51 protein-coding genes and 1 pseudogene (2 of these 52 cut by a window edge) are annotated in these 57671 nt (G+C 69.1%); 16 read left to right on the top strand and 36 right to left on the bottom strand.

What is annotated here, in order from left to right:
• Positions 1-622 carry the final stretch of an ATP-dependent RNA helicase HrpA gene (gene hrpA, locus IU514_RS16600; RefSeq protein WP_194932309.1) on the top strand. It extends 3440 nt beyond the left edge of the window, so only the last 622 of its 4062 coding nucleotides appear in the window; the start codon falls outside the window, past its left edge; its stop codon occupies positions 620-622.
• A gap of 1 nt (position 623) precedes the next feature.
• Here the strand turns inward: hrpA and IU514_RS16595 are convergent, their stop codons facing one another.
• Positions 624-1106, bottom strand: coding sequence for a hypothetical protein (locus tag IU514_RS16595; protein ID WP_194932253.1), 483 nt, complete (start codon positions 1104-1106; stop codon positions 624-626).
• Between the two features lie 38 nt (positions 1107-1144).
• Positions 1145-1651 (bottom strand): hypothetical protein, encoded by a 507-nt coding sequence (locus tag IU514_RS16590; RefSeq protein ID WP_194932252.1) that lies wholly within the window; start codon positions 1649-1651, stop codon positions 1145-1147.
• Between the two features lie 66 nt (positions 1652-1717).
• On the opposite strand from IU514_RS16590, the gene IU514_RS16585 reads away from it, so the two are divergent.
• Together IU514_RS16585 and IU514_RS16580 are read left to right on the top strand one after the other, a co-directional pair.
• Entirely contained in the window at positions 1718-3889 is a 2172-nt protein-coding gene (locus IU514_RS16585; RefSeq protein WP_194932251.1) for a RelA/SpoT family protein, read from the top strand.
• A 95-nt stretch (positions 3890-3984) separates the two neighbouring features.
• Entirely contained in the window at positions 3985-5535 is a 1551-nt protein-coding gene (locus tag IU514_RS16580) for a tetratricopeptide repeat protein (protein WP_194932250.1), read from the top strand.
• Between the two features lies 1 nt (position 5536).
• Here the strand turns inward: IU514_RS16580 and IU514_RS16575 are convergent, their stop codons facing one another.
• Positions 5537-7639 (bottom strand): glycosyltransferase, encoded by a 2103-nt coding sequence (locus tag IU514_RS16575; RefSeq protein ID WP_194932249.1) that lies wholly within the window; start codon positions 7637-7639, stop codon positions 5537-5539.
• A 127-nt stretch (positions 7640-7766) separates the two neighbouring features.
• On the opposite strand from IU514_RS16575, the gene mrcB reads away from it, so the two are divergent.
• From mrcB to tsaB, 4 genes are all read left to right on the top strand, one after another.
• On the top strand, positions 7767-10163 hold the full coding sequence (gene mrcB, locus IU514_RS16570; RefSeq protein WP_324187859.1) for a penicillin-binding protein 1B: 2397 nt from the start codon (positions 7767-7769) through the stop codon (positions 10161-10163).
• 5 nt (positions 10164-10168) lie between these two features.
• Entirely contained in the window at positions 10169-10735 is a 567-nt protein-coding gene (locus tag IU514_RS16565) for a hypothetical protein (protein WP_228760820.1), read from the top strand.
• Positions 10736-10999: 264 nt separating this feature from the next.
• Positions 11000-13075, top strand: coding sequence for a DNA repair helicase YoaA (gene yoaA / locus IU514_RS16560; protein WP_194932246.1), 2076 nt, complete (start codon positions 11000-11002; stop codon positions 13073-13075).
• Positions 13076-13111: 36 nt separating this feature from the next.
• Positions 13112-13825 (top strand): tRNA (adenosine(37)-N6)-threonylcarbamoyltransferase complex dimerization subunit type 1 TsaB, encoded by a 714-nt coding sequence (gene tsaB / locus IU514_RS16555; RefSeq protein WP_194932245.1) that lies wholly within the window; start codon positions 13112-13114, stop codon positions 13823-13825.
• 25 nt (positions 13826-13850) lie between these two features.
• Here tsaB and IU514_RS16550 read toward each other — a convergent pair whose 3' ends face one another.
• Both IU514_RS16550 and gshB read right to left on the bottom strand, forming a co-directional pair.
• On the bottom strand, positions 13851-14744 hold the full coding sequence (locus tag IU514_RS16550) for an energy transducer TonB (RefSeq protein ID WP_194932244.1): 894 nt from the start codon (positions 14742-14744) through the stop codon (positions 13851-13853).
• Positions 14741-15697: a glutathione synthase gene (gene gshB, locus IU514_RS16545; protein WP_194932243.1), complete on the bottom strand. Its 957-nt coding sequence runs from the start codon at positions 15695-15697 to the stop codon at positions 14741-14743. The genes IU514_RS16550 and gshB overlap by 4 nt, the downstream gene beginning before the upstream one ends.
• 313 nt (positions 15698-16010) lie before the next feature.
• On the opposite strand from gshB, the gene pilG reads away from it, so the two are divergent.
• From pilG to IU514_RS19295, 5 genes and pseudogenes are all read left to right on the top strand, one after another.
• Entirely contained in the window at positions 16011-16409 is a 399-nt protein-coding gene (gene pilG, locus IU514_RS16540; RefSeq protein ID WP_194932242.1) for a twitching motility response regulator PilG, read from the top strand.
• Between the two features lie 18 nt (positions 16410-16427).
• On the top strand, positions 16428-16793 hold the full coding sequence (locus tag IU514_RS16535) for a response regulator (protein ID WP_194932241.1): 366 nt from the start codon (positions 16428-16430) through the stop codon (positions 16791-16793).
• A 10-nt stretch (positions 16794-16803) separates the two neighbouring features.
• A complete protein-coding gene (locus tag IU514_RS16530) occupies positions 16804-17364 on the top strand; it encodes a chemotaxis protein CheW (RefSeq protein WP_194932240.1) in 561 nt (186 codons plus the stop codon).
• 52 nt (positions 17365-17416) lie between these two features.
• Positions 17417-19438, top strand: coding sequence for a methyl-accepting chemotaxis protein (locus tag IU514_RS16525; protein ID WP_194932239.1), 2022 nt, complete (start codon positions 17417-17419; stop codon positions 19436-19438).
• A gap of 81 nt (positions 19439-19519) precedes the next feature.
• Positions 19520-22306: pseudogene (locus IU514_RS19295) on the top strand (Hpt domain-containing protein); the annotation flags it as partial.
• A 283-nt stretch (positions 22307-22589) separates the two neighbouring features.
• Here IU514_RS19295 and IU514_RS19290 read toward each other — a convergent pair.
• The gene (locus IU514_RS19290) at positions 22590-23393 is read right to left on the bottom strand and encodes a pentapeptide repeat-containing protein (RefSeq protein ID WP_194932308.1); all 804 of its coding nucleotides are present in this window, start codon (positions 23391-23393) and stop codon (positions 22590-22592) included.
• Between the two features lie 17 nt (positions 23394-23410).
• Between IU514_RS19290 and IU514_RS19285 the strand changes: the two genes are divergently transcribed.
• From IU514_RS19285 to IU514_RS16490, 4 genes are read left to right on the top strand one after another with little or no spacing between them, the layout of a single operon-like run.
• Positions 23411-25924, top strand: coding sequence for a response regulator (locus IU514_RS19285; protein WP_425492016.1), 2514 nt, complete (start codon positions 23411-23413; stop codon positions 25922-25924).
• Complete coding sequence (locus IU514_RS16500) at positions 25917-27470, top strand: chemotaxis protein CheB (RefSeq protein WP_194932238.1); 1554 nt, start codon at positions 25917-25919, stop codon at positions 27468-27470. Before IU514_RS19285 ends, IU514_RS16500 begins: the two co-directional genes overlap by 8 nt.
• A gap of 11 nt (positions 27471-27481) precedes the next feature.
• Positions 27482-27958, top strand: a complete 477-nt coding sequence (locus IU514_RS16495) for a chemotaxis protein CheW (RefSeq protein WP_194932237.1) — start codon at positions 27482-27484, stop codon at positions 27956-27958.
• Positions 27955-29031 (top strand): acyltransferase family protein, encoded by a 1077-nt coding sequence (locus IU514_RS16490; RefSeq protein WP_194932236.1) that lies wholly within the window; start codon positions 27955-27957, stop codon positions 29029-29031. Before IU514_RS16495 ends, IU514_RS16490 begins: the two co-directional genes overlap by 4 nt.
• Before the next feature lie 6 nt (positions 29032-29037).
• Here IU514_RS16490 and IU514_RS16485 read toward each other — a convergent pair whose 3' ends face one another.
• From IU514_RS16485 to fliG, 30 genes are all read right to left on the bottom strand, one after another.
• Positions 29038-29706 carry a protein-L-isoaspartate(D-aspartate) O-methyltransferase gene (locus IU514_RS16485; RefSeq protein WP_194932235.1) on the bottom strand — a complete coding sequence of 223 codons (669 nt, stop codon included), beginning with the start codon at positions 29704-29706 and terminating at the stop codon, positions 29038-29040.
• Positions 29707-29841: 135 nt separating this feature from the next.
• Positions 29842-31656, bottom strand: coding sequence for a methyl-accepting chemotaxis protein (locus IU514_RS16480; RefSeq protein ID WP_425492015.1), 1815 nt, complete (start codon positions 31654-31656; stop codon positions 29842-29844).
• Between the two features lie 333 nt (positions 31657-31989).
• Positions 31990-32493 carry a chemotaxis protein CheW gene (locus IU514_RS16475; protein ID WP_194932233.1) on the bottom strand — a complete coding sequence of 168 codons (504 nt, stop codon included), beginning with the start codon at positions 32491-32493 and terminating at the stop codon, positions 31990-31992.
• A 48-nt stretch (positions 32494-32541) separates the two neighbouring features.
• Complete coding sequence (locus IU514_RS16470) at positions 32542-34512, bottom strand: chemotaxis protein CheW (protein WP_194932232.1); 1971 nt, start codon at positions 34510-34512, stop codon at positions 32542-32544.
• Between the two features lie 19 nt (positions 34513-34531).
• Positions 34532-34897 carry a response regulator gene (locus tag IU514_RS16465; protein WP_194932231.1) on the bottom strand — a complete coding sequence of 122 codons (366 nt, stop codon included), beginning with the start codon at positions 34895-34897 and terminating at the stop codon, positions 34532-34534.
• 26 nt (positions 34898-34923) lie between these two features.
• Positions 34924-35208: an STAS domain-containing protein gene (locus tag IU514_RS16460; RefSeq protein ID WP_194932230.1), complete on the bottom strand. Its 285-nt coding sequence runs from the start codon at positions 35206-35208 to the stop codon at positions 34924-34926.
• 125 nt (positions 35209-35333) lie between these two features.
• Entirely contained in the window at positions 35334-36062 is a 729-nt protein-coding gene (locus tag IU514_RS16455; RefSeq protein WP_194932229.1) for a chemotaxis protein CheW, read from the bottom strand.
• Positions 36059-36847 carry a ParA family protein gene (locus IU514_RS16450; protein ID WP_194932228.1) on the bottom strand — a complete coding sequence of 263 codons (789 nt, stop codon included), beginning with the start codon at positions 36845-36847 and terminating at the stop codon, positions 36059-36061. The genes IU514_RS16455 and IU514_RS16450 overlap by 4 nt, the downstream gene beginning before the upstream one ends.
• Positions 36847-37953: a flagellar motor protein MotD gene (gene motD, locus IU514_RS16445; protein WP_194932227.1), complete on the bottom strand. Its 1107-nt coding sequence runs from the start codon at positions 37951-37953 to the stop codon at positions 36847-36849. Before motD ends, IU514_RS16450 begins: the two co-directional genes overlap by 1 nt.
• A gap of 9 nt (positions 37954-37962) precedes the next feature.
• Positions 37963-38703 (bottom strand): flagellar motor protein, encoded by a 741-nt coding sequence (locus tag IU514_RS16440; RefSeq protein WP_194932226.1) that lies wholly within the window; start codon positions 38701-38703, stop codon positions 37963-37965.
• 75 nt (positions 38704-38778) lie between these two features.
• Positions 38779-40566 carry a chemotaxis protein CheA gene (locus IU514_RS16435; RefSeq protein WP_194932225.1) on the bottom strand — a complete coding sequence of 596 codons (1788 nt, stop codon included), beginning with the start codon at positions 40564-40566 and terminating at the stop codon, positions 38779-38781.
• Between the two features lie 2 nt (positions 40567-40568).
• A complete protein-coding gene (locus IU514_RS16430; protein WP_194932224.1) occupies positions 40569-41192 on the bottom strand; it encodes a protein phosphatase CheZ in 624 nt (207 codons plus the stop codon).
• Complete coding sequence (gene cheY / locus IU514_RS16425; RefSeq protein ID WP_194932223.1) at positions 41189-41581, bottom strand: chemotaxis response regulator CheY; 393 nt, start codon at positions 41579-41581, stop codon at positions 41189-41191. Before cheY ends, IU514_RS16430 begins: the two co-directional genes overlap by 4 nt.
• A 184-nt stretch (positions 41582-41765) precedes the next feature.
• Positions 41766-42527 (bottom strand): RNA polymerase sigma factor FliA, encoded by a 762-nt coding sequence (locus tag IU514_RS16420; protein ID WP_194932222.1) that lies wholly within the window; start codon positions 42525-42527, stop codon positions 41766-41768.
• Entirely contained in the window at positions 42524-43417 is an 894-nt protein-coding gene (locus IU514_RS16415) for a MinD/ParA family protein (RefSeq protein WP_194932221.1), read from the bottom strand. The genes IU514_RS16420 and IU514_RS16415 overlap by 4 nt, the downstream gene beginning before the upstream one ends.
• Positions 43401-45188 carry a flagellar biosynthesis GTPase FlhF gene (gene flhF / locus IU514_RS16410; protein WP_194932220.1) on the bottom strand — a complete coding sequence of 596 codons (1788 nt, stop codon included), beginning with the start codon at positions 45186-45188 and terminating at the stop codon, positions 43401-43403. The genes IU514_RS16415 and flhF overlap by 17 nt, the downstream gene beginning before the upstream one ends.
• Positions 45189-45235: 47 nt before the next feature.
• Positions 45236-47308, bottom strand: a complete 2073-nt coding sequence (gene flhA / locus IU514_RS16405) for a flagellar biosynthesis protein FlhA (RefSeq protein ID WP_228760807.1) — start codon at positions 47306-47308, stop codon at positions 45236-45238.
• Positions 47305-48468, bottom strand: coding sequence for a flagellar biosynthesis protein FlhB (flhB, locus tag IU514_RS16400; RefSeq protein WP_194932219.1), 1164 nt, complete (start codon positions 48466-48468; stop codon positions 47305-47307). Before flhB ends, flhA begins: the two co-directional genes overlap by 4 nt.
• Positions 48469-48510: 42 nt before the next feature.
• Positions 48511-49299 (bottom strand): flagellar biosynthetic protein FliR, encoded by a 789-nt coding sequence (gene fliR, locus IU514_RS16395; protein WP_194932218.1) that lies wholly within the window; start codon positions 49297-49299, stop codon positions 48511-48513.
• A gap of 193 nt (positions 49300-49492) precedes the next feature.
• Positions 49493-49762: a flagellar biosynthetic protein FliQ gene (locus IU514_RS16390; protein WP_194932217.1), complete on the bottom strand. Its 270-nt coding sequence runs from the start codon at positions 49760-49762 to the stop codon at positions 49493-49495.
• Between the two features lie 13 nt (positions 49763-49775).
• Positions 49776-50606 (bottom strand): flagellar type III secretion system pore protein FliP, encoded by an 831-nt coding sequence (fliP, locus tag IU514_RS16385; protein ID WP_194932216.1) that lies wholly within the window; start codon positions 50604-50606, stop codon positions 49776-49778.
• The gene (gene fliO / locus IU514_RS16380; RefSeq protein WP_194932305.1) at positions 50603-51025 is read right to left on the bottom strand and encodes a flagellar biosynthetic protein FliO; all 423 of its coding nucleotides are present in this window, start codon (positions 51023-51025) and stop codon (positions 50603-50605) included. Before fliO ends, fliP begins: the two co-directional genes overlap by 4 nt.
• A 200-nt stretch (positions 51026-51225) precedes the next feature.
• Entirely contained in the window at positions 51226-51555 is a 330-nt protein-coding gene (fliN, locus tag IU514_RS16375) for a flagellar motor switch protein FliN (protein ID WP_194932215.1), read from the bottom strand.
• 8 nt (positions 51556-51563) lie between these two features.
• Positions 51564-52592 carry a flagellar motor switch protein FliM gene (gene fliM / locus IU514_RS16370; RefSeq protein WP_194932304.1) on the bottom strand — a complete coding sequence of 343 codons (1029 nt, stop codon included), beginning with the start codon at positions 52590-52592 and terminating at the stop codon, positions 51564-51566.
• Between the two features lie 18 nt (positions 52593-52610).
• Positions 52611-53087 carry a flagellar basal body-associated FliL family protein gene (locus IU514_RS16365; RefSeq protein WP_194932214.1) on the bottom strand — a complete coding sequence of 159 codons (477 nt, stop codon included), beginning with the start codon at positions 53085-53087 and terminating at the stop codon, positions 52611-52613.
• Positions 53088-53399: 312 nt separating this feature from the next.
• Entirely contained in the window at positions 53400-54593 is a 1194-nt protein-coding gene (locus tag IU514_RS16360; RefSeq protein WP_194932213.1) for a flagellar hook-length control protein FliK, read from the bottom strand.
• Positions 54593-55048 carry a flagellar export protein FliJ gene (fliJ, locus tag IU514_RS16355; RefSeq protein ID WP_194932212.1) on the bottom strand — a complete coding sequence of 152 codons (456 nt, stop codon included), beginning with the start codon at positions 55046-55048 and terminating at the stop codon, positions 54593-54595. Before fliJ ends, IU514_RS16360 begins: the two co-directional genes overlap by 1 nt.
• On the bottom strand, positions 55045-56445 hold the full coding sequence (fliI, locus tag IU514_RS16350; RefSeq protein ID WP_194932211.1) for a flagellar protein export ATPase FliI: 1401 nt from the start codon (positions 56443-56445) through the stop codon (positions 55045-55047). The genes fliJ and fliI overlap by 4 nt, the downstream gene beginning before the upstream one ends.
• Positions 56446-56605: 160 nt before the next feature.
• Positions 56606-57220, bottom strand: a complete 615-nt coding sequence (locus IU514_RS16345; protein WP_228760806.1) for a FliH/SctL family protein — start codon at positions 57218-57220, stop codon at positions 56606-56608.
• Positions 57217-57671, bottom strand: partial view of a flagellar motor switch protein FliG gene (gene fliG / locus IU514_RS16340; protein ID WP_194932302.1) — the end only. The gene runs 532 nt beyond the window's last position; only the last 455 of its 987 coding nucleotides appear in the window; its start codon lies off the right edge, out of view — the gene reads right to left on this strand; it ends in the stop codon at positions 57217-57219. The genes IU514_RS16345 and fliG overlap by 4 nt, the downstream gene beginning before the upstream one ends.

The raw sequence follows: 57671 nt of genomic DNA, 5'->3' as shown, positions 1-57671 counted from the left end.
GCCACGCGCACGCGGTGAGGACGGTGCGACGCTGAAGGAAGGCGATCGCCTGCGTGCAGACCTCGTCGACGGAGCGTTTGCATCGCTCACCGGCGAAGGACTCGACGATATCCGCGACGCCGATGCGTTTGCCGCACGTCGCGACGCCGTCTCCAGGCAAGTCTTCGCGGAAGCCATGGAGCGGCTGAAGCAGGCGGAAACCATCCTCGCTGCGGTGGCGGAGGCGCGCGCCAAGCTGGAATCGCCGCTGATGGGCTGGGCCAGCGGCAACCTCGACGACATGCGCGCGCACCTCGCGTCGCTGACGCCGCCGGGGTTCCTGCGCAGCGTGTCGGGCGACGTGCTGCGCGAGTACCCGCGCTACCTCAAGGCGCTGGCATTACGCGGCGAACGTGCATTGCGCGACCCGGTGCGCGACCAGGCCCGCATGCTGGAGCTGAAGCCCTTCGTCGACGCGCTGCTGCGCGCGTACGAGGAAGGCGAGGCCGATGCGCCCGAGTGGCAGGCATTGCGTTGGGACCTGGAGGAACTGCGCGTGTCGTTGTTCGCGCAGGAACTGGGAACGCGCGGCGGCGTGTCGCCGAAGAAGCTGGCGCAACGACTGCAATCGTTGCGCCGCTGACTCAGGGCACGCGCTGAACCTTCAGTTTCGGCGTCTGGCCTTCGACCTGCAGGTACCAGGAGCCGAACGCACCCGGCGAGACCGTCACCTTGGGTTGGCTGACCGACTTGCCCAGGTACAGCTCGCCGTCGATGACGCGCCAGCGCTGGCCGTTGTCCAGCGTCACCACGTCGCCGGTCGACCAGCCACGGCTGTCGCCCTTGACGGTCGCGGTGAACGATTCGGTGGCGGCGTCGCGCTTCTCGCGCAGCCCGGCACTGTCGCGGGCTTTTTGCGTATCGCGTGCCACCTGCTCATCGCTCAGCAGGCGGTTCAGCAGTGCGAGTTGCTCGGTGGACAGCGTGTCGAGGCCGGTCGCGTGCAACTGCTCGGCGCTCAGCCGCTTTTCCAGTGCGACATAAGGCTTCTCGGCCATCGCGGGCATCTGGACCGCGGCGGCGAACAGGGCGAGGGACAGTGCGGTAATGCGGGAGCGCTTGGGCATGGAAGGGGGATCCGTGGGCGGTGTCGTTTCGTATCGTGTCACTTGACGCGCCGGACCTTGGCGCGGGTGTTGAAGCCCTCGACCGACATGTACCAGCTGTTGCCGACCAGGCTCGGACTGATCTTGACCTGGGGGCTGGTCAGGCGCGTGCCGGCCAGCGTGGCGTCGTCGACCTGTTCCCAGACCTGGCCATTGTCGAGTGTGTAGTTGCGCCCGCGGCCGAAGCCGCGGAAGTCGCCGCTGATGTGGCCGGTCACCGGCTCGCTGGAGCCGAAGCTGGCGAAGCCGCGGTTTTCCTGCTCGACCTTCTTCTTGGCGGACTCCGCGGCCTTGGTGGTCTCGAGTTCGAGCTTGCCGTTCAGCCAGGCGTTGAGATTGGCCAGCTGTTCAGGCGTCAGGCGGTCCAGGCCGGTGGCCTTGATCTGTTCCGGCGTCATCTGCTGCTCGATCCGCTGCTGGGCGGCCACGCAAGGCGCGAGCAGGAACAGGGCCAGGGCGGTGGCGAGCAGGCCGGCGGTAAGCGGGCGTTTGCGGGTCAGGCGCATGCGCTGTTCCTCGGGACATTTGCTCGCTAGTGTAGACCGTCCCCCCGGCCGCCCGTTGTTCCACCCATGGCTGTAACGCCTTCCACGTCCGAGCTCGTGCTGTCGCATCCCGCTGCCGCGGCGATCGCAGCGCCGCTGCGTCGCGCGCTGGAGCAGGCGGCCACGGCGGCGCCGCTCGACAGTGAGGCCACCGATCCGCCGAAGACCGTGGCGAGCATGCTCGACGCGCTGGCGCTGCTCGGTGCGGATGGCGACACCGTGTGTGCGGCGATCCTGCACACCCATCCGGGGTGGCAGGCCGCGCTCGGCATCAACATCGAGCGCGATTTCCCCTCGGTCGCGGTGCTGCTCGAAGGGCAGCGCGCCGCTGCGCAGGTATGGGCGCTGCATGCCGAGCGCCACGGCCAGGCGGGCAACGAGGGTCTGCGCCGGTTGCTGCTGGCGATCGTGCGCGACCTGCGCGTCGTGCCGATCCTGCTCGCGCGGCAGCTCGCGCGCATGCGCCGGGCCGACGAGTTGCCGGAAGAGGAGCGCCGCGAACTGGCTGCGCTGACCCGCGACATCCATGCGCCACTCGCCAACCGCCTCGGCATCTGGCAGCTGAAATGGGAGCTGGAAGACCTGGCGTTCCGCTATCTGGAACCGGCCACGTACCAGCAGATTGCGCGCCTGCTCGACGAGAAGCGCGTGGATCGCGAGCGCTACATCGACGAGGTCAAGCACACGCTGCGCGACGCGATGGCCGCACAGGGCGTCCGCGCCGAAGTCGCCGGCCGCCCCAAGCACATCTACAGCATCTGGAAGAAGATGCAGCGCAAGCACGTGCCGATCGGCGAGCTCTACGACCTGCGAGCGGTGCGCGTGCTGGTCGACAGCCTGGCCGACTGCTATGCCGCGCTCGGCGTGGTGCATGCGACGTGGGCGCCGATCCCGAGCGAGTTCGACGACTACATCGCCCGGCCGAAGCGTAACGATTACCGCTCGCTGCACACCGCCGTGGTCGGCCCGGAAGGCAAGACGCTGGAGGTGCAGATCCGCACGCACGAGATGCACCGGCAGGCGGAGCTGGGCGTGGCGGCGCACTGGAAGTACAAGGAAGTCGGGAGCCACAGCGCCGATGCGGCGTTCGACCGCAAGATCGCGTGGATGCGCCGCCTGCTCGAGGCGTCGGCGGAGCCGGGGCGCGAGGACGCGACGCTGTCGGGCGAGTTCGACACCGAACTGGTGGAGGACCGCATCTACGTGCTCACCCCCAAGGGCGAGGTGATCGACCTCCCCGTTGGCGCGACGCCGCTGGATTTCGCCTACCACGTGCACACCGAGGTCGGGCATCGCTGCCGCGGTGCCAAGGTCGACGGACGCATCGTGCCGCTGGACCACAAGCTGCACAGCGGCGACCGTGTCGAGATCCTCACCGCCAAGACCGGCGAGCCGAGGCGCGACTGGCTGGTCGTGGCCAACGGTTTCCTCGCCAGCAGCCGTTCGCGCGACAAGGTGCGCGCGTGGTTCCACAAGCTCGACCGCGCGCGCAACGAGGCGGCGGGCAAGGAGCTGCTCGACAAGGAACTGCGCCGCGTCGGCCTGCTCGGCGCGGACCTCGCGCCGGCGCGCGAGAAGTTCAACCTGGCCAGCGACGGCGAGGTCCTCGTGCAGGTCGCGCTCGGCGACATCGGCCCGCACCAGGTCGTGCGCGCGCTGCTCGAGCACGAGCGCGCGGCCGCCGCGCCGCAGGCATCTGCGGCCGCCACCTCGACCACGACTACCGCGCCGGCACCGCGGCGCCTGCCCAGCAAGAGCACCGACTTCACCGTCGAAGGCGTGGGCAACCTGCTGGTGCAGCTGGCGCGCTGCTGCCAGCCGCTGCCGGGTGAGCCGATCGTCGGCTACCTGACGCGCGGCCGTGGCGTCAGCGTGCATCGCCCCGGCTGCGCTGCTTTCCAGCGCCTGGCCGCCGCGCAGCCGCAGCGCGTGTTGCCGGTCGAGTGGGGGCGCGCCGGCAGTGGTTACGAAGTCGATGTCGAAGTGCTGGCGCTCGATCGCAAGTGGCTGCTCAAGGAAGTCACCAACCTGATCGCGCAGGGCAACGCCCATGTGCTCAGCATCCGCAGCGACGTCGAGCGCGACGGTGCGCAGGTGAGGCTGCGCCTGCGCTTGCGCGTGGCCGACTACGGCCAGCTCTCGACCCTGTTGGGGAAGCTGTCGTCTCTGCCCGGCGTGGAATATGCCCAGCGACAATGAACCGGCCTTCATGCCGGAGGCACGCCGCGCATTTATGCTGATGGCCCAATGAACGACGGCCAGACAGTGAGCGCGGCCTGCATGAAGGCGTGTCCGTGAAGGCGCGGCCCAGGATCGAGCCCAGGCTCGGTCGCATCGACGCACTGCGTTTCCGCGAAGGCGAGGAAGGCACCGGCCAGCACCGGACCTTCGCGGCTGCGCGCTGGCTGGTGGTCGGCCTGGTGGCGATCGTGCTGCTCCTGTTGCTGCGCCAGCCGCTGTCGAACCTGCTGTGGCCGGATACGCGTGCACAGCAGTTGCGTGCCGACGCGGCCCAGGCGCTGTTCGAAGGACGCCTGACCTCGCCCGATCGCAAGGGCGCGCGCGAACTCTACGAGGCCGCGCTGGCCCTGGATCCCGACCGCATGGATGCGCGCGAAGGACTCGCCCGCGTCGGCCAGGCCGCATTGAAGCAGGGGCGCGATGCCGTCGTGGCCGGCCGCTACGCCGATGCGCACAGGATGCTCGCGCTGGCACAGGAGCTGGCGGTGCCGCGTGCGCAGACCGAGAAGCTGGCCAACGAGCTGCGCGCGCGCGAAGCCGCCGACTCCGGCACCGACGAACTCCTGGCGCGCGCCGCGCAGGCGCGCCGCGATGGCCGGCTCGAGGGCGATGCCAACGCGGCGCTGCCGCTATACCAGCGCGTGCTGACGCTGCAGCCCGACCAGATCCAGGCGCTGGAAGGGCGCGAGGACACGCTGGCCGACCTGCTGCAGTCGGCGCGGCAGATGCTCACGCGCGGAGAACTCGCCGCGGCCGCCGCGCAGATCCATCGAGTGCAGGCCGCCGATCCCGGCCATGTCGAACTCCCCGATGCGCTGGCCGACCTCGCACGCCAGGCCGACCGTCGCCATCGTCAGGCGGCAGAGGACCTACGCCGCGGCCGCCTGCCGCAGGCGCTGGAGGGATACCGCAGCCTGATCGCCGCCAACCCCGAGGACAGCGAGGCCGAACGCGGCATCTCGCAACTGGCCGATGCGTACGCGGCGCGCGGCGAGAAGCTCGCGTCCGACTTCCGTTTCGAGGAAGCCAACGCCGCTTTGCGCGAAGCCGAAGCCATCGATCCCGATGCTCCATCGCTGGCGGAAGCGCGGCGCCATGTCGTGCGTGCGCGGCAGTCGCAGCAACGGCATGCCACTTCGTTGCCGCCGGCCGAGCGCCAGCGCCGGCTGAAGCAATTGCTTTCCGATGCCGCCGCCGCCGAGGCGCGCGGCGACCTGCTGACGCCGCCCGGTGACAGCGCATTCGACAAGGTGCGCGCGGCGCGTGCGATGGCGCCGGGCGATGCCGGCGTGCAGGCGGCATCGATGCGCCTGCTGCCCGCGGCCAAGCGCTGCTTCGAGGACGAGCTGCGCAGCAACCGGCTCAACCGCGCTGGTGCCTGCCTCGATGCCTGGCAGCTGCTGGAGGGCAGCAACGCCGTCAATGCGGAAGCGCGGCGGCGCCTGGCGCAGCGGTGGATCGCGGTCGGCTACGAGCGACTGGGCGCCGGCGAACTGCAATCGGCCAATGCCGCGCTGAACGCAGCGCGCACGATGGATCCGGGGGCGAGCGGGCTGGCCGAGTTCGCCAACCGCGTGCGCGCGGCCTCAGCCGCGCACGATTGACTCAGGCGCGACGCAGGAGCTGCCTGCGCACGACCTCGCGCGCGGCATCGAGCGAGAAGTGCGCCTGCACGTTGCGCAGGCCGTTCTCCGAAAGCCGCTGCCACAGCGCGGCATCCTCGTAGGCGCGTACCACGGCGTCGGCGAACGCGACCGGGTCGTCCGCCACCAGTACGTCCTCGCCATCGTGCAGGTGCATGCCCTCGACCGCGCACGTGGTGGCGATCACCGGCTGGCCGTGGGCCATGCTCAGGTTGACCTTGCCCTTGACGCCCGCGCCGTAGCGCAGCGGTGCGACCGCAAGGCGCGCGCCGTCCATGTAGGGATCCAGGTCGGGCACGTGGCCGTGCACGACGATGCCGGGCACGCGTGCCAGTTCGGCAATGGCCGGCGGCACGTCGCCACCGATGCAGTGGAACGAAACACCCGGCAGGCGTGCGTGCACGCGCGGCCACACTTCGCTGGCGAACCACTGCACGGCACCGACATTCGGCGGATGGCGGAAGCCACCGACGAAGACGATGTCGCGGCGCTGCTCGAAAGACTGGCCCGAGCTGTGGACATCGTGCAGGTTGGAAAGGATGTCCACCTGCGCCTGCGGTGCGTCCTGAGCCAGCAACTGGCGCTCCACGTCGCTGACGACGAGCGTGGCGTCGCTGCGGGCGATGATGTCCAGTTCCAGGGCGCGGGTGCGCTCGGCGGCACGCAGCAGCGTGCGGTCGTTGGCCAGTTCGGCGCCACGGCGCTCGCGCAGGTAATGCAGGTCGACGCTGTCGAACACGACGCGCGCCTGCGGTGCATGGCGGCGCAGCAGCGGTAGCCATTCGCGCATCAGGTGGTGGCGGCTCACCATGACGCTGTCGAAGCGATGGCCGTGCTCGCGCAGCCAGGCAGGCGGCGCCTTCGCGTACGGGGAATGCCAGACTTCCACGCCTAGATCCTGCAGGGCGCGCGTATAGGCACCTGCATGGCCCTGGTCGCCCGGGAAGAACACGACGTGCACGCCTTCCTCGCGCAGCAGGCGCATCAGGTTGATCAGGCGCAGCGACGCGGAGTCGCGATCGGGCCGCGGCGTGTAGTTGTCGACGATCAGCACCGTGCCGTGACGCGCAGCCAGCGCGGCCGCGTCGACGTCGGCATCCGGCCCGGGCTGCGACTTCAGTGCGTCGCGCCACTTCTCCGCGAACACGCCGCGATTGCGCACCTGGTAGGCCTTCACGCCCTGCCGCGGGTCGGTGCCCGCTGTGACGCCTTCCATGTGCAGCACGCGCGAGGCGGGCTGGTACAACACCTTCAGGCCCGCCGCACGCACCGCGAAGCCGAGGTCGGTGTCTTCGTAATACGCAGGCGCGTAGCGCGTGTCGAAGGCGCCGAGCTTCGCGAACAGGTCGCGAGGGATGGCGATCGCCGCGCCGGAACAGTAGTCGGCTTCGCGCACGAACGAGTAGCGCGGGTGGTCGGGCGCGCCAAAACGGCCGTAGTTGTTGCCGTTGGCATCGGCGAACACGATGCCGCCGGCTTCCTGCATCCGTCCGTCCGGATACACCAGTTGCGAACCGGCCAGGCCGGTGCCGGGATGACGGTCGAACGTCGCCAGCAGCGTGTCGAGCCAGCCCGGTTGCGGCACGGTGTCGTTGTTGAGGAACACCAGGTATTCGCCGCGAGACAGCGATGCGCCATCGTTGCAGGCGGCGATGAAACCGCCGTTGGTCGCGCGGCGGTGGTAACGCAGCCCTTCGATCTGGCGCAGCGAGGTTTCGGTGGCGTCGGAGGAGCCGTCATCGACCACGATCAATTCGATCGATGCCTGCGGTGGATGCGCGGCGATCGCGCGCAGACACGCGAGCGTGTGACCGAACTGGTTGTAGACCGGAATGACGATGCTGGCCCTGGGCGACGCGCTGGTGGGCACCGCGAACGGCGCGAACGGCGCCTCCTCCGGCAGGTACAGCGCCGCGCGCTGTTCCACCGGCACACGCTGAAGTTGCTTGAGCACTCGCTGCCAGGTGGCCTGGAGTCCCCGGGTGCGCAGGCTGGTCATGCCGCGTTGGGCCAGACCGGTGCCCCGGTCCAGCAGGAACCGGAGGTCGCCCCAGGTCATGCCCATCGATTCACCGCCATGCTGAAGGAACTCCGTACTGCGATTGCTCGTGCGGCCGGCCGCTCGGGGATGGCGGGGCCGGCTGCGCTAGACTCGCCTTCACGAGGGCGCAGCCCTGTCATTGTCCCATGCCGTGGCCCGAATCGATTACGACGAAGACGAAACCAGCGAAGACAGCGAACACCCGCAGTGGCGCCGCCGCCTGGTCACCTGGGTGCTGGCCGCCGCCGGTCTAGGCCTCGGATTCCTGATCCCCTACACGCTGTACCTGAACCACGAGGTCAGCGAGCGCTTCGGGCAGTTGCGCTGGCAGATTCCTACACGCGTCTACGCACGCCCGCTGGAGCTCGCGCCGGGCCTCACGATCGACGCCACCACGCTGAAGACCGAGCTGGACGCCGCGGCCTACCACGCCGGCGACGGCGCGCGTGAGGGCACCTACGCCCGCAACGGCGGGCGTTGGCTGATCTCCAGCCGCGGCTTCAACGACGTCGACGGCGCCGTGCCCGCGCGCCGGCTCGAGGTCGTGCTGTCCGGCGGCCGGGTCGCGTCGCTGCGCGAGGCCACGCGCCGCCAGTCGTTGAAGTCGGCGCGCCTGGACCCGGCGCGCATCGCCACGCTGTATGGCCAGAAGCAGGAAGAGCGCCGCCTGGTGCGGATCGAGGAGGTCCCCGAGTTGCTGGTGACCGGCCTGCAGGCGGTCGAGGACCGCGACTTCAACTCCCACTTCGGCATCGACGTCACCGGCATGGTGCGCGCGGCGTTCAAGACCGCCACCGGCCGCAAGCAGGGCGCCAGTACGCTGACCCAGCAGCTGGCCCGCAGCGGCCTGCTCGGCATCGGCCGCGAACAGACGCTCACCCGCAAGGGCAAGGAGATCCTCTACGCGCTGCTGATCGATGCGCGCTACGACAAGCGCACGATCCTCGAGGCGTACCTCAACCAGGTCTACCTCGGCCAGCGCGGCGCGCAGGCGATCCACGGCGTCGCCGCCGCTTCCGAGTTCTGGTTCGGGCGCGACCTGCGCGACCTCTCCACCGAGCAGATCGCGCTGCTGGTCGGCATCGTGCGCGGCCCGTCGTATTACGACCCGCGTCGCAACCCCGAGCGCGCGCTGGAGCGCCGCAACTTCGCGCTCGGCGAGTTCCATGAAACCGGCTTGATCGACGCCGCCGAATACCAGCGTGCGCTGAAGGCGCCGCTCGGCGTGACCAGCACGCCCGGCAGCGTCGCCGCCAACCGCTTCCCGGCCTATGTCGACCTGGTTCGCCGCCAGCTCGCCCGCGACTATCCGGCCGATGCGCTGTCCGGCGCCGGCCTGAGCGTGATGAGCGGCATGTCGCCGTCGGCTCAGGGCCTGGCCGAAGCGGCGGTGACGCGCACGCTGAAGAGCCTGGACCACAAGACGCGTCCGCCGCTGCAGGCGGGTCTGGTGGTCACTGACGTGCACAACGGCGAAGTCGTCGCCGTGGTGGGCAGCCGCAGCATCGCCGAGCACGGCTTCAATCGCGCGGTAGAGGCACAGCGACCGGTTGGCTCGCTGCTGAAGCCGTTCGTGTACCTGCTGGCGCTGGCGCAGCCCGGCAAGTACTCGCTGGCGAGCTGGGTCGACGACACCCCGGTCACGGTCCAGCTGGGCAAGGGCAAGAACTGGAATCCAGGCAACTCCGACGGCCGCAGCCATGGCAGCGTGCACCTGATCGATGCGCTGGCGATGTCGTACAACCAGGCGACGGTGCGCGTCGGCATGCAGGTCGATCCCGAGCGCATCGCCGCGCTGATCCGCACGCTGGCCGGCATCGAGGCCGAGCCGAATCCGGCGCTGATCCTCGGTGCGGTGGACCAGAGCCCGTACGCGATGGCGCAGCTGTACCAGTTCCTCGCGTCGGGCGGCGAGATCCAGCCGCTGCACGCCGTGCGTGGCGTGCTCGATGCCAACGGCAAGGCGGTCAATCGTTATGACAAGGCCCCGGCGCCCGCGCAGGAAGGCGATGCCATTGCCGCGCGCCTGATCACCGTCGCGTTGCAGCAGGCCGTGTCCAACGGCACCGGCACGCAGCTGATCCGCGACGGCCTCGGACGCCTGTCGCCGGCCGGCAAGACCGGTACCAGCAACGACGGCCGCGACAGCTGGTTCGCCGGCTGGACCGGCGATCACCTGGCGGTGATCTGGGTCGGCAACGACCAGAACAAGGAAACCGGCCTGTATGGCGCCACCGGTGCGATGCGCGTGTGGTCGTCGATCTTCTCGCGCCTGCCGACCGCGCCGCTGAAGGTGGGCGACAAGGGCCTGGATTGGCAGTGGGTCACCGGTACGCACACCACCGATCCCGATTGCGCCAGCGCACGCCGCTTCGCCTTCGTCGCCGGGTTCGCGCCGTCGTACACGCCGTGCCCGGCTCCGGAGCCGATCGCCGAGGAAGAAAGTGGGGGTTGGCGCGAATGGTTCGGCTTCGGCAAGCGCGAGGAAGAAAAGACGCAGGCCGATGCACAACCGGCGACGCCCGCGACGCAGGACGAAACGCCGTGACGTCGATGCGCCCGCGCATGCTCCTGCTGGCCGGCGCAGCGCTGCTGGCGGCGTGCACGACGGCGCCCCCGGCGCCACCGCAGCCTGCGTTCGACGCACGAGCCGCGGTGGCCGCGGTGCGTGCTGCCGGCGGTGCGGAATCCAGCGAGCTCGATGTGCGGCCGCTGCGCGACACGCAGGTCGAGGATCTGCGTGAGGACGCCTTGCGTCTGGAACGGGAGGGCAAGGACGCGGAAGCCGCTGCCGCGCTCGACCAGGCGCTGGCGATCAATGCCGAAGATCCGGCGCTGCTGCAGGAGCGCGCCGAAGTCGCGCTGCTGATGCGACAGGCCGATGCCGCCGAGCAGTTCGCACGGCGCGCGATCGGACTGGGCTCGCAGGTCGGGCCGCTGTGCCGTCGGCACTGGGAGACCGTCGCGCAGGCGATAGACATGCGCGGCCATGCCGCGACGCCCGCGGGGCGCAACCAGGACGCCGCCGCGCAGGCCGAAGCCGCCACGCGCCAGTCCGCGATCCAGCAAGCCCGGCAGAAGCGCGACGCCTGTACCGTCGCCGCGCCGCCGCGTTACTAGGGCCTGTTAACGCCGATGGACCAGTCCGCGTTGCTTCTCACAGGCCGCCAGGTGGTGTTGCGTGGCGCCGCGCCTTGCTGCCTGCAAGGTCAAGCCGCGCGGCGCTGCATCGCGGCCTGTGAGAAGCAACCCGAAGGGCCGGACCTGAGCGCGCGCGATGCGGCGTCCGGGCGTGGATCGACATACACTTCCTCACTCTTCCTTGCCTCGCACGCGCTCCGGTCCGGCGCGGCCTGGTCCATCGGCGTTAACAGGCCCTAGCGCATGACCGGAAGCCGCCTCGCTGAGGCCAGCCGCGCGGCCTTGGCCGACGGCGGCGAACTCGCCCGCAACATTCCCGGCTTCGCCGTGCGCGAAGCCCAGCAGGACCTTGCCGCCGCGATCAGCGACGCCGTCGACACGCGCGGCACGCTGCTGGCCGAAGCCGGCACCGGCACCGGCAAGACCTTCGCCTACCTCGTCCCGGCGCTGCTGTCGGGCAAGAAGACGATCGTCTCGACCGGCACGCGCGCGCTGCAGGACCAGCTCTACCACCGCGACCTGCCACGCGTGCGCGATGCGCTCGGTATCGGCCTGAAGACGGCGCTCCTGAAGGGGCGCGCGAACTACCTGTGCCTGTACCGCATGCGCCAGGCGCAGGGCGAGCCACGCTTCGGCACGCGCGAACTCGCCGCGCAGTTCCAGCGTATCGTCGCCTGGTCGGGTCGCACCCGCATGGGCGACCTGGCCGAACTGGAAGCGCTGCCCGACGAATCGCCGCTGCTGCCGATGGTCACCAGCACCGCGGAGAACTGCCTGGGCAGCGAGTGCCCGCTGTTCGGCGACTGCTTCGTCGTGCAGGCGCGCCAGCGCGCGCAGGCCGCCGACCTGGTCGTCGTCAACCACCACCTGCTGCTGGCCGACCTGGCGCTCAAGCAGGAGGGCTTCGGCGAGATCCTGCCGGGCGCGCAGACCTTCGTCGTCGACGAAGCGCACCAGTTGCCCGACCTCGCCGCGCAGTTCTTCGGTGAGGCGATCAGCGCGCGGCCGCTGGTGGAACTCGCGCGCGATGCGCTGACCGAATGCCGCAACGTATCCTCGGCACTCGCAGCCGTGCAGGAACCGGCGCGCGTGCTCGAACAAAGCGTGCGCTCGTTGCGCGCGGCCATGGATGAGCTTCCGGTGCGCGGCACGCGCCGCCGCGCCGCTGAAGTGCCTGCGGTCGAGGACGCGTTCGATGCGCTCGAGGACGCGCTGCGCCAGTTGCAGGCGGTGCTGCAGCCACTGGCGCCGACGTCGCCGGGATTCGATGCCTGCGCCGCGCGAGCAGTGGAATTCGAAGGGCGCCTGCGGCGCTGGCGCAACGATGGCGGCGATCCGGCGCACGATCAGCAAGACGAGTTCGCCGAGGATTTCGCTGACGTCGATGCCGGAGATTCGTCGCAGGACGATGCCGAATCACCGAAGAAGAAGCCGCGCGACGACGGCAGCGTCCTCTGGTACGAACTGACCGCGCGCGGTTTCCGCCTGAGCCGCACGCCGCTGGACGTGGCCGGCCCCCTGGCGCAGCACCGCGCACGTTCGCAGGCGGCCTGGGTGTTCACGTCGGCGACGCTGGCCGTGGGCGGCCGCTTCGAACACTTCGCGATCAAGCTCGGCCTGTTCCTCAAGGGCGACGACCCGCCGCAGACACTGCTGGTCCCCAGCCCGTTCGACTGGCAGGAGCAGGCGTTGTGTTACCTGCCGCGCGGATTGCCGGATCCGATCGTGCGCCATTACAACGAAAGCATGGTCGAAAAGTTGCGGCCGGTGCTGGAGGCCTCGGGCGGACGCGCGTTCGTCCTGTTCGCCTCGCATCGCGCGCTGCGCGAGGCGGCCGAGTTGCTGCGCGACGGGCCGTGGCCGCTGTTCGTGCAGGGCGAAGCGCCGCGGCTAGTGTTGCTGGAACGCTTCCGCGCCTCCGGAAACGGCGTGCTTCTCGGCGCTGCCAGCTTCCGCGAAGGCGTCGACGTCGCCGGCGAGGCGCTGAGCGTGGTCATCATCGACAAGCTTCCATTTGCCGCGCCGGACGATCCGGTGTTCGAAGCACGGCTCGATGCGATCCGCCGCAATGGCGGCAACCCGTTCCGTGACGAGCAACTGCCCCAGGCGGTGATCGCGCTGAAGCAGGGCGCCGGCCGGCTGATTCGCAACGAGAGCGACCGCGGCGTTCTGGTGCTCTGCGATCCGCGCCTGAGCAGCAAGAGCTATGGCAGCGTGTTCCTCAATTCGCTGCCGCCGCTTCCCAAGACCCGGCGCATCGAGGACGTGCAGGCCTTCTTCGCGCCGGCAGAGCAGGTTGGGCCGGTAGAATCCGCCTGACGGCGCGCCAGTGCGCCCCCGCTGCCGAGTCCCGGAATGAAGCTCCTCGCCTTCGAAACCTCCACCGAAGCGCTGTCGGTCGCTTTGTCGATCGACGGCGACGTGCGCGAGCGTTTCGACCTGGCGCCACGCCGCCACGCCGAACTGGCGCTGCCGTGGGCGGAGCAGTTGCTGGCCGACGCGGGCCTCGCGCGCTCGCAGCTCGATGCGATCGCGGTCGGCCGCGGCCCGGGCGCCTTCACCGGTGTGCGCCTGGCGATCGCACTGGCGCAGGGCATTGCATTGGCGCTGGACCGGCCGGTCGTGCCGGTGTCGACGCTCGCTGCGCTGGCCATGCGAGCCAGGGCGTCCGGCGCGGGAGAGGGCGCGCGCGTCCTGGCTGCCATCGATGCACGCATGGGCGAGGTCTACGCCGCTCCGTTCGTGATCGGGAGCGATCGCGTCCAGGCGCTCGGCGAAGAAGCGGTCATGGCGCCGGCGCAGGTGGCGATACCAGGCGATGACGCCGGCTGGCTCGGCGTGGGCACGGGTTTCGCGGCTGCCGAAGGCGTGCTGGCGCAGCGCCTGGCTTCACGCCTGCAATCCATCGACGCGAACGCCTTGCCGCATGCGGCCGACGTTGCGTGGCTGGCCGTGCATGCATTCGCACGCGGCGAAGCGGTTGCGGCGGAGTCGGTCGAGCCGGCCTACCTGCGCAACAACGTCGCGCTGACGATCGAACAGCAACGCGCGCTGCGCGAATCGCGCTGATCACTCAGGGCCGCAACGCCGGCCTCTACTCGTCGATCAGTTGCCCGCCCGGCAGGAAGTTCCAGGTGCGGGTGACGTGCAGGATGTCGGGGTTGTCGTCGGTGCGCGGCAGCGGCGGGTAGGGCTCCGCCAGCTTGGCGATGCGCAGCGCCGAAGCATCCAGCAGTGCGATGCCGCTGGTCTTGATGATGTCGGCGCGTTCGACCGAGCCGTTGCGGCGGATCGCGACGCTGATCACCACCTGCCCGGCGAGACGGCGGCGTCGCGCCTCGTCCGGGTAGTTGAGGTTGCCGACGCGTTCGACGCGGTCGACCCATTCGCGCAGGTAGCCTGCCCACGCGTACTCCTGCGTGCTGGCGGAGACGAACTTGCGCGTCGGGCGCTTGGCGTAGCGTTCCGAGCGCATGTGGATCTCCGCCGCCAGGCGCGCCATCTCGACGTCGCGCTCGATCTTCTCCTGGCCCTGCGGCAGCGGCCGCTCGCTGGGCGTCGGCGTGGCGCGCGGCGTGGGCGTGGTCGTTTCGCCGCGCGCGCTGCTGACCACGCGCGTCTGCGGCGCCGGCTGCGGTGCGGGCGACTGCGCGCGCAACTGCCGCGGCGCGATGCCCGAGGCGGCCTGTGGCAGGGGGCCGGACTGCGCCTCGCGCGGGCGGGTGCTCTTGTCGTGCTCGCCGCCGCCCTGGTTGTTGGCCTGCGCCAGGAAGTCGGCCTGCTTCGGCGTGAGCGCGCTCGTCGTCTGGGTCAGGATCACGTCCAGCGTCGGCATCACCGGCGCGGCGTTCTCCAGTGTCCAGCCGACCCCGAGCAGGAAGATGCCGTGCACCAGCATCGACAGCACCAGCGTCGCGCTGAAACGGCCGTTGCTTCCGATGTCGGGTGGCGCCGGAGCCGCCACGCGGTCGATCGCGACGGCACTCATGCAGCAGCCGCGAGTCGCGCTTCGATCGCGTCGAACAGCATCCCCGCGATGTTGATGCCGAACTGCGCATCGAGCTCGCGGATGCAGGTCGGGCTGGTGACGTTGACCTCGGTCAGGTAGTCGCCGATCACGTCCAGCCCGACGAACAGCATGCCGCGGCGCTTCATCTCGGGACCGACCTGCGCCGCGATCCAGCGGTCGCGTTCGCTCAGCGGACGGCCTTCGCCGCGCCCGCCGGCGGCGAGGTTGCCGCGGAACTCGTCGCCCTGGGGAATGCGCGCCAGGCAGTAGTCGACCGGTTCGCCGTCGACCAGCAGGATGCGCTTGTCGCCCTCGCTGATCTCCGGGATGAAGCGCTGCGCCATCGCCAGGTGGTGGCCGCTCTCGGTCAGCGTTTCGAGGATGACGTTGGTGTTGGGGTCGCCCGCGCGGGCGCGGAAGATCGAGCGTCCGCCCATGCCGTCCAGCGTTTTCAGCACCGCTTCGCCGTGTTCGGCGATGAAGGCCTTCAGCTCCGCGCCGTGCCGGCTGACCAGCGTGGGCGGGCAGCATTGCGGAAACTCGAGCGCCGTCAGCTTCTCGTTCATGTCGCGAAGGCCGCGCGGATCATTGACGATCATCGCCCCGGCGGACTGGGCCAGACTGAGGATCTGGGTGTCGTGCATGTACGCCGGATCGACCGGCGGGTCCTTGCGCATCAGCACCACCTGGCCGGGACCGAAGCGCAACGTGCTCCAGTCGCCCAGCTCGAACCAGCCGTTTTTGTCGTCCTTGACCCGCAGCGGCGCCACCCGTGCCTGCGCCACACCGTCGCGTACGGTCAGCGCCCCGGGTTGCACGTAAAGCACCCGGTGGCCGCGTCGCTGAGCCTCCAGCAGCATGGCGAAGGTCGAATCCTTGGCGATCTTGATCGACCCGATCGGGTCCATCACGACGATGATGTCGAGCGGCATTGGGGGCGGCGGGCAGGGCAATGGCACGATGGTAGCAGGCGTCCCGGGAGCCGCCGACCGGTTTCCGGGCGGTTCATCCCGCCAGGCGCCGGCGAGGCGCCGAACAGTGACCTGGGACCCGGATCGGCCGTGCCCGGCTGGCCGCTGGCCGTGGGTCCGGGCGATGCTGGCGGACGACGGCCGAAGCCGTTTTTTTCTACGCATTCAGCCGGTCCGGGCCTGATTTCGAGCTTGACAGCCCGCACACACCTTGGAATAAAGTCACTTTCGCGGTGTGCCTGAGCCAGCGCAGCACCGCACGGGGGAAATACAAATGCTTGACGAGGTCAGAAGCGGCAGCCTCGACGGCTTGAAAGTCATGGTCATCGATGACTCCAAGACCATCCGTCGAACCGCCGAGACGTTGCTGAAGCGCGAAGGCTGCGAGGTAGTCACGGCTACCGACGGCTTCGAGGCACTGGCGAAGATCGCCGACCAGCAACCACAGATCATCTTCGTGGACATCATGATGCCGCGACTGGATGGTTATCAGACCTGCGCGCTGATCAAGAACAATCACTTGTTCAAGGGCACGCCGGTCATCATGCTGTCTTCCAAGGATGGCCTGTTCGACAAGGCGCGCGGACGTATTGTCGGGTCCGAGCAATACCTCACCAAGCCATTTACGCGCGAGGAACTCCTCGACGCCATCCGAAAGCACGTCAACGCCTGACCGGGGGGTAAGGCATCCATGGCACGAATTCTTCTGATCGAGGACTCGCCGACCGACACGGCCGTCCTGACCCAGCTCCTGGAGCGCAACGGCCACCAGGTGCTGGCTTCCGGCAGCGCCGAGGACGGCATCGAGGTCTGCCGCCGCGAGCGCCCTGACCTGGTCCTGATGGACGTCGTACTGCCGGGCATGAACGGCTTCCAGGCGACCCGCGCGCTGTCGCGCGACGTGGACACCAAGGCCATTCCGGTCCTCATCGTCAGCACCAAGGGAATGGACACCGACAAGGCCTGGGGCATGCGCCAGGGCGCCAAGGACTACATCGTCAAGCCGCCGCGCGAAGACGAGCTGATCGCACGGATCAACGACCTGATTGGCGCCTGAGTCCGTGGTGATGAGCAAGCACGCGACCCAATCGCCCTTCGACGTACTGGCGGACTACGAGCGCCGGAGCCTGGCGCACGTGGCCGGCCTGCCCGAGCAGCTCGACGCACCGGGCCTGTGGCGCGGCGTCGGCTACCGCATCGGCTCGCGCCGCCTCGCCTCGAACTTCGGCGAAGTGCTGGAAATCCTCCCGATCCCGCAGGTCACCGCGGTCCCCGGCGCGCAGCCCTGGATGCTCGGCGTGGCCAACGTGCGCGGCAACCTGCTGCCGATCGTCGACCTCAAGCAGTTCCTGGAAGGCGAGCGCACGGTCCTGCACGAAGGCCAGCGCATCCTGCTGGTGCGCCAGCCCGGCGGCGACGTCGCCGTCCTGATCGACGAGCTCTACGGCCAGCGCAGCTTCACCGACCAGCAGCAGCTCGGCGCGGAGGAAACCGACGCCGTGCAGCTGAGCGATGGCCGTTACGCCCATTTCATCGACCGGGCCTACCGCCTGGGCGACCACCCGTGGGGGATCTTCAGCCTGGAACGGCTGGCCCGCACACCTGAATTCCGACAAGCCGCGGCCTAGCCGTCCAACAAAACGTCTGCCGCAAAAGCAGCAATACATTCGAGGCTGAACCATGAGCACTGTGATGGATTCCGTGGCCGGCAAGGGCCGTAATCTCGGCGTCAATACCTGGCTGGTCGTACTGGGCGTTTCGGTGCTCGTATTCGGTTTGAATACCGGCTACGCGACCTGGAAGGCGCAGCGCCTCGGCGGTGCCAGCACCGCGGCCTCGGACTTGCGCGTGCTCTCGCAGCAGCTGGCGGTGCAGGGCCAGGAAGCGGTCGGCGGCGACGCCAAGATGTTCGAGACCTTCAAGGCCACCAAGGGCGAGATCGACAACAACGTCTCGCAGCTTTCCAAGAACTTCGGCACCACCGCCGGCGTGTCCGGCCCGATCGAGACCGTGGCCTCGACCTGGAGCACGCTGGGCCAGAGCGCCGACCAGGTGATCGCCAGCGAACAGGCGGTGCTGGGCCTGGCCGGCCGCGCCGACAGCTTCGCCAGCCGCGTGCCGCAGTTGCAGGCGCGCCTGGACGAACTGGTGCGCGCGATGTCGGCCTCCGGTTCGCCGTCCTCGCAGGTCTACATCGCCCTGCGCCAGGTCGTGCTGTCGGGAACGATGGCCCGCCGCATCACCGAAATCCGCGCCGGTGGCAGCGGCGCCGCACTCGCCGGTGAAGCCCTGGGCCGCGACGCCTCGGTGTTCGGCAACGTCCTCACCGGCCTGCGCAAGGGCGACGCCGCGTTCGGCGTGACCCCGCTGGGCAACGGCAGCGCGCTGGCCGCGCTCACCCAGGCCGAGACGCTGTGGCTGGAAATGAAGAAGGACCTCGACGCGATCCTGTCGAGCTCGCAGAACCTGTTCCGCGCGCAGTCCGCGGCGGCCTCGATCACCACCGGTTCGAACAAGCTGCTGGCCGACAGCCAGGGCCTGTTCCGCGCCTTCACCGCCTTCGGTTCGCTGAAGGACACCAGCGTGATGGGCAACATCTGGCTGTCGATCCTGTCCGGTATCGCAGCGTTGATCGCCATCGCCGGCTTGCTCTTCTCGCTCAACAGCGCGCAGAAGAAGCGCTACGAAAGCACCAAGGAACTCAACGACCGTAACCAGGAGGCGATCATGCGCCTGCTGGACGAAATGGGTTCGCTCGCAGAAGGCGACCTGACGGTGAAGGCGACGGTCACCGAGGACATGACCGGCGCGATCGCGGACTCGATCAACTTCGCCGTGGAGCAGCTGCGCAGCCTGGTGCAGACGATTACCGACACCTCGGTGCAGGTGGCGTCGAGCGCGCAGGAGACGCAGGCCACCGCCATGCACCTGGCCGAAGCCGCCGAGCACCAGGCGCAGGAAATCAACTCCGCCTCCGACCGTATCAGCGAAATCGCGGCGAGCATCAACCAGGTGTCGCGCAACTCGGCCGAATCGGCGGACGTGGCGCAGCGCTCGGTGCAGATCGCGACCAAGGGTGCGGGCGTGGTGCGCCAGACGATCGCCGGCATGGACAGCATTCGCGACCAGATCCAGGAAACGTCGAAGCGAATCAAGCGTCTGGGCGAAAGCTCGCAGGAAATCGGCTCGATCGTTGAACTGATCAACGACATCTCGGAACAGACGAACATCCTCGCGCTGAATGCGGCCATCCAGGCAGCCTCGGCGGGTGAAGCGGGCCGCGGCTTCGCGGTCGTGGCCGACGAAGTGCAGCGACTCGCAGAGCGCGCGTCCAACGCGACCAAGCGAATCGAAACGCTGGTTCAGACGATTCAGTCCGACACCAACGAAGCGGTGAGCTCGATGGAACAGACGACCTCGGAAGTGGTCGCCGGTGCACGCCTCGCCGAGGACGCCGGTACCGCACTGGGCGAGATCGAAAAGGTGTCGTCGGACCTGTCCAACCTCATTCAGGGCATCTCCAGCGCGGCGCAGCAGCAGTCCAGCGCGGCGTCGAACATCACCGCCACGATGAACACGATCCAGTCGATTACCGCGCAGACCTCGCAGGGTGCGAACCAGACGGCGGCATCGATTGGAAACCTGGCACAGCTCGCCGCCGACCTGCGTCGCTCGGTCGCCGACTTCAAGCTGCCGGCCTGAGGACGGGATTGCACCGCGGATGAACAGTTTCCTCACCGGCCGGCGCAGTCGACTCGGCCCCGATGACATGCGGGGACCGCGATGACCGTAATGCGCGAGGCGATCGATACCACCACGCTCGGCTGGATCAAGCCGGAGCTGGACGAAACCCTGCGCCAGGCGCGCCAGGAGATCGAGACTTACGCCGAGAATCCGGTCGACGCCAGCCGCATGCGCATGTGCGCCAGCCACCTGCACCAGGTGCACGGCACGCTGCGCATGGTCGAGTTGTATGCGCCGGCGATGGTGGCCGAGGAAATGGAGCGCCTGTCGCTGGCGCTGCAGCTCGGCCAGGTCAGCGATCGCGACGATGCCTGCGCGGCGCTGATGCGCGGCGTGGTGCTGCTGCCTGACTACCTGGAACGCCTGCAGGGCGGCCACCGCGATATTCCCATCGTGCTGCTGCCGCTGCTCAACGAGCTGCGCGCGGCGCGCGGCGAACCGGGTCTCAACGAGAGCGTGCTGTTCTCGCCTGACCTCGACCGTCCGCTGCCGCAGGACCTGCCCACGCCGGTAGTGACCTCGACGCAGGCGGCGCGCAATTCCGCAGCGCCGCACCTGACGGCACTGCGTGAAGCACTCAATGCCTGGCCGGAAGACAGCACGCCCTCCGATCCGGCGCGCCTGGCCAAGGCCATCGACGGCCTGCTCGGCGATGTCGTGTTCGAACCGGTGCGTCGCATGCTGTGGGTGGCCTCCTCGGTCGCCGCCGCGATGGGCGACGGCGCCCTGCCGGCGACGCGTACGCTGCGCCAGGCTTTCGCCGGCGTCGAGCGCGAAGCACGCCAGATCCTGTCCGACAACGATTTCAGCGCGCCGCGCAGCGAACCCGCCGCGGAGCCGACCCGCCAGTTGCTCTACCACGTCGCGCACAGCACGGCGCCGCACCCGGCCCTGGAGCACCTGCGCGAGACCTTCGATCTCGACGCGCACCTGCCCAGCGAATCGGAGCTGGAACATGCACGCGGCAGCCTGAGCGGCCGCAACCGCGCGCTGCTCGACACCGTGTCGGCGGCGATCAAGGAAGACCTGCTGCGGGTCAAGGACACGCTCGACCTGCACCTGCGCACCGGCCAGACCGATGTCGCCGACCTGCAGCCGCAGGTCGAGGCGCTCGGCCGCGTCGGCGACACGCTCGGCATGATGGGCCTGGGCGTCGCCCGCAACGTCGTGCTGCAACAGCGTGACGCCATGCGTGAGATCGTCGGTGGCCAGCGTCCGGCCGACGAGGGCGCGCTGCTCGACATCGCCGGCGCGCTGCTCTACGTCGATGCCTCGCTCGACGACCAGGTCAGCCGTCTCGGCCTGCCCGACGACAAGGCCGACGACGACCTGCTGGCCAGCGAGTCGCGCAAGGTGCTCGACGTGGTCGTGCGCGAAGCGATCGCCAACTTCGGCGATGCCCGCCAGTCCTTCGTCGCGTTCGTCGAGACCGGCTGGGACCACGCCGAACTGGTCGAAGTGCCGCGCCTCCTCGACGAAGTCTCCGGTGCGCTGCGCATCCTCGACCTGCCGATCCCGGCCGGCTATCTCGCCGCGATCAAGCGCTTCACCGAATACGAACTGATCGAGCGCCGGCGCGTGCCCAACGGCCAGCAGCTCGACACCCTGGCCGATGCGCTGTCGAGCCTGGAGTACTACCTCGAAGCGCTGCGTGCGCAGCGCCCGAACCGCGACAACATCCTCGACATCGCCCGGCAGAGCCTGGAGACGTTGAACTACTGGCCGCTGCCGGATACGTGGGCCGCGCCGTCGCCGATCACCGCCGAGGAACTGGCGAAGGCGCCGCGCTTCGACACCCAGTCCCTGGAGCCGCAGCTCGAGGACGAGATCGACCTGGCGCCAGCCGCCAAGATGGTCGAGTCCGCGCCGCAGCCGCCGAAGACGCCGGAACCCGCGCCCGTGGCAGCCGCGCCCGCACCGGTCGCGACCACGGCCGCAGGCGTTGCCGCCGGTGGCTTCGAGCATAGCGACGACATCGACGACGAAATCCGCGAAGTCTTCCTGGAAGAGCTCGAGGAAGAGATCGCCCACCTCGGCGAACTGCTGCCGGCCTGGCGCGACACGCCGGAAGACAGCGAGAAGCTGCGTCCGATCCGCCGCGTCTTCCACACCCTGAAGGGCAGTGGCCGCCTCGTCGGCGCCAAGACGCTGGGCGAGTTCAGCTGGAAGATCGAGAACATGCTCAACCGCGTGCTGGACGGCACGCGGCCGCCGAGTCCCGCCGTGATCGGCATGGTCGAGCACGCTTACGCCGTGCTGCCGCAGCTGCATGACGCGCTGCGCAACCAGGGCGCGATCACGGCCGACCTCGCCGGCATGCAGGATCATGCCGACCGGCTCGCTGCCGGCGACGAAGCGATGTACGTGCCGTCCGCGGCGCGCGCCGACGCCGCCGTCGAAGCGGTGGTCGAGGCGCCGGAAGAAGCCATTGAACTGGCGGCCGAAGCCACCGAAACCGTCGAAGCGGCGGAGTTCGAGATGGCCGTGGCCGAGGTGGCGGAACCCGTCGCCGAACCCGCTGGCATGCCGGCCTCGATCGACCAGGTGCTGCTGGAAATCCTCGGCATCGAGGTCAACGGCCACTTGGCCACGATCGACCAGTGGCTGATCGCCGCCAACGCCGCGCCGATTCCGGCCGACGACAGCCTGCAGCGTGCGATCCACACGCTCAACGGCGCGTTCGCGATGACCGAAGTGCCGGTGATCACCGAGATCACCGCGCCGACGGAAGCCTATATCAAGCGCCTGCTCGCCTCCGGCGCACCGGCCAGCGAAGAAGGGCTGGCCGCGCTCGCCGCGGTGGTGCTGGCGATCCGCCAGACCCTGGCCGCGCTGCAGTCCGAGCGCCCGCGTGTGCCGCTGTTCTCCGGCCTGGCCGAGCGGATGGTGGCATTGCGCGACAGCCTGCCCGACGCGCGTGCGCCGATGCCGCTGGAACCGGCGGTCCAGGCATACACCGAAGCCGATTTCGCGGCCGAAGAGGCCGAGTTCAGTGCGATCGACCTGAGCGCCTTCAGCGGCGAAGCCATCAGCGAAGCGCCGACCCATATCGTCTTCGATGCCGGCGAGCAGGAAGAGCACGTCAAGACCGACGTCCTGCCGATGCAGTTCAGCGACGAAGCGGCCGCCATCGGCGACCAGTTCGTGGTCGACTCGCGCTGGATGTCCGCGACGATGCTCGCCAACGCCGCCGATGGCGACGTGGCGACGCTGGCCGAGGTCGAGGCCGTCGAAACCGGCCTGCTCGAAACCGAGCGCCTCGAGGTTGAGCGTCTCGAAGCGGAGCGCGCGGAAGCCGAGCGCATCGAGTCCGAGCGTCTCGAAGCGGAGCGCGCGGAAGCCGAGCGCCTTGAGGCCGAGCGTCTCGAAGCGGAGCGCGTCGCAGCCGAACGTACCGAGGCCGAGCGTCTCGAAGCCGAGCGTGCGGAAGCCGAACGCCTCGAGGCTGAGCGTCTCGAAGCCGCCGCAGCCGAACGTACCGAGGCCGAGCGCCTCGAAGCCGAGCGCCTCGAAGCCGAACGCCTCGAAGCCGAACGTCTCGAAGCCGAACGTCTCGAAGCCGAACGTCTCGAAGCCGAACGTCTCGAAGCCGAACGTCTCGAAGCCGAACGTCTCGAAGCCGAACGTCTCGAAGCCGAACGTCTCGAAGCCGAGCGCCTCGAAGCCGAACGTCTCGAAGCCGAGCGTCTCGAAGCCGAGCGTCTCGAAGCCGAACGCCTCGAAGCAGAGCGCTTCGAAGCCGAACGTCTCGAAGCCGAACGTCTCGAAGCCGAACGCGTCGAAGCCGAGCGCGCAGAAGCCGACCGTCTGGCCGAGGAGGAGCGTGAGTACGCCCGCCTCGAAGCCGAGTACGCGGAAGCGGAGCGCCTGGCACGCGAGCAGGCCGAAGCCGCTTCCGCAGCGCTCGAAGCATCGAAGGCGATCGAGCCGGTGCAGGTGCCGGTCGTGGAGCTGGCCCAGATCGAGGCCGACGAGGCTGCAGTCGCCGAAGTTGCTGCCGACGAGCCCGCGGTTGCCGAACTCATCGCCCACGCCCTGGCCACGAGCGAGGATCCGGACGAGGCGCTGGACCTGACCGGACTGGATCCGGAACTGGTCGACATCTTCGTCGAAGAGGGCGTCGACCTGCTCGATCATTCCGACGGTCTGCTGGCGCGCCTGCGCGAGACGCCGGAAGACCGCGAAATGCTGGCCGGCCTGCAGCGCGACCTGCACACGCTGAAGGGCGGCGCCCGCATGGCCGGCATCATGGCCGTGGGCGAGCTGGGCCACGCCATGGAATCGCTGCTGGAAGCGGTCGTGGACCGCCGCGGCGAGTTCGGCAGCGACGGCGTGCCATTGCTGGAGCGCGGCTTCGACCGCCTGCACGCGATGATCACCCGCGTCGGCGAGCGTCGCGCGATCGCCATGCCGGCGGCCCTGATCGCCGAGTTCGACGCGCGTTCGCGCGGCGAGACCGTCGTTGCGATGCCGGTTTCGGCTCCCGTGGCCGCTGCGTCCGCCGTGCCTGCCGCTCCGAAGGCGGAGCTCAAGCCGCTGTCGGCGCCGATCGACGAAGCCTCCACCGGCGACGAAGACGACATCGGCGTGCGCGCGCCGCAGGAACAGGTCCGCATCCGTGCCGACCTGCTCGACCGCCTGGTGAACTACGCCGGTGAGGTCGCGATCTATCGCGCCCGCCTGGAGCAGCAGCTGGGTGCGTTCCGCGGCGCCATCGCGGAAATGGCCGCTACCAACACGCGTATGCGCGACCAGCTGCGCCGCCTCGATATCGAGACCGAGGCGCAGATCATCGCGCGCTACCAGCGCGAGCACGAAACCACCGACACCACGTTCGATCCGCTCGAACTCGACCGCTTCTCGACGCTGCAGCAGCTGTCCCGTGCGCTGGCCGAATCGGCCGCCGACCAGGTCAGCCTGCAGACCACGCTCGACGACCTGACGCGCCAGTACGAAACCCTGCTGCTGCAGCAGTCGCGCGTGAGCTCGGACCTGCAGGAAGGCCTGATGCGCACCCGTACGGTGCCCTTCGAGGTCCTGCAGCCGCGTCTACGCCGCGTCGTGCGCCAGGCCTCGGGCGAGCTGGGCAAGCAGGTCCAGCTCAAGCTCGACGGAGCGCAGGGCGAACTCGACCGCAACGTGCTCGACCGCATGACCGCGCCGCTGGAGCACATGCTCCGCAACGCAGTCGCGCACGGCCTCGAAACACCGGAGAAGCGCAAGAAGGCCCACAAGCCGGAAGAAGGCACGATCCACATCGCGGTGCGCCGCGAAGGTTCGGAAGTCGTGCTGGAAGTCGGTGACGACGGCGCCGGCCTCGACCGCAACGCGATCCGCCGACGCGGCGAAGAGCGTGGTCTGGTCCGCAGCGACGCGGTGCTGAGCGATGCGGAACTCGATGCGCTGATCCTGGAGCCGGGCTTCTCCACCGCCGACGAAGTCAGCCGCCTGGCCGGTCGTGGCGTCGGCATGGACGTGGTCGCCAGCGAAGTGCGCCAGCTCGGCGGCACGCTCGACATCCGTTCCACGCCGGGGCGCGGGGTCACCTTCACGCTGCGCCTGCCGCAGACGCTGGCGGTCACCGAGGCCGTGTTCGTGCGCATCGGCGAGACCACGTTCGCGGTGCCGATCGCATCGGTACGCGGCGTGGGCCGCATCGGACGCGACCAGCTGGTCGCGGCCGACGGCAGCGCCACGGATGCGGTCTACCGCTACGGCGGTGAGGACTACGCAGTGCATGACCTCGGCAACCTGGTCGGCCAGTCGCCGGCCAAGGCAGAAGGCCACCTGCAGATGCCGCTGCTGCTGATCCGCGCCGGCGACCTGCGTGCCGCGGTGTGCGTCGACCAGGTGGTCGGCAACCGCGAAATCGTGGTGAAGCCGGTCGGTCCGCAGGTCGCTTCGCTGCCGGGCATCTTCGGCGCCACCATCATGGGTGACGGCCGAGTCGTGGTGATCCTCGACGTCGCACCGCTGGTGCGCCGCCAGGCACTGCTGCCGCGCGATCAGCTCGTCGTGCAGGTGCCGGTCGCCGAAACGCGCCGCGTGCCGCTGGTCATGGTGGTCGACGACTCGGTCACCATGCGCAAGGTCACCGGCCGCGTGCTGGAACGCCACAACTTCGAAGTCGCCACCGCGAAGGACGGCCTCGACGCGCTCGAGCGCATGGTCGACGTCGTGCCGGACCTGATGCTGCTCGACATCGAAATGCCGCGCATGGACGGTTACGAGCTGGCGTCGGCGATGAAGGCCGATCCGCGCCTGCGCCGCGTGCCGATCGTAATGATCACCTCGCGTACCGGCGACAAGCATCGCCAGCGCGCGTTCGAGATTGGCGTCGAGCGTTACCTCGGCAAGCCGTACCAGGAGCACGAACTGCTGCGCAACGTGTTCGAACTCCTGGCACAGCAGCGTGCCGACGAAGACGGATACCGCCATGACTGAACCACGCCGCGTGGCACTGCTGGCACGCCCTGGCGCCGCGCTCGACAGGATGCGCGGCGCCCTCGGCGATGCCGGGGCCCGCATCGTGCTGGAGGCCGATCCCACGCGGATCGAGCCGTCGGCGGTGAGCGATGCGTCGGCCGAGGTGGTGCTGGTGGTGCTGGACCCGGCGATCGAGGAATCGATCGACCGCTTCGAGAGCGTTCTGTCCGACTCGTCGATCGAAGTGATTTTCGAGGAAGCCGACCTCGCGCTGACCCGCGAGGGCTGGGACGCGGCGCGTTGGGTGCGCCACCTGGCCGCCAAGCTGCACCGCCATGGCGACGTCCTGCCGCCGCGCCGCGACGACAGCGACTGGGAACCCGCGGCGGCGCTCACAGCAGCGACGGCCGAACTGGAACTGGACGACATGTCGCCGGTGGCGGTGGTGGATGCCGAGGACGACATGTCCATCGCCTTCTCCGCCGACGACATCGCGCTGGGCGGCATCACCCTCGACGACGTGAAGCTCGGAGCCATCGAGCTCGACGACGCGGCGCTTGAAAGCGTTTCGCTCGACAGCATCACGCTCGACGGCGAGCCGATCGACAATGAGTCGCTCGACAACGTATCTGTCGATGTGGCTCTCGACAGCGTGCCCCTCGACAGCGTGTCGCTGGAAGGCATGACGGCGCGCGTGTCGTTCGATGTCGCCTCGCTGGAAGGCATGACGATCGAAGAGATCACGATGGAGTCGTCCGATGCCGAGCTGGCGGGGGGCATTCCTGCCGATTCGGCCCTGGATGTCGCCGGCATCGAACTGGTCGCGCACGATTACGACGTCAACGAACTCTCCGCTTCCGGCGAAGCCGTGCAGGACCTGTCCTTCACCGTGCCTTCGATGGAGGCACCATCGGCTCCGGCCGAGGACAGCCGTGGCGAAAGCGATCGCTTCCGCCGCGATATCGCCGACCTGGAGCGCCGCATCGCTTCGATGGAGCTGGTCGATGCGGCACCCGCGCCTGCGGCCAAGTCCGCGCCCGCCGTCGAACACGGCGCCGTGCTGGTGCTCGCCGGCATCGGCGGCCCGGATGCGGTACGCCAGTTGCTCGGCGCGCTGCCGGGCAGCTTCTCGCGTCCGGTGCTGGTGCAGCAGCGACTCGATGGCGGCCGCTACGACCGCCTGGTCACGCAGATGCAGCGCGCCACCTCGCTGCCGGTGAAGCTGGCCGAGCCGGGCATGCGCGCATCCGCGGGCGAGATCTACATCCTGCCGGCGGACGTCGGCGTGGCGGGCGATGATGACGGTATCGTCTTCAACGACCGTCCGGCCGAAGTGCTGGCTTCGCTGCCAACCGCGCACTCCGCGGTGCTGTTGCTGAGCGGTGCCGATCCGTCCGTGGTCGACACCGTGCTCAACCAGGGCTGGTCGGGCGCGCTGGTCGCCGGCCAGGCACCGGAAGGCTGCTACGACGCGGCCGCCACCAATGCATTGATTGCGCGCGGCGGCACGGCGGGGCAGCCGGTCGAACTGGCGCGCCGACTGGCCGAGCGCTGGCCGAGCTGAGGAATCGCGCGATGAAACAAGCTGTCCAACAATCCGATATCCGCGGCGTGCTGATCCAGGTCGCCGGCGGACGTCTGCTGCTGCCCAACGCGACCATCGCCGAGGTGCTGTCCTACGCCGAGCCGGACGCGGTCGAGAACGCGCCGGACTGGCTGCTCGGCCGCATGCGCTGGCGCGGCTGGCAGTTGCCGCTGGTGGCATTTGCACGCATGTCGGGCCTGGCCGAAGAGAAGGGCGGCCTGGGCAGCAAGGTCGTCGTGCTGAAGGCACTCGGCGGCAATGCCAAGGCGCCGTACTTCGCGATGCTGACGCAGGGCTTCCCACGCCTGGTGACGGTGTCGCAGGACGGTCTGCTGGTGGACGACGACGGCAGCGAGCTGCCGTCCGGCGTGCTGGCCAAGGTCCGCCTCAATGAAGACTCGGCGTTCGTGCCCGATCTGCAGGCCGTGGAAACGCTGATCGGCGAAGCGCTGGCGCAGGCGGCTTGAGCGCGGCCGCTCCGGCCCGTTACGCCTCCGTCGATGCGCTGCGCGGCGTTACCGTCGCGGCGATGCTGCTGGTCAACAATCCGGGCGACTGGGGTCACGTGTATGCACCATTGCTGCACGCGCAGTGGAACGGCTGCACGCCGACCGACCTGATCTTCCCGATGTTCCTCTTCATCGTCGGCGTATCGAGCGCGCTGGCGCTGACGCCGCGCGTGGAGCGCGGCGACGAGCTGTCGCCGCTCGCCGCCACCGTGCTCAAGCGCGCGCTGCGCATCTTCGGACTTGGCCTGCTGCTGCACCTGTGCGCGCTGTGGGCCTTCGATTTGGCGCATTACCGCATCATGGGCGTGCTGCAGCGCATCGGCTTGTGCTTCGCTGCCGTCGGCCTGCTGGCCTTGTACACGCGGCCACGCACGCAATGGATGGTGCTGGCCGCGCTGCTGCTGGGCTACGCCGCGCTGTTGGCTGCCGGTGGCACGTATGCGCCGTTCGAAAACATCGCCAGCCGGATCGATCACGCCGTGCTCGGCGTGCATGTCTACCAGCTCGACGCCGCCAGCGGGCGAGGGCACGACCCCGAAGGGCTGGTCAGCACGCTCGGCGCACTGGCGACGACGCTGCTGGGATTGCGCGCGGGCGACTGGCTGCGCCGGGGCCAACTGCGCGCGTTGTGGATCGGCGGCGCCGTGGCGATGGCGGCGGGTTACGCGGTATCGCTGTGGCAACCTTTCAACAAGAACCTGTGGACCCCGGCGTACGTGCTGTGGACCGGCGGCATCGCCTGCTGGTTGCTGGGCGCATTCCATGTGCTGATCGACCGGCGTGGCTGGCCGGCGCTGGGCCGCGCATTCGGCGTCAATGCGATCGCGGCCTACGCCGGTTCGGCCTTCATGCTCTACGCACTCGCCGCGGCTGGCTGGCTGGAGCCGCTGTACCGCCATGCGTTCGCCGACTGGATGACGCCGCGTTTCGGCCCCTACCTGCCGTCGCTGGCGTACGCGCTGGCCTTCGTCGCACTGTGGTGGGGCGTCGTGCGCTGGCTGGACTCGCGGCGCATCCATTTCAAGATCTGATCGCGCTCACGCACCACCGCGCCGGCCATCCTCGTCCCAGCCCTGTTCCCCGATCAGCGGCACGAAGGCCACACCGCCGAGGTCGCTGTGTTCGTAGTCGTGCATGCCGTTGCGGACGACGCGGCACAGGCGCTGGCCGCCCCACCCGCTGCCGACCGGCAGCACCAGCCGCCCGCCGATAGCCAGCTGTTCGAGCAGCGCCGGTGGCACTTCGGGCGCGCTCGCCGCGACCAGGATGGCATCGAACGGCGCATGCTCCGACCACCCGCGGCTGCCATCGCCGACGATCAGGTGGATGTTGGAGTAGCCCAATGCATCGAAACGCTGCTGCGCCTCGTGCGCCAGCGAGGCAATGCGCTCGATCGCATACACCTCGGCCGCGATGCGGCTGAGCAGCGCCGATGCGTAGCCTGAGCCCGCCCCGACCTCGAGCACGCGGGCTCCGGTGCGTACCGTCGCGGCTTCGATCATCAACGCGACGATGAACGGCTGCGAGATCGTCTGTCCTTCGCCGATCGCCAGCGGGCAGTCCTCGTACGCGAGCTCCTCCGTGCCGGTGCGCACGAAGCGTTCGCGCGGCACCTCGCGCATCGCCGCCAGCACCGCTTCGTCGCGAACGCCGCGGCCTTCGATTTGCATGTCCACCATGCGCCGGCGGGCCTGTTCGAAATCCATCACAGCGCGCCTTCACCCTCCGCTGGTCGGATGAAAGCATGCAAGGCGTGGATGGAGCGTGTTGCGCAGTCGTCGATCCCATCAACCAGAACGGCGCGGCCTGAAGCCGCGCCGTACTGTCTTCACGACCGTCGATCAGAACTCCTGCCAGTGCGCCCCGCCGTGATTGGCCGCGCCATTGCCGCGATGCGGCTTGTGCGAAGCCCGGGCCACGGTCGACACCTGCGCCGGACGCAGCGTCGCTGCCTGCGGCATCTGGATCACGCCATGCGCACGCGCCGGTGCAGCCGATGCCCTTTCGCCGGAGAGGCGGTACGCCGCCACCGTCTGGATCAGCTGTCCGGCCTGCTGCTCCATGCTGCGCGCCGCGGCGGAGGCCTCTTCCACCAGCGCCGCGTTCTGCTGCGTGCCTTCATCCATCTGCACGATGGCCTGGTTGATCTGCTCGATACCGGCGCTCTGCTCCTGCGACGCCGCGCTGATGTCGGCGATGATGCCAGTCACGCGCTTCACGCTGCCGACGATGTCGTCCATCGTGCGGCCTGCGCTTTCCACCAGCCGCGTACCGGCGCCGACCTTCTCGACCGAATCACCGATCAGCGTCTTGATTTCCTTCGCGGCGGCCGCGGAACGCTGCGCGAGAGAACGCACTTCCGAGGCGACCACCGCGAAACCGCGGCCCTGCTCGCCGGCGCGCGCCGCCTCGACCGCAGCGTTCAACGCCAGGATGTTGGTCTGGAATGCGATGCCGTCGATGACGCCGATGATGTCGACGATCTTCTTCGACGAGTCGCTGATCTGGGACATCGTCGAGACCACTTCGTGCACCACCTGGCCGCCCTTGATCGCCACTTCCGAGGCGCCGATCGCGAGCTGGTTGGCCTGGCGCGCGTTCTCGGCGTTCTGGCGCACGGTCGAGGTCAGTTCCTCCATCGACGACGCGGTTTCCTCCAGCGACGCGGCCTGCTGCTCGGTACGCTGCGACAGGTCGCTGTTGCCGGCGGCGATTTCCCGCGCGCCGCCATTGATGCTGTCGGCGGCGGACTTTATCTGCCCGACGATGTCGGCCATCGCATCGACCAGCGAGTTCACGCCGCCGCACAGCTCGGCGATCGAACCGGTCTTGCCTTCGGTCGGGATCCGGTGGGTGAGGTCGCCGTCCTGCGCCGCGGCCACCACGTCCTGGGTCTGCGCGACCGCCTGTTCCAGGGCCTGCTGCGTGCGCACCTGCGCGGTCACGTCGGTGGCGTACTTCACCACCTTGAATGGTTTGCCGTTCATGTCGAGGATCGGGTTGTACGAGGCCTGGATCCAGATCTCCCGCCCGCCCTTGCCGAGGCGCTTGTAGCGGCCTGCGTCGTATTCGCCGCGGCCGAGCTTGTCCCAGAACAGCCGGTACTCGTGGCTCTGGCGATAGTCGGGTTCGGCGAACATCGAATGATGCTGGCCGCGGATCTCATCGAGCGTGTAACCCATCGCGCCGAGGAAGTTGTCGTTGGCACCGAGGATGCGGCCGTCGAGACCGAACTCGATCACCGCCTGCGCCTTTCCGATCGCCGCGATCTGGCCCTGGAAGTCGGCGGCCTGCTGCATCTGTGCGGTGATGCCGGTGGCGAACTTGACGATCTTGCGCGCACGCCCGGATGCGTCGAACACCGGGTTGTAGGAGGCCTGGATCCAGACTTCGCGTCCGCCCTTGCCCAGGCGCTTGTACTGGCCGGCGTCGTACTCGCCGCGGCCGAGCTTGGCCCAGAACTCGCGATAGGCCGGGCTGTCGGCGTAGGCGGGATCGGCGAACATGCGGTGATGGCGGCCCTGGATTTCATCCAGGTGGTAGCCCATCGCCGCGAGGAAGTTCTCGTTGGCGTGCAGGATGTTGCCGGCGAGGTCGAACTCGATCACGGCCTGTACGCGGTTGAGCGCGGCGATCTGGCCTTCCAGGTCGACGATGCGCGCCGCGCTGCCATGGCTGGCGGCACTGCTGGCGGTTGCGCCGCCACGGAACAGGCCGGCGAGAAGCTGCGGAATCGAACCGCGGGCCGCATCGCCCGCATGGTGGTCGTGTTGGTGATGTCCAGGGGTCTGCTTGACCATGAAGATCCTCGATGTCCTGTGAATGCCAAAGGTTTCGTGCGCGTCGGCGTGGGCGCGGAGTGGTGCAGTACGGCGGCAGTGGGGACTTCACGAGAGATCGCCTGGGGAGTCGGCGAGTCCGTCCGTGTTGGTGTGCTGCGATTGGTCGGGGCGCTGCTCCGTTGAGGCTCGAAAGGAGTTGCGTGGATGTCAGGCTGCGGCGGCCTGCGTGACCAGGCCCATTTCCGCGCTCGACATCAGGCGCTCGATCTCCAGCAGGATCAGCATGCGTTCGCCCTGCGTGCCGATGCCGGTGATGAACTGGCGATCGATGGCGGAGCCGATATCCGGCACCGGACGGATCTGCGCGGCTTCCAGCTGGATCACGTCGGAGACGCTGTCGACCACCATGCCGACCACGCGGTCGGCGACGTTGAGCACGATCATCACCGTCAGCGCGTTGTACTCGGCGCGCTCCAGGCGGAACTTCAGGCGCATGTCGATGACGGGAACGATCGTGCCGCGCAGGTTGATCACGCCCTTGATGTAGTCCGGCGCGTCAGGCAGGCGGGTGACGGTGTCGTAGCCGCGGATTTCCTGGACCTTCAGGATGTCGACGCCGTATTCCTCCTGGCCCAGTGCGAAGGTCAGGTACTCGTTGGCGGATTCGGCCGAGGCGTCGTTGCGCGCGGCGTGGTGTCTGGCTTCGCTCATGTTCGTGGTGTCCTGTGGCGGCGCGCGGATGGGAGTAGAAGGACGGAATCAGGCGGCGGCGCGGGTTCGGGCGTTCTGCGACAACCCGCCGGCATCGACGATCAGCGCGACGCGACCGTCGCCGAGGATGGTCGCGCCGGACACGCCGCGCACGCGCCGGTAATTGGCTTCGAGGTTCTTGACGACGACCTGCTGCTGGCCGAGCAGTTCGTCGACTTCCAGCGCGAGGCGCTGGCCATCGCTCTCGACCACCACCGCGATCGGTGCGCTCTGGCGCGCGACGGTGGGCAGGCCGTACTGTTCGGCAAGGTCCAGCAGCGGCAGGTAGTCCTCGCGCACGCGCAGCACGCGCGCATCGCCGGCGATGGTGCGGATGTCGTCGGCGGCCGGCTGCAGCGATTCGATCACGGCATTGAGCGGCACGATGAACACCTCACCGCCGACCGCGACGGTCATGCCGTCGAGGATGGCCAGCGTCAGCGGCAGGCGGATCGACACCGTGGTGCCGGCGCCCTGGCGGCTGCGGATCTCGACCTGGCCGCCGAGCGCGGCGATGTTCTTCTTGACCACGTCCATGCCGACGCCGCGGCCCGACAGGTCGGTGAGCTGTTCGGCGGTGGAGAAGCCCGGGTGGAACACCAGGTCCCACACCTGCGCGTCGCTGGGATTGTCGGCGATCGGCAGGCCGCGCTCGGCGGCCTTGCGCAGGATGCGTTCGCGATCCAGGCCGCGGCCGTCGTCGCTGATCTCGATGATGATGTGGCCGCCCTGGTGCGCGGCGCTCAGGCTGATCGTGCCGGTCTCGTCCTTGCCGGCGGCGCGGCGATCGGCGGGCGACTCCAGACCGTGGTCGATGGAGTTGCGCACCAGGTGCACGAGCGGATCGACGATTTTCTCGATCACGCCCTTGTCCAGTTCGGTCGCTTCGCCGCTGGTGCGCAGCCGCACCTTCTTGTCCAGGCGCGCGGCGAGGTCGCGGACCATGCGCGGGAAGCGGCTGAAGGCGAACTCCACGGGCAGCATGCGCACGCCCATCACCGCTTCCTGCAGGTCGCGGGTGTTGCGGTCGAGCTGTTCCAGGCCCGACAGCAGCGTCTCGTTGCTGACCGGATCCAGCAGTGTGGAGCGCTGGCGCAGCATCGCCTGCGTAATGACCAGTTCGCCCACCAGGTTGATCAGCGCATCGACTTTGTTGACCGCGACGCGGATCGAGCTGTCGCCACTGTCGGTCCCCGGACTGCGCGCATCGGTGGCGCGGCGCGGATCGAGTGCGACGACATTGTCCGCTTCGAGCGTGGTCGGGGCCGGCGCGACCATCGACGCCGCGGGCACGGATTCGATCGCCAGCTCGCACTCGTCCTCGACCCAGGCGAAAGCTTCGTCGATGGCACCGCGCGGCACGCTACCGGGCAGCATCAAATCCCAGGCGAGGTAGGCCTCGAACGGGTCGAGGTCGGAGAACGACGGCAGGTTCGTGTCGACGCAGGTGACGCCGAGTTCGCCGTGGCTGCCGAGCTCGCGCAGGATGCGCAGCGGATCGTTGCCGCTGAGGAACAGCGACTTGGCCGGCTTGAAGCCGATGCGCCATTCGCCCGCGGGTTCGGTCTTGGCTTGGGCCGCCTTCGGTGCAGCGGACGTGCGGCCCATCATCTGTGCCAGTCCGTCGTGCGCGCGGCGCAGCCCGGCTTCGTCGATGGCATCGCCGTGCTCGGCGGCGGCCAGCAGGCCGCGCAATGCGTCGCCGGCGATCAGCAGCACGCCGATCGCGTCGCCGTCGAGCTGGCGGCGGCCGCTGCGGGCTTCGTCGAGCAGGGTTTCGAGCTGGTGCGTCAGCTCGCTGATCGCGGTGAAGCCGAACGTCGCCGCGCCGCCCTTGATCGAATGCGCGGCGCGGAACACGACGTTGATGGTTTCGCCATCGGCGGCGCCGGACTCCATCGCCAGCAGGCCGGCTTCCATAGCATCCAGGTTTTCGCGGCTTTCCTCGAAGAACGCGGCATGGAAGCGGGTGATGTCCATCGTCGTGTTTTCCCGTTGCTCAGCTCAGGACCTTGCGGACGGTGGCCAGCAGCTGTTCGGGATCGAACGGCTTGACCAGCCAGCCGGTCGCGCCGGCGGCCTTGCCTTCCATTTTCTTGTCGGTGCCCGACTCGGTGGTCAGCATCAGCAGCGGCGTGAAGCGGTAGTCCGGCAGCTGGCGCAACTGGCGGATCAGTTCGATGCCGTCCATGCGCGGCATGTTGACGTCGGTGACGACGGCATCGAATCGCTGCGTGCGGGCGATGTCGAGTGCGGCCTGGCCATCCTCGGCCTCGCGCACGTTGAAACCGCCGCCGCTCAGGGCGAATGCGACCATCTGCCGCATGGAGGTGGAGTCGTCGACGATCAGCAGGTTCTTGGACATCGGGGCGGCTTGTCGGTTGGGTGGTTTCAGGAGCCGGCCGGCGCATCGACGCCGAGGCTGACGGCGAGGGCGAGCTGGCGCGCGGCATCGCGCAGGACCGGGGACGCATCGGTGACGACGGTGTGGCGGCCCTGCTCGGCGCGTTCGCGGACGAAGGCGTGCAGCAGTTGCAGTCCCGCCGTGTGCACGCGTTCGACGCGATCGCCGTTCAGTGCCAGCGGCTCGGCCTCGTCCAGGTGCGGACGCAGCGACGCCTGCAGGTCGGCGACGTGTTCGATACCAAGATCGGAAGGAAGGGGCAGTGCGGTCATGGGCGTCGGCCGTGGTCGTTCGATCTGGATAACGGCGGCGTGGGACAGGACTTGAGGATGTGACTTCGGTCGCCCCTTGCCCTCACCCCAACCCCTCTCCCGCAGGCGGGAAGGGGCTGTTCCACTCACCCGAACAGCGCATTCGCATCGAGCAGGACGGTCGGTTTCGCGCCGACTCTCGCAACACCCACGATGGCCTGCGACGGACTGCTGATCAGCGGCGGCTCGATGCCGTCGGGTCCCAGCGTGACCACGTCCTCGACGGCGGATACGAGCGCGCCGATCAGTTCGTTGTCGCGCTCCACCACGACGATGCGCGCGCGCTCATCGGGCTCGACTCCGTGAGTGCCCAGCCACAGGCCCAGGTCGAACACCGGAACGATGCGGCCGCGCAGGTTCATCGCGCCAAGCACGGCCGACGAAGCGCCGCGCATCGCCACGATCGGTGCGGTGCGCCCGACTTCCTGCACGCGCAGCAGTTCGATCGCATAGCTGTCATGGCCGACGTTGACGCGCAGCCAGCGATGCGTGCTGGCGATCGGAGACGGTGTGGCGCTGCGCGACGGTGCCCGCGGTGCTGCGGCTGGCGGGGCCGCCAGCGGACGCGGCTCCAATCGTTCGATGACCAGAGGCGGGATCGGCGGGCGGGCGCGTGCGGGCTCGTCCGCGACGGGTGCGGGTACGACCGGCGCCGCGATCACCTCGACAGGCGCGACCTCGGGTGTGGGAATCTCCGTCGTCGAGAGCGTGGATGCCGTCGGCACGACGACAGGCAACGAATCGGCCATGGCGTCCTGGCCCGGGCCCGCGTCGAGCAGCGCTTCCAGATACGCATCGATGACCGGAGAGTTCATGCGGCCTCGCGCTTGTGGGTCACGTCGTTGCCGTCCGGCTCGTGCGTCATCAGCCACTTGAGCGCGCGGCGATACGCGTCGACGCCGCGGCCGTCGGGCGGTTCCGCGCGGGTGAGCGACGCGGCATCGCGCAGCCGCGTGTCCATCGGCACCGCATGGGGCCAGACGCGGTCGCCGTAGCGATCCTGCAGCAGGTCCAGGCTCTGAACGCCCGAGCGCGTGCGGCGATCGAACAGCGTCGGAAGCACATGGCGCGGCAGCGGCCTGCGTCGCGAGCGCTCGACCATCTCGGCGGTGCGAAGCATGTCGGACAGGCCATGCAGTGCCAGCGGATCGGTCTGCGTCGGCACGACCAGGCGATCGGCAGCGGCGAGCGCGTTGACCATCAGCAGGCCCAGCGTTGGCGGACAGTCCATTAACACGTAGTCGTACAGCTCGCGCACGCCATGCAACGCACGGCCCAGCGCGAGGCCGAGACCAGGCTGGCTGGCGCCGCGGCGCTCCAGCGTCGCCAGCGCCGGCTGCGCGGCGACCAGCTGCAGGTCGGGTATCTGCGTGTAGCGCGCCAGCTCGAGCAGCGTCGAGTTGCTGTTGTTGAACAGGTCGTGCGTGCCGGCCGGCGGAGGATCCGATGGCACCTCGAATGCGCGCGTCAGTGATGCGTGCGGGTCGAGGTCGAGCAGCAGCACGCGATGGCCGGTTGTAGCCAGGCCACGTGCGAGACACAGCGACGTCGTGGTCTTGCCGACGCCGCCTTTCTGGTTGGCGATTGCCCAGGCGCGCATCAGCCCGCTCCCGGAAGGGTGGAGGATTGCGCCGCAGCGACGGCGGCGCGTGGATGACCGGACGCGCCGGTGCTGTCGGGTTTGGCAGCGGCGGAAGCCGCGGCCGGTGCGGCCGTTGCAGGCACCGACGTCGCAGGAGCGAAGCCCGCTGCACCATGCGGATCGGCAGGCGCCACGTCGTCTGCTGCCATCGCGATCACCGGTCCGCGACGCTCTTCGATCGCGTCCGGACCTTGCGGGCTGGCGAGGATCACCAGCAGCACACGGCGGTTCGCGTTGCGCCCGGCCTGCGTCAGGTTGTCGGCGACCGGCTGGTTCTCGCCGTAGCCAACCACCGCCAGGCGCTGCGGCGCGACGCCGGCCTCGGTGAGTACGTGGACCACGCTGGCCGCACGCGCGGCCGAGAGTTCCCAGTTGGAGCGGAACTGCGGGGTGCGGATCGGCACGTCGTCGGTGTACCCCTCCACGCGCAGTGCGTTGGGCTCCTCGCGCAACACCTGCGCGATCTTGCGCACCGTGTCGGTGGCGAATGGATTGGGATCGGCGACGCCGCTGGCGAACAGGATGTCGCTCTGGATCTCCACTTCCAGGAAGCTGTAGCTGCGGCGCACCGTGACCAGACGCTGCTTCACCAGTTCCGACAGGGCATCCTGGATACGGCGTCCAATCGAGTGCAGCTGTTCGCCCGCCTGTCCTTCGCTGCTGCCGCCATTGCTATTGCCGCCGTTGCCGGCACCGCCCTGTCCCTGCTTCTGGTGCTGCTTGCCGAAAGTCGGCATGTCCAGCACCTGGCGGATCTGCAGCGAACTGATCGGGCTGGACGAGGAGGGTCCGGACTTGGAGCCGGGCGTGGCCAGCGATGGCCGGTCGAACGCCGAGCCGCGCAACTGGTGCATGCCGAGCTGGATCGGCGAGACCGTGCGCGGCGGCCCGCCGAACGCGGTGGAGAGCGCATCGGCGAGCACGCGGTACTTGCCTTCGTTGAGCGAGGAGATCGCGTACATCACCACGAAGAAGGCGAGCAGCAGCGTCACCAGGTCGCCGTAGGGGATCGCCCAGGCTTCGTGGTTGGCGTGCTCTTCATGCTGGTGGCGACGGCCGGCCATGCGCGCGTGTCAGTGGACGAAGCCGTTGAGCCGCGCCTCGATGTTGCGCGGGTTCTCGCCCTGGGCGATCGCGATCAGGCCTTCGACCATCATCTCGCGCTCGCCGGTCTGCTGGTTGACCAGGCCCTTGAGCTTGCTCGCCATCGGCAGCAGCAACAGGTTGGCCGCACCGATGCCGTAGATCGTGGCGGTGAACGCCGCGGCGATGCCGTGGCCGAGCTTGCTCGGGTCGGCGAGGTTCTTCATCACCGCCATCAGGCCCAGCACCGCGCCGATGATGCCCAGCGTCGGCGAATAGATGCCCATGCCCTCGAACACCTTGGCCGCGGCGAGGTCCCGCTGCGACTGGCCGTGCAGTTCGATCTCCAGCATCTGCCGGATCGCTTCCGGCTCGAGGCCGTCGACGACCATCTGCAGGCCCTTGCGCAGGAACGGGTCGTCCTGTGCCTGGACTTCGGCTTCGAGGCCGAGCAGGCCTTGCCGGCGCGCGACCGTGCTCCACTCGACGATCTTCGCGATCATCGCCGGGCGGTCCTGCAGGGGCGGGCGGAATACCCAGCGCACGATCGCGAGCGCGCGCTTGAACGTGGTCATGGGCGTCTGCAGCAGGATCGCCGCGATGGTGCCGAGGATCACGATCACGAACGCGGCCGGCGACCAAAGCCCGGACAGGCCCGCACCCTTGAGCACGCTGCCGCCGATCAGGGCGACCAGCGCAAGTACGACACCGGTAAGGCTGAGTCTGTCCATCGAGTGGGGATGTCGTCGTGGGAGGTTGGTTGGCTGCCGTCTTTCCCGCGAAGGACGGGATGACGGTCTCCCGTTTTATCGGTCGCGCGGCGCCTTACTTGAGCCGCGCATGCCGGTGCGCAGCAGCGCATCGACGTCGAGGATCAGCGCCATGCGGCCGTCGCCGACGAGGCTGGCGCCCGCGTAGCCGGCCAATCCGCGCAGCGTGCGCGGTAGCGCCTTGATGACCACCTCTTCGCGGCCGCGCACGCGGTCCACCGTCAGGCAGAAACGCTGTTCGCCGGACTGCAGCACCACGCAGGTGCCGTTGCCGTGGCCGTCGTCCGGCAGGCCCAGCCAGCCGCGCAGGCTTAGCAGCGGAAGCGGCTCGTCGCGCAGGTCGAGCATGCTCTGTCCGTCGATCCACAGCGCCTCGACGCGCTCGTGCGCCAGCACTTCCACCACGCGTACCAGTGGCAGCGCGTAGACGTCGTCGTCCAGTTCGACCAGCAGCGTCGGCAGGATCGCCAGCGTCAGCGGCACGCGGATGACGAAACGCGTGCCGTGTCCGACCTCGGAATGGATCTGCACCTGGCCGCTGAGTTCGCGGATCTTCGACTGCACCACGTCCATGCCGACGCCGCGACCGGACAGGTCGCTGACCTCGCTGCGCGTGGAGAAGCCCGGCAAGAAGATCAGCTGCAGGCATTCGTCCGCCGACAGGCGCGCGGCCGCGTCGTTCTCGATCAGGCCCTTGCTGCAGGCGCTGCGCCGGATCTTTTCCGGGTCGATCCCGCCACCGTCGTCGCTGACCTCGATCGCGACGTGGTCGCCTTCCTGCTGCGCCGACAGCCGCACGCGGCCGGTTTCGGACTTGCCTGCGGCGCGGCGCGCCTGCGGCGATTCGATGCCGTGGTCGATCGCGTTGCGCACCAGGTGCACCAGCGGATCGGCGAGGGCCTCGACCAGGTTGCGGTCGAGTTCGGTGTCGGCGCCGACGATGTCGAGTTCGACCTGCTTGGACACTTGCCGCGCAACGTCGCGCGCGAGCTTGGGGAAGCGCGCGAACACGCGGCCGACCGGCTGCATGCGCACCATCATCACCGCCGACTGCAGGCGCGAGGTAGCGACGTCAAGCGCGGTGACGGCGCGATCGAGGTCCTCGTCGCGCAGGCGCGGACGGATCGTCTTCAGGCGGTTGCGCGCGAGCACTAGTTCGCCGACCAGGTCGACCATCGCGTCGAGACGGCGTACATCGACGCGGACGGTCGGGTCGTTGGCCTCGGTCGTCGCGGGTGCTGCCGTGCGTGACGGCGCCGCGCGCTTCGGAGTATCCGGATGGGACGGAGGAGCGACAGGAGGCGGAGCGGGCGCGTCGGAAGGCGCACCCGGCAAACCACCGACACCATGCAGGCTGTCGAGCAGCGCTTCGAAATCGAGGTCGTCGATGCCGTCGCCCGCTGGGATGGCAAGCGACGCCATCGCGGCGGGCGCGGCCTTGGGCTTGGCGCCTTCGCGCAGCGACGCCAGCAGTGCCTGCGGTGCGGATTCCAGCTCCTCGCCGGCGGCCACGGCCTGCAGCATGTCGACCAGGAGGTCCAGCGACTGCTGCGCGCCGTCGAACGCGGACGCGTCCATCGGAACGCTGCCGTCGCGCGCGACGTTGAGGCGATCCTCGACGGCGTGGCAGATCGCGACCATCGGCGCGAAGTCGAGGAAGCCGGCGCCGCCCTTGATCGTGTGGAAGCCGCGGAACACCGTGTTGAGGCACTCGCGGTCGGCCGGCGCATGTTCCAGCGCGACCATCTGCTCGCCGAGCTGGTCGAGGATCTCGCGGGCTTCGATGAGGAAGTCGGCGCAGATGTCGGATGCCAGCTCGGCCATCGTCAGATCCCCAGCGCGGACAGCAGTTCGTTGGCGTCGTCCTGCGTCGCCGGTGCGGCATCGACGCCGGTCACCGCCGGACCGTAGCCACGCGAGTTCGGCGACTGCAGCGGACGATCCCCGGTGCCGCCGGCTTCGCCGACCTCGCCGAGTCCGGCGTGCACCGCGCGCACCAGTTCCACCACGCGCAGGATGATCTGGCCGGTGAGGTCCTGGTAACCCTGCGCCGCCGTCATCTCAGACAGGCGGCTGCGGATTGCGGCGATGGTGGCGGCCTGCTCGTCGCCATTGGCGCCGGGCAACGTGCCCAGCAGCACGCCGCAATCCTGGATCAGGTCGAGCGTGCGGTGGCTGGCGTCCTCGCTGACGCGCACCACGTGTTCCAGCCGCGCGCACGCTTCGGGAAGCGAGCCGTTGGACTGGCCGCCCGCGGTATCGCCCAGCGCGTGTTCGAGTTCGCGCGCGAGCCGCGCCAGTCCCTGCACCAGCGGCTGGCTGCGCCACTCGATCAGCGCATCGACGTTGGCGCGCCAGCCGGCGAGGTCGTCGTGCTCCAGCGCCCACAACGCGGCGTGCAGGCGCGAGACCAGCGCCTGGCGGTCGAACGGCGGCTGGAAGGAACTCAAGCGGCGGCTCCCAGGCGCTCGAAGATCTTGCCGAGCTTGTCTTCCAGCGTGGCCGCGGTGAACGGCTTGATGACGTAGCCGTTCACGCCGGCCTGCGCGGCTTCGATGATCTGCTCGCGCTTGGCTTCGGCGGTCACCATCAGCACCGGGATCTTCGACAGCGTCGCGTCGGCACGGATCGCCTTGAGCAGGTCGATGCCGGGCATGCCGGGCATGTTCCAGTCGGTGATGACAAGGTCGTACGGTGCCTTGCGCAGCTCGGCCAGGGCGGTGGTGCCGTCGTCGGCCTCGGCGGTGTTGTGCAGGCCCAGGTCGTTGAGCAGGTTCTTGACGATGCGGCGCATGGTCGAGAAGTCGTCGACGATCAGGATGCGGATGTTCTTGTCCATTCGGTATTGCCCGGTGCTGGTGATATTGGTGTGTGGCGGCGTGTTGGCGGTCCGTCCATCCTTCGACTCCGGCGCTTCGCGCCTACGCTCAGGACGAACGGATTCATTTCACCGTTCGTCCTGAGCGTAGGGCCTATGGCCCGGAGTCGAAGGATGGGCGGGAGAGAGAGCGCGAGTTTGTTGCTCAGTAATCATGTTCTTCTTCGTCCTGGTGCGAGCCGCGCCATTCGCCCAGGCGCGCGCGCAGCCGCAGCATGGCCTGGCCGTGGATCTGGCAGACGCGCGATTCGCTGACGGAAAGCACGGCGCCGATCTCGCGCAGGTTCATTTCCTGCTCGTAGTACAGCGACAGCACCAGCTGTTCGCGTTCGGGCAGGTCGCCGATCGCGCCGCCCAGTGCGGTGCGGAACGCGGACTGCTCGAACTCGCGCGCAGGCGTGGTACTGACGTTCGAGGACAGGCGCGGTTCGCCGTCGTGTTCTTCCAGGTGCGCGTCGAGGCTGATCAGCTGCCCGCGCGCGGCGTCCTCGAGCATGCGGTGGTAATCGTCCAGCGGCACGTTGAGCGTGCTGGCTATTTCCTGAGGGCTGGCGGCGCGGCCGGTGCGCTGCTCGACTTCGCGCGTGGCGGCGACGACGTCGCGGTAGCGGCGGTGCACCGAGCGCGGGACCCAATCGCCGCGGCGGATCTCGTCGATCATCGCGCCGCGGATGCGGATCGATGCATAGGTTTCGAACGCCGCGCCCTGGTCGGCCTGGAAATTGCGCGCCGCGTCGATCAGTCCGAGCATGCCGGCCTGGATCAGGTCGTCGATCTCGACGCTGGCCGGCAGGCGTGCGGCGAGGTGGTGGGCGATGCGCCGCACCAGCTCGCCATGGCGCTCGACGATGTCGGTGGCGCTGCCCTGCTGCGCAGCGCGGTACTGGGCGGCAGCAGCGGCGTTCATGCGACGGCGCTCCGCAGCGGATCGTGGTGCCCGGGTTCGTTGGCGCTCTGCGTGATCAGGCGTTCCATGAAGAACTCGACATGGCCGCGCGGGCCCTGCGGCGACTGCCACTGGCGTGCGCGCCGTGCGATCTCGCGGAATGCGAGCGCCGACGGACTGCCGGGGAACGCTTCGACGACGGCTTCCTGGCGCTGGATGGCGCGGCGCAGCCATTCGTCGCGCGGGATCGCGCCGAGGTAGTGCAGGGTCACGTCGAGGAAGCGCGAGCTGACGCGTTCGAGCTTCTCGAACAGCTGCCGGCCTTCGTTGGCGTTGGCGACCTGATTGGCCAGCACCTGCACGCGGTTCACGCCGCGCTCGCGGCTGAGCACCTTGATCAGCGCATAGGCGTCGGTGACCGAGGCCGGCTCGTCGCAGACCACGACGATCACGTCCTGCGCGGCCTGGCAGAACGTCAGCACGCTGTCGGCGATGCCGGCGGCGTTGTCGACCACCATCACGTCGATCGGCAGGTCGAGTTCGCAGAAGGCATGCACCAGGCCGATGTGCTGCTGCGGCAGCAGCTCGGTCATGTGGCGCTTGCCCGATGCGGCGGGCACGACCCACAGGCCGCGCGGGCCTTCGAGCAGCGTGTCGCGAAGTTCGCAGCGACCGGCGAAAACGTCGGCCAGCGTGAACTGCGGCGACAGGCCCAGCATCACGTCGACGTTGGCCAGGCCCAGGTCGGTGTCCAACAGCAGCGTGCGCTGGCCGGCATGCACCAGCGACATCGCCAGGTTCACTGAGACCGAGGTCTTGCCGACGCCGCCTTTGCCGCTGGCCACCGCGATGACGCGGACCGGGGCACGGGTGGTGTGGGAACTGGCGTTGGAATCAGCAGGCAAGGGCATGTCGGTCCTCGGTGGGGAGGTTCGCAGGACGCGGGTCCGGGGACCCGAGAGCGTTAACGGCAGCACGTCGCACTTTCTCCAGTGTCGCGACGAGGCGATCGGCGTCGGCGGCTTCGATGTCGGAAGGCACGTGCTGCCCGGACGTGGTGTAGGCCAGGCTGAGGCCCTGCTGGACCAGCACCGACAGCGCCGAGCCGAGGCGGCCGGTTTCGTCGAGCTTGGTCAGCACGACGCCGCCGGGCGCCGCCGGGCGGTAGCGCCGCACCACCTCGCCGAGGTCGTGCGGATGGGTCGTGGCGGGCAGGACCAGCAGGCTGCGCACGCGCTGGGACGTGCGCAGCCACAGGATCTGGTTGAGCAGGGCGCGATCGCGCAGGCCGTGCCCGGCGGTATCGATCAGCACCAGCGGGTAATCCGCCAGTTGGTCCAGTGCTTCGCCCAGCGCGCTGGCGCCGCCCGCCTCGCATACGGTGATGCCGAGGCGGCGACCGAAAATGTGCAGCTGTTCGGTGGCGCCGGGGCGTTCGGTGTCGGTGGTGACCAGGGCGACATCGCGGGCGCGATGACGCTGGGCGAAACGCGCGGCCAGCTTGGCGACCGTGGTGGTCTTGCCGGCGCCGGTCGGGCCGACCAGCGCGATCACGCCACCGTCGTCGATCGGTTCGTGGCGAGCGACGCTGAGCTGGCGCGCCAGTTCGGCGAGCATCGGCTCGTGCACCTGGGCCGGATCCAGGCGCGCATCGATCGCGCCGGCGACGGTTAACGCCAGGCTTTCGTCGCAGCCATAACCGATCAGCGCGTCGTAGGCGGCGGCACGTGCCGGCGAACCGCGCAGGCGCTCGATCGCGAACTGGCCGAGCTCGCGCTCGATCATCTGGCGCATCGATGCCAGTTCGTCGCGCATCGCGTTGATCGCGGGGTCGTGACGCGGCTCGGCGACGGCGCGCAGCAGCGGGGTGGTTTCCTGCACGGCGGCGGGCTGCTCGGGCGCTTCCTGCACGTCCGCCGCGATGGCGTCTTCCGGTTCGGATGCTGTCGCGGCTGAAGCTGCTGCGACGACGTCGGCGATGACGGCGGCGGCCGGAGCGGATGGAACCTGGTCGACGGATGCGGCCGGAGCGCTGGCGGCCGGCACCGCGTGCAGAGCGGGAGCTGAGGCTTCCGGCATCGCAGATGCACGTTCGGCGCGGCGCGGCATCAGCGCGGCCATCATCGCTTCGAAGCGCGATGCTTCAGGGCGCGCAGCGGAGGGCGGCGCGGCCTCGATGTCCATCGCATGCGTTGCCGTTTCGGCGACGACATTCGCGGTGACCGGATGCGCCGGCTCCGCGATCGCCTGCGCCGGCTTGTCCGGCAGCGGGCTGTCGTCGATGGAGAACACGGCACGGCCGCGAATCGCGGTTTCGGCGACCTTCGGCATCGCACGCTCGGACATGGCGGCCTGCGCGACCTTGGCCGTCGCAGCGACCAGCGTCGGCGCCGGGCGCGCCGGCGATTCGGTGCGTGCGAACGAAGGCGTGCCGTGCGAGGGTGCGTACAGCTCGGCGGTATTGGCCTCGATCGGCACCGAAGGCTGCATCGGCTGCAGCGCCGGGACGGCGGCGCGCAGCGCCTGCTGCGCCAGCGATTCGTCGTAGTCGGTGGCCGCCACGATTTCGATGCCGCCCTCGATCGGGCGGTTGGACAGGATCACCGCGTCCGGGCCCTGCTCGTCGCGCACCATGCGCAGCGCGGTGCGCATGTCGGGGGCTATGAAACGCTTGATTCTCACTGCTTCCTCCTGCCGCGCCGTTACGCCGGCGCCACGTTTCCGTCACTTCAACCAATCGCCCCGACCAGACGCAGGCGCTTGTCCTCCGGCACTTCGCCGTAGGCCAGCACGGTCAGCGCCGGAACGCTGTGCCGCACCAGCCGGGCAATCGCCGCGCGGATTCCGCCCGGTACCAGCAACACCGCGGGTTCGCCGCGGCCTTCCTGGCGGGTCACGCACTCGCTGAGGTTCTGATGCAGACGCTCGGCGAGTCCGGGTTCCAGCGCGGCGCCCTGGCCGCTGACCGAGTCCTGCAATACCCGTTCCAGAGCCGGCGCCAACGTGTAGACGGGCAGCTCGGCGCCGAGGCCGTTGAGTTCCTGGACGATGAAGCGGCCCAGGGCGGTGCGCACAGCCGCGGTCAGCAGCGCCGGGTCCTGCGTGGACGCGCCGTGTTCGAGCAGCGCTTCGACGATCTGGCGCAGCTGCCGCACCGGCACGCGTTCGGCCAGCAGCGACTGCAGCACGCGCACCACCACCGACAGCGGCAACAGCTTCGGCGTCAGGTCCTCGACCAGGCGCGGCGCGCTGCGGCCGAGCGTGGCCAGCAGCTGCTGCACTTCGTCGTGGCCGAGCATTTCGGCGGCACGCTCGCGCACGAGATGGGACAGGTGCGTGGCGACCACGGTGGCGGCGTCGACCACGGTGTAGCCCAGTGATTCGGCGTGCGCGCGCTGGCTGCGCTGGATCCACACCGCGTCCAGGCCGAACGCCGGGTCCTTGCCGGGAATTCCGTCGAGCGGCCCGAACACGCGGCCCGGATCCAGCGCGAGGTCGCGGTCGGGATGCAGCTCGCCACTCGCGACCGGCACGCCGTGCACGAGCAGGCGGTACTGGCCCGGCGCAAGTTCGAGGTTGTCGCGCACATGCACGGCGGGAATCAGGAAGCCCAGGTCCTGCGTGAGCTTGCGGCGCACGCCCTTCAGCCGTGCCAGCAGTTCGCCGCCCTGGGTTTTGTCGACCAGCGCGATCAGGCGATAGCCCACTTCCAGGCTCAGCGGCTCGACCGGACGCAGTTCGTCCCAGCTCAGTTCCGGTTGTGCCGCCGCGGCGACGGTGGCTTCTTCTTCCTTTTCGTCCTGCACCTGCGCGCCGCGCTGGTGCAGGCGCCAGGCGGCATAGCCCAGCACCGCGGCCAGCAGCAGGAACGGAATGTTGGGCATGCCCGGCACCACGCCGACCAGACCGAGCAGGGACGCGGCCACGGTCAGCGCACGCGGCGAGCCGAACACCTGCTTGCTCACCGCCGGGCCCATCTCCTGCTCGCGCGTCGCGCGCGTGACCAGCATCGCCACCGCGGTCGATACCAACAGGGCCGGCAGCTGCGCGACGAGGCCGTCGCCGATGGCGAGCAGCACGTAGGTCTTGCCGGCCTCGGCAAAGTCCATCTCGTGCTGCAGCACGCCGATCAGGATGCCGCCGACGACATTGATCGCCAGGATCAGCAGGCCGGCGATGGCGTCGCCGCGCACGAACTTGCTGGCACCGTCCATCGAACCGTAGAAGTCCGCCTCGGCGCGCACTTCCTCGCGCCGCGCCTTGGCGTCCTCGCGCGAGAGCAGGCCGGCGTTGAGGTCGGCGTCGATCGCCATCTGCTTGCCGGGCAGGGCGTCGAGGATGAACCGCGCCGAGACTTCGGAGATACGGCCCGAACCCTTGGTGACGACGACGAAGTTGATGATCGTCAGGATCGCGAACACGACGATGCCCACCGCGAAGCTGCCGCCGATGACGAACTGTCCGAACGACTCGATCACGTGGCCGGCGGCGGCCGGGCCCTGGTGGCCGTGCAGCAGCACCACGCGCGTGGAGGCGACGTTCAGCGCCAGGCGCAGCAGCGTCACCAGCAGCAGCACGCTGGGGAACACCGAGAACTCCAGCGGCCGCTTCACGTACACGACCGCCAGCAGCACCACCAGCGACATCGCGATGTTGATCGTGAACAGGCCGTCCAGCAGCAGCGGCGACAGCGGCACCATCACCATGGCCAGCATCGCCAGCACCACGAGCGGCGCCGCCAGGCCGTTGCGCATGGCCTCGCCCACGGAGGCGACGGAGATCCGGCTGCCGGCCTGGCTCATCGCGTCGGTTCTCCGGCGCCGCCACCGTTACCGTTGCCGTCGGCGAGTTCGGCATCGACCTCGACCCCGGCCAGCGACGGCATCGGCCCATGCGACGGGTGCCAGCGCTTGAGCTGGTACACGTAGGACAACACCTGGGCAACGGCCGCGTAGAGCTTCACCGGGATTTCCTGGTCGATCTGCGCATGCCGATACAAGGCGCGTGCCAGAGGCGGCGCTTCGACGATGCTGACGCGGTTCTTGGTGGCGACGTCGCGGATCGACAGGGCCAGCTCGTCCACGCCCTTGGCCACGACCCGGGGTGCGCGCATCTTGCCGGCCTCGTACTTCAGCGCGACCGCGTAGTGGGTCGGGTTGACGATCACCACGTCGGCCTTCGGCACCGCTTCCATCATCTGGCGGCGCGACATCTGCGCGGCGACCTGGCGCACGCGCGCCTTCACTTCCGGGTTGCCTTCGCTTTCCTTGAACTCGTCGCGCAGCTCCTGCTTCGTCATCTTCAGGCGGCTGCGCCATTGCCAGTGCTGCCACGGCACGTCGATCGCGGCCAGCAGCGCCAGCGCGCCGACCATCGCCATCAGCGACCGGGTGATCAGGCCCAGTCCCAGGCCGACGGCCGCATCGAGCGGCATCTTCGCCATGGACAGCAGTTGCGTGAATGCGCCGTACACCACCAGCGCGCCGATGCCGCCGATCAGCGTTACGCGCAACAGCGAGCGCACCAGCTCGGCGAGGCTTTCCTTTCCGTACAGCCGCTTGAGCCCGGACAGCGGGTTCAATCGCATGAAGTCCGGCTGCAGTGCCTGGCTCGCGAAACGCAGGCCGCCCATCAGCGCCGGCGCGATCAGGCACGCCGCCAGCGCGGCGAGCAGCACCGGCAGCATCGGCAAGACCAGGCCGCCGAGCAGCTTCGCGGCGTAGGGCAGCAGGCGGTCGTGCTGGCCGAGCACGGCCGGGTCGATGGTCAATGCATTGCGCAGCCAGTCCTGCGATGCCGAACCGATGTGCGAGCCGGTGCTGACCAGCGCCAGCGAGCCACATCCAAGCACCGCGACATTTGCCAGCTCGCGTGATCGCGGCACGTCGCCGCGTTCGCGCGCCTCGCGCAATCGTTTCTCTGATGGCTGTTCGGTGCGGTCTTCCTGGTCTTCGCTGGACATCGCCTCATCCGTCCCGAACCCGCCGAGGCGCGCCCGTCCTTGCTATCCGGTCAATGTGCGGGCCGCGGAGAATGCCTCCTCGAACAGCCGCTCGACCGGTCCCTGCATCTCGCGTGCCAGCAGCATCAGCAGCACCAGGCCGACCAGCAGCGCGACCGGCATGCCCAGCTGCATCGGATTGAGCTGCGAAGCCGCACGCGAGAGCACGCCGAAGGCGAGGTTGACCGCGAGCAGGGCGACGATCACCGGCAACGCCAGCAGCAGGCCGGCGCGCAGGCAGGTCGAGAAGAACGTCGGCACGACCGCAAGGAACTCCTGCACGTCGGCCAGTGGCGTGCCGATCGGCAGCGCGTGGTAGCTGTCCAGCAGCAGCCGCACCAGCGCGAGGTGGCCGTCGAGGGTGAAGAACAGCAATCCGAAGACGAGGTAGAACCACTGCGCCAGCACCGGCGACGACGCGCCGCTGAGCGGATCGGCCATCGTCGCGAACGACAAGCCCATGCCTTGCGATACCAATTCGCCGGCGAACTGTCCGGCCTCGAACGCCAGGCGCAGCATCAGCCCGATGGCGATGCCGACGGCGAACTCGCGCAGCACGGTCAGCACCGTCATCGCATCGACCGCAGCGGCGGGTGGCGTCGGCAGCAGCGCCGACAACGCGCCCGACAGCGCCAGCGTCAGCACCAGCCGCACCCGTGCCGGCACGCCGCGGCCACCGATCATCGGCAGCGCCTGCATCGCCGCGCCGATGCGGATCGCATGCCACAGCACGGCGCCGAGCATGCCGAACAGGTTGAGGCCGTCGGTGGTGGTGAGGGTGACGGTGTCCATCAGGCGTTGTGGCCGTCAGGAGACTCACGGTACTCCAGCACCGTTCGTCCTGAGCGTAGGGCTGCAGGCCCGGAGTCGAAGGGCGGGCGGGAGAACGTGTCCGACCCGCTCATCCTTCGACTCCGGCGCGGTGCGCCTACGCTCAGGACGAACGGTGAAGCATCAGGGCCGAGCATTGTGGGCGCTCGCACCATCACCCGATCAACTGCGGAATCCGATGAAACAGGTCGATCGTGAACGACACCAGCTTGCCGAGCAGGAAGTTGCCAGCCAGCGCCAGCGTCGCCACCAGGCCGATGGCCTTGGCGACGAAGCCGATCGTCGGTTCGTTGATCTGCGTGGCGGCCTGCACCACGCCAATGACCACGCCGATCACCAGCACCGCGATCAGCGGCGGCGCGCCGAGCAGCATCGCCATCTGCAGGCCGCGGCCGATTTCGGTCAGGGCGGTTTCGGGCGTCATGCGCGGTTCCTGCTCAGACCGGGTTGAAACTGGCGGCGAGCGAGCCGACCACCAGCACCCAGCCGTCGACCAGCACGAACAGCAGGATCTTGAACGGCGCCGAGATCAGCATTGGCGACAGCATCATCATGCCCATCGACATCAGCACGCTGGCCACGACCAGGTCGATGATCACGAACGGGATGTAGATCAGGAACGCGATCTCGAACGCGGTCTTCAGCTCGCTGGTCAGGAACGACGCCGCGAGCACGCTGAAGGGCACGTCGTTCGGCGTCGCGTACGGGCCGCTGTTGGACAGTCCGGCGAAGGTCATCAGGTCGCCTTCGCGCACCTGCGCCAGCATGAAGCCGCGGAACGGTTGCGAGGCCGCCGTCCACGCGTTTTTGAAATCCATCTGGTCGTTGAGGTAAGGCGCGATGCCGCTGGCCCAGGCCTGGTCGAACACCGGCGTCATCACCATCGCGGTGAGGAACAACGCCAGCGCCAGCAGCACCTGGTTGCTCGGCGTCTGCCCGGTTCCCAGTGCCTGCCGCAGCAAGCCGAGCACGATGATGATGCGGGTGAACGCGGTGAGGCCCAGCAAAGCGGCTGGCAGCAGCGTGATGCCGGTCATCAGCAGCAGCACCTGCATCGGCATGCTCACCGGCTCGCCACCGATCTTGCCGACGTTGACCGACGGCAACGGCTTGTTGAGCGTGGGCGCCGCGGCCGGTGCCGACGTCGCCGGCGTCGCGACGGACGGCGCCGTTGCGGACTGTGCCGCCACCGGCAGCGACAGCGTCAGCATCGCCAGCAGGATGAGGGCGGCGAACACGCCGCGCAGTGAAGCGATGAAGCGGGTCATGCTTTCTTTCCAAAATGCTGCGCCAGCAGTTGCGCGAACGGCGGCGTCGACGGCGCGGGCGCCACCGGCAGCGGCTCCTCCAGCGTATGCAGCGTGCGCATGCCGCCGGGGCCGACGCCGATCAGCAACTGGGTACTGCCGACTTCCACCACGACCACGCGATCGCGCGGGCCCAGTGGCAGCGAACCGACCACGCGTAGGCCCTTGCTGGAAGCACCGCCGACGCCGGGCATGCGGCGCGCGAGCGAGCCCAGTGCGAGGATCAGGCCGACCACCAGCACCAGTGCCAGCACGGTGCCGCCGATCGAGCCGGCCGCGCTGTCGTGACGCGCCGGTGCGAATGGCGTCGCGGTGTGCGCGGTGGTGTTGGCAGGTTTGCTCACGGTAGGAGCGGGTGAAGCGGACTGCGCGCGCGCCATCTGCGGCACGGTCGCGGCAGGCGTGATGGATGCGGTGGACGCAGCGGATGTGGCGATCGCGGGGGCGGAAGCTTGCGGCTGCACCGTGGCCGACAGCGCGGACGCCTCCGCCGGCCTCGACTGCGCCGCCATCGTGACGGCGGTGAGCGCCATCGATGGCATCGCGGCGTCGGCCGCGATCGCGCGTGGAGCGATGTAGCTCATCGCAGGCGCTTGATGCGTTCGGCCGGGCTGACCACGTCGGTCAGGCGCACGCCGAAACGGTCGTTGACGACGACCACTTCGCCCTGCGCGATCAGCGTGCCGTTGACGTACAGGTCGAGCGGTTCGCCGGCGGCACGCTCGAGCTCGACCACCGAGCCCTGGTTGAGCTGCAGCAGGTTGCGGATCGGGATGCGCGCGCGGCCGACTTCCAGCGACAGCGACACCGGAACGTCGAGGATCACGTCGAGGTTGAGGTCGGTGCCTGACTGGCTGTCGGCGGTCAGCGGGTCGAAGGCGGCACGCAGGGCGCTGTTGTCGATGTTCATGGCTGCGGTCAGCTCTGGGGATTGGGGGTGCCCGGCACGCCGGGAAGCAGGGTGGGATCGAACGCCGGCGTCGCGCGGGTGGCGAGCACGTTGTTGACCTTGATCGCGTTGCGGCCGTTGTGGACGCCGAACTCGCCGCTGAAAAGCGGCATCTGTTCGACCTGCAAGGTCACCGTGCGCGGCAGTTCGATCGGAATGACATCGCCGACACGCAGCTTGCACAGCTCGCGCAGGCTGATCTGCCGCTGCGCCAACGTGCTGCTCAACTCGACCTGCGCATCCTGCAGTTGCGCGCGCAGCGCCACGGTCCAGCCTTCGTCGCGCTCGATGCGGTCGCTCTGCACGCCGGCGTCGAGCTGCTCGCGGATCGGTTCGATCATCGCGTAGGGCAGGGCGACGTGGAACTCGCCGCCGCCGCCTTCCAGTTCGCAGTGGAAGCGGCTCACCACGATGTATTCGCGCGGACTGATGATATTGGCGAAGTGCGGGTTGACCTCGGAGTTGAGGTACTCGAACTCCACCGGCAGGACCGGCGCCCAGGCGTCGACGAGGTCGGCGAACGTCTGCTTCAGCAGCAGCTGGATTACCCGCATCTCGGTCGGCGTGAACTCGCGGCCTTCGATGCGGGTGTGGTACTTGCCCGAGCCGCCGAAGAAGTTGTCGACCACGGTGAACACCAGGCGCGGCTCGAACATCACCAGCGCGGTGCCGCGCAGCGGCTTCATCTTCACCAGGTTGAGGTTGGTCGGCACCTGCAGCGAGTGCATGTACTCGCCGAAGCGGACCAGGTCGATGCCGCGCACCGACAGGTCGGCCGAGCGGCGCAGCAGGTTGAACAGGCCGATGCGCCAGGTGCGCGCGAAGCGCTCGTTGATCATCTCCAGCGTCGGCAGGCGGCCGCGGACGATGCGGTCCTGGCTGGCGAAGTCGTAGCTGCGCGCTTCGCCCGGCGCCGGCGGCGGCTCGGTCTCGACCGCGCCGCTGTCGACGCCATGCAGCAACGCGTCGATCTCGTCCTGTGACAGCAGGTCGGTCATCATGGCGCGTGCTCCGCGTTACTGCGTGACGAGGCTGGTGAAATAGACCGCTTCGACCTTGTCGGCAGCACGCTCGCGCTTGAGCACGGCGCGCACTTCGACCAGGGCCTTCTCCTGCAAGCGCTCCTTGGCGCTGCGCTGGGCGAGCTGCGCGGCCGACTGCTGGCCGAACAGCAGCAGCAGGCGGTTGCGGACGGCGGGTGCGTGCTGTTCGAGCGCGGCGCCGGTGGCCTCGTCGCGGGTCATCACCTGGACGTCCGCCTGCAGGTAGCGCACCGCGTCGGCGTCGGCGAGGTTGACGACGAAGGCCGGTTCCAGCGCGAAGTAGTGCGCCGGCTTGAACGCGGCCACGGCCGGCTTGGCGGAAGCACCGGCCGGCGCGCGCATCTGCAGCCACCAGAAGACGCCGCCACCGATCGCGATGACCACCAGGACGATCAGGATCCAGAGCGCGATGTTGTTGCTGCGCGGCGGGGCGGAGGCGTTGGCGGGCACTGGATACGGTCTCGGCGTGGAGTTGCCGGTACCGTGCAAGTGGTGTGCCGCGGCAGAGTCACCCGATCCAGTGGCTGGTGTCGATCACCCGTTGACCCTTCGACCCTTCGAGGTGCTCAGGGCAGGCTTCCGGGCCTGCCGGCCCTACGCTCAGGGCGAACGGTGGGAGAGTGCGCGCGGGAATCGCAGACAGCATCACCGTTCGCCCTGAGCGTAGATGCGCAGCGTCGGAGTCGAAGGGTGAGCGGGCGGAGTGGCGTCGGGGTTTTGACGCCCGCTTGAATGCGCGCCCCGGCGGAGCTTTGACGCGCGTCAGGCGTACTCGTCGATCAGGCCGCGCGTGCTGCGCACGACGGGAGCGGCTGACCAGCCGCTGTCGCCTGGCGGTGCATTGCGGTCCTCGCCGGCGGGACCGCGGAAGGCGGGAGCCGAATGCTGGCCGTGACGCTGGCCGACATCGGCCTGCGCGAGCTGCAGGCCCTGCTGGCCGAGCATGTCGCGCAGGCGCGGCAGGCTGGCTTCGAGCGCGTGGCGGACTTCGGGCTGGGCACTGTGGAACTCGGCGCTGACGCGGCTGCCGTCGAGCTGCAGGCGCACGTCGATCGGGCCGAGGTGTTCGGGCATCACGCGGATCTCGGCATGGCCGAGCCGTTGTTCCGCCATCCAGACGATGCGCGAGCCGACGCCGCCACCGAAGTCGGCATCGATGTCGACCGGCGTGGACACCGGCACCGGTGCGGCCGAAGCGGCGGCCGCTGAATCGCGCACGGGCGCTGCTGCCGGCGCAAGCGTGGGCCAGGCTGCGGGGGTTGCGGTGTCAGAGGCGATACCGGCGTCGGTCGCTGCAGGGTTGGTGGATTCCGGCGCGGGTGCGGCGGTCGCGGTCAAAGCGGGGAATGAAGTGGCGCCGGCGCCAGCGTCCTGCGTGGCCGCCGCCGGCACGTTGGCCTGCATCGCAACGGCGCCCTTCATGGCGACCGCGGTGGCTGGCGTTGAAGCCGACGTCGCTGGCGCGGCGGCTGCCTCCGCCTTCGGCGCGAGTCCAGCGAGCATCGCCAGCAGCTGTGCCGGCAGCGACGCATCCGTGTTCGTTTGAGCCGGCAGCGCGGAGTCTGCCGGGCTGGCGGCGCCAGCGGTCGGCTCGGGAGATGACGCTTGCGTCGGCGCGTCAACTTCGGCGTCGGACCCGCGGCCGGACTCGTCCTGCGTCTGCGCCTGGTCGGTAGCGCCGGTGCGCTTGCCTGCCGAGGCCTTCTCCGACGCGGATTTCCCTGCGGCGGCACCATCGGACTCGACCGGATCCTTGCTCGCTGCGTCCTTGGACGTCGTGCCCTTGGACGTCGTGCCCTTGGACATCGCGCCGTTGGACATCGCGCCGTTGGACATCATGTCGTCGAACGAACCCGTCTTGCCGGCGCCGTTGCCGGAGGATGCGGCTCCCGCCGCCGTTCCGCCAGGGGAGGCGGCGGATGGCGACGGCGGGAGCACGGCAACGGGTGAACTCATCATTCGTTCGAGCCGTTCTCTTGGCTGGCCAGCCGCGCGCGGCGGGCACCGAGGTCGTCGAGTTCGCGCTGCGCGCGTTGTTCGACGGCGCGCGATTCCTCCGCCCGGTAGCTGCCGGCCAACTGTTCCAGGACCTTGGTGTCGCGGCTGGCGAGCATCAGCCGCGTGCGCTCGACGTCGCAGTGCTGGCGGCTGCTGTCGACGATCCGGCTTTGCTGCGCGACCGCGGTTTCGAGTTTGGCGCGGAAGGCCAGGCGGTTGGCGAGCACGGCCGGCGCGATCGTCGTGCTCTCCGGTGGCGCGGCCGAGTACTCCTCGGCATAACGGCGCAGCGCATCCAGGCGCGCTTCCTGTTCGGCCAGCGCACGGTCGCGCTCGGCGACATCGCGCGCGGCGGCATCCTGGCGTTGCTGCACCACGCGCAGCAGGGGATCGAGGCGTTGCGAGCGGGTCATGCGGTCTCCGTCGTGGGAGTCGTGATCGGGGGCGTACGGACATCGTCGAGCAGCCGCGCCAGCGCGTCGCGGCTCGCGGCCACGTCGGCTGCTTCGCTGACGTCCTGTCCGAGGAATTGCAGGATCGACGGCCAGCGCGCCAGCGCCTCGTCGACCACCGGGTCGTTGCCACGCTGATAGGCGCCGATCGCGATCAGGTCGCGTTGGGCGTTGTAGGCGGACATCAGCCGCTTGAGCTTGCGGATGCGCTCGCGCCACGGCGCGTCGGTGATGTCCTGCATCACGCGGCTGACCGACACTTCGACATCGATGGCCGGGTACTGGCCGGCGTCGGCGATGCGGCGTGTCAGCACGATGTGGCCGTCGAGGATCGCGCGGGCGGCATCGGCGATCGGTTCCTGCTGGTCGTCGCCTTCGGTCAGCACGGTGTAGAACGCGGTGATCGAGCCGCGCCCGTCGGCGCCGTTGCCGGCGCGCTCGACCAGTGCCGGCAGCTTGGCGAACACCGACGGCGGATAGCCGCGTGTGGTCGGCGGCTCGCCGACCGACAGGCCGATCTCGCGCTGCGCCTGCGCGAAGCGCGTCAGCGAATCCATCAGCAGCAGCACATGCAGACCCTGGTCGCGGTACCACTCGGCGATGGCGGTGGCGCGCAGCGCGCCGTGCAGTCGCGCCAGCGGCGGTCGGTCGGCCGGTGCGGCGACGACCACGGCACGGCGCAGGCCTTCCTCACCGAGCGTCGCTTCAACGAAGTCGCGCACTTCGCGTCCGCGCTCGCCGATCAGTCCGACCACGATCACGTCGGCGGCGGTGAAGCGCGTCATCATGCCCAGCAGCGTCGACTTGCCGACGCCGGAGCCTGCAAACAAACCGACACGCTGGCCGCGGCCGATCGGCAGCAGCGCATTGATCGCGCGCACGCCGACGTCGAGCGAGCGCGTGATCGGTTCGCGCATCAAGGGATTGATCGAGGTGCCGGCCAGACCGACCCAGTGCTCGGCACGCAGCGGACCGCGACCATCGAGCGGCACGCCGTCGCTGTCGATCACGCGCCCCAGCAGCGCCTCACCGACGGCGACTTCGCCTCGCTGGCCGCTGGGTACCACCCGCGCATTCGGCAGCAGGCCTTCGAGGTCGGCGCTGGGCATCAGGAAGGTTCGATCGCCGGAGAAGCCGACGACTTCGGCATCGACCCAGCGTCCGCCCGAGGTCTCCACGCGGCAGCGCGAGCCGAGCGGGGCGCTGCAGCCGCTGGCTTCCAGCGTCAGTCCTACGGCGCGGCGCAGCACGCCTTCGCGTGCGAGTCCGAGCGCGCGCGGCTGCGCACTGGTGTTGTCCAGTCGTGCAGCCAGGCGCAGGTTGCGCGCTTCGCGCCAGTGCGAGGCGGCGATGCTCATGCGTTTGTTTCCAAGGCAAAAGCGGCCCTCATCCGCCCTCCGGGCACCTTCTCCCGCTTGCGGGAGAAGGGAATGATCAAAAGCCCCTCTCCCGCAGCGGTTCTGAGCCCCTCTCCCGCCTGCGGGAGAGGGGTTGGGGTGAGGGCAGAGGCCGCGAAACTCATCGCTTAGCCCCATGCGCCGCGATCGTCGAATCCAGCACCGACTGCAGGCGCGCGGCGACCGTGCCGTCGATGCGGACACTCTCGCTGTGCAGGCGAAGTTCGCCCCGACCGAGCGTGCTGTCGTTGGTCAGGCGCACGCCGTCAAGGCCGGCCAGATGCGGCGCCAGCACGCCGAGATCGTCCGGATGCAGGCGCAACTCGACCTCGCGCTGGCTGCTGCCGACCGAATCGAGCGCTTCCATCACCAGGTCGGCGAGCAGCGCCGGGTCGGCCGTGTAGGCCGGGCCGAGCAGCGAACCGGCGATACGCACGGCCAGTTCGGCAAGCGAGTCGGCGACTTCGTCGTCGAGGCGTGCCAGCGGTCGGGTGAAGCCGTCAAGCACGCCTTCGATCTGCGCGATCAGACGCCGCACCTCGGCCTGGCCGGATGCGAAGCCTTCGGAGTGCCCGCGCGCGAAACCTTCCTCGCGCGCGACCTGCTCGATCGCCTGCAGTTCCTCCACGCTCGGAGGCGCCGGCATGTCGGCGACCGGTTGCACCGGCAACGGTGCCAGCCCCGGAGCGGTCCAGCGCACCGCGCCGCTGGCGTCCATCGACGCGGCCAGGTTCATACGAACGCCTCGGCCTTGGCGGCCAGCTGGATCGTGCCGGCGTCGGCCATGCGACGCACGATCCCGAGGATTTCCTTCTGTGCGGCTTCCACTTCAGCCAGGCGAACCGGGCCGCGCGCTTCCATGTCCTCGACAAGGATCTCGGCCGCGCGCTGCGACATGTTGGTGGTGATCTTCTCGCGTACCTTCGCGTCGGCGCCGCGCAGCGCGACGGCAAGGCGCTCGCTGGCGACTTCGCGCAGCACCGTCTGCATCGCGCGGTCGTCGATCTCGGCGAGGTTGTCGAACACGAACATCAGGTCGCGGATGCGGCCGCCGAGTTCGTTGTCGACCTCGCCGATCGCACCGAGGATCACCTCGTCCTGCCCCGAGTCCATGAAGTTGAGGATGTTGGCCGCTACCTTCACGCCGCCGACCGACGAGGACTTGAGGTTCTGCGAGCCGGCGAACT

It is taken from the genome of Lysobacter niastensis, assembly GCF_015453285.1.
Lineage (GTDB): Bacteria > Pseudomonadota > Gammaproteobacteria > Xanthomonadales > Xanthomonadaceae > Lysobacter_J > Lysobacter_J niastensis.
This window is presented reverse-complemented; position numbering and strand designations above follow the sequence as displayed.

Bases quoted from the DNA above. Each gene is read 5' to 3' on its own strand.
- IU514_RS16415 (WP_194932221.1), bottom strand. From the start codon at position 43,417: ATGCCCTTGCCTGCTGATTCCAACGCCAGTTCCCACACCACCCGTGCC.
- cheY (WP_194932223.1), bottom strand. From the start codon at position 41,581: ATGGACAAGAACATCCGCATCCTGATCGTCGACGACTTCTCGACCATG.
- IU514_RS16475 (WP_194932233.1), bottom strand. From the start codon at position 32,493: ATGAGCGAAGCCAGACACCACGCCGCGCGCAACGACGCCTCGGCCGAA.
- yoaA (WP_194932246.1), top strand. From the start codon at position 11,000: ATGACCGGAAGCCGCCTCGCTGAGGCCAGCCGCGCGGCCTTGGCCGAC.
- IU514_RS16495 (WP_194932237.1), top strand. From the start codon at position 27,482: ATGAAACAAGCTGTCCAACAATCCGATATCCGCGGCGTGCTGATCCAG.
- IU514_RS16420 (WP_194932222.1), bottom strand. From the start codon at position 42,527: ATGAACGCCGCTGCTGCCGCCCAGTACCGCGCTGCGCAGCAGGGCAGC.
- IU514_RS16565 (WP_228760820.1), top strand. From the start codon at position 10,169: ATGCGCCCGCGCATGCTCCTGCTGGCCGGCGCAGCGCTGCTGGCGGCG.
- tsaB (WP_194932245.1), top strand. From the start codon at position 13,112: ATGAAGCTCCTCGCCTTCGAAACCTCCACCGAAGCGCTGTCGGTCGCT.
- IU514_RS16525 (WP_194932239.1), top strand. From the start codon at position 17,417: ATGAGCACTGTGATGGATTCCGTGGCCGGCAAGGGCCGTAATCTCGGC.
- fliO (WP_194932305.1), bottom strand. From the start codon at position 51,025: ATGGCGCGCGCGCAGTCCGCTTCACCCGCTCCTACCGTGAGCAAACCT.
- IU514_RS19290 (WP_194932308.1), bottom strand. From the start codon at position 23,393: ATGCTTCGAGCGCTGCGGAAGCGGCTTCGGCCTGCTCGCGTGCCAGGC.
- IU514_RS16535 (WP_194932241.1), top strand. From the start codon at position 16,428: ATGGCACGAATTCTTCTGATCGAGGACTCGCCGACCGACACGGCCGTC.
- IU514_RS16450 (WP_194932228.1), bottom strand. From the start codon at position 36,847: ATGCGCGCCTGGGCAATCGCCAACCAGAAAGGCGGCGTCGGCAAGACC.
- IU514_RS16360 (WP_194932213.1), bottom strand. From the start codon at position 54,593: ATGAGTTCACCCGTTGCCGTGCTCCCGCCGTCGCCATCCGCCGCCTCC.
- fliM (WP_194932304.1), bottom strand. From the start codon at position 52,592: ATGACCGACCTGCTGTCACAGGACGAGATCGACGCGTTGCTGCATGGC.
- IU514_RS16440 (WP_194932226.1), bottom strand. From the start codon at position 38,703: ATGGACAGACTCAGCCTTACCGGTGTCGTACTTGCGCTGGTCGCCCTG.
- IU514_RS16390 (WP_194932217.1), bottom strand. From the start codon at position 49,762: ATGACGCCCGAAACCGCCCTGACCGAAATCGGCCGCGGCCTGCAGATG.
- motD (WP_194932227.1), bottom strand. From the start codon at position 37,953: ATGGCCGGCCGTCGCCACCAGCATGAAGAGCACGCCAACCACGAAGCC.
- IU514_RS16465 (WP_194932231.1), bottom strand. From the start codon at position 34,897: ATGTCCAAGAACCTGCTGATCGTCGACGACTCCACCTCCATGCGGCAG.
- gshB (WP_194932243.1), bottom strand. From the start codon at position 15,697: ATGCCGCTCGACATCATCGTCGTGATGGACCCGATCGGGTCGATCAAG.
- IU514_RS16595 (WP_194932253.1), bottom strand. From the start codon at position 1,106: ATGCCCAAGCGCTCCCGCATTACCGCACTGTCCCTCGCCCTGTTCGCC.
- IU514_RS16500 (WP_194932238.1), top strand. From the start codon at position 25,917: ATGACTGAACCACGCCGCGTGGCACTGCTGGCACGCCCTGGCGCCGCG.
- fliP (WP_194932216.1), bottom strand. From the start codon at position 50,606: ATGACCCGCTTCATCGCTTCACTGCGCGGCGTGTTCGCCGCCCTCATC.
- IU514_RS16530 (WP_194932240.1), top strand. From the start codon at position 16,804: ATGAGCAAGCACGCGACCCAATCGCCCTTCGACGTACTGGCGGACTAC.
- IU514_RS16455 (WP_194932229.1), bottom strand. From the start codon at position 36,062: ATGAACTCTCCGGTCATCGATGCGTATCTGGAAGCGCTGCTCGACGCG.
- fliN (WP_194932215.1), bottom strand. From the start codon at position 51,555: ATGAACATCGACAACAGCGCCCTGCGTGCCGCCTTCGACCCGCTGACC.
- IU514_RS16435 (WP_194932225.1), bottom strand. From the start codon at position 40,566: ATGGCCGAGCTGGCATCCGACATCTGCGCCGACTTCCTCATCGAAGCC.
- IU514_RS16345 (WP_228760806.1), bottom strand. From the start codon at position 57,220: ATGAACCTGGCCGCGTCGATGGACGCCAGCGGCGCGGTGCGCTGGACC.
- fliJ (WP_194932212.1), bottom strand. From the start codon at position 55,048: ATGACCCGCTCGCAACGCCTCGATCCCCTGCTGCGCGTGGTGCAGCAA.
- IU514_RS16575 (WP_194932249.1), bottom strand. From the start codon at position 7,639: ATGGGCATGACCTGGGGCGACCTCCGGTTCCTGCTGGACCGGGGCACC.
- fliR (WP_194932218.1), bottom strand. From the start codon at position 49,299: ATGGACACCGTCACCCTCACCACCACCGACGGCCTCAACCTGTTCGGC.
- IU514_RS16485 (WP_194932235.1), bottom strand. From the start codon at position 29,706: ATGGATTTCGAACAGGCCCGCCGGCGCATGGTGGACATGCAAATCGAA.
- fliI (WP_194932211.1), bottom strand. From the start codon at position 56,445: ATGAGCATCGCCGCCTCGCACTGGCGCGAAGCGCGCAACCTGCGCCTG.
- flhB (WP_194932219.1), bottom strand. From the start codon at position 48,468: ATGTCCAGCGAAGACCAGGAAGACCGCACCGAACAGCCATCAGAGAAA.
- IU514_RS16550 (WP_194932244.1), bottom strand. From the start codon at position 14,744: ATGAGTGCCGTCGCGATCGACCGCGTGGCGGCTCCGGCGCCACCCGAC.
- IU514_RS16460 (WP_194932230.1), bottom strand. From the start codon at position 35,208: ATGACCGCACTGCCCCTTCCTTCCGATCTTGGTATCGAACACGTCGCC.
- flhA (WP_228760807.1), bottom strand. From the start codon at position 47,308: ATGAGCCAGGCCGGCAGCCGGATCTCCGTCGCCTCCGTGGGCGAGGCC.
- pilG (WP_194932242.1), top strand. From the start codon at position 16,011: ATGCTTGACGAGGTCAGAAGCGGCAGCCTCGACGGCTTGAAAGTCATG.
- IU514_RS16585 (WP_194932251.1), top strand. From the start codon at position 1,718: ATGGCTGTAACGCCTTCCACGTCCGAGCTCGTGCTGTCGCATCCCGCT.
- IU514_RS16470 (WP_194932232.1), bottom strand. From the start codon at position 34,512: ATGGACATCACCCGCTTCCATGCCGCGTTCTTCGAGGAAAGCCGCGAA.
- IU514_RS16590 (WP_194932252.1), bottom strand. From the start codon at position 1,651: ATGCGCCTGACCCGCAAACGCCCGCTTACCGCCGGCCTGCTCGCCACC.